Raw genomic sequence first — 57,671 nt, 5'->3', positions numbered from 1 at the left:
GGGGCGGGGGTGCGCAGGGCTGGGTCGGTGCGCAGCCGTGTGAAGGCAGCGGTCAGTCCGGCCGCGTGCAGAAGGGCGCAGGCGGTGAGCAGGTGACCTAGGTGGTGGGCGGGGGTGAGGGCGACGGCGATGCCGGCGGCGGGGAACGGCAGCAGCAGGATGAGAATGGTCAGGGCCAGGGTGCTGCCGAACACCTCCGGCGGGATGAGACGGGCTCGCAGGGTGCGCAGCATCACGATCATGCCTCCTTCCGCAGCCATCAGTACGGCGATGAGCAGCAGGTAGGAGCGGTAGGTGCCGGCGTGGGCGACGGCCAGGCACGCGGCGGCGGCCACAGCCGCGCAGAACGCTCCGACCGGCCACATCCCCATGCGGTCCAGCGCGTACCGGGCGCCGGCGATGGCCAGCAGGGACGCGCCGGCGGCCACGGACCAGATGACGCCGACCGCGGCCGGGGAGTGGCCGAAGTGCTGCACCACGATGATCGGGGTGGCGGCCTGCAGGACGCCCGCCGCCAGATTGGCCAGGGTCATGCCCGCGATGAGCCAGGCCAGGGTGGGCAGTGCCCGCAGGGTGCACCAGCCGGTGGCCAGCCCGCTCCACACCGGCGCCGTCGGCTGCTCGGGGCGGTGCTGGCCGGGAACTCGGGGCGGCAGCAGCGCGGCCAGTGCGGACAGCACGGTGAGGGTGGCGAGCATGCCCTGTTCCCCGGTCCAGTGCAGGAGGGCACCGCCGAAGGCGGGCCCGGCCAGGAGAGCGGTGTGCTCGATGCCCAGCAGCGCCGACTGCACGCGGTGCGCGGTCGGACCGGCCGCCCGGCTGGCAGCGGCTCCCGCGGTCTCGGCGGCGATGTAGCTGAACTCGGTGAGCACGCCGGTGACCACCGCCAGCGCCATGACCGCGCTGATCGCCGTGGCCTGGTCCGGCGCGGTGGCCAGCGCCGCGGCGGCGACCGCGACAGCGGCGGCCCGGGCGGCGGAGGCCGTGCGGAAGACCGTGCGGGGGCCGTGGCGGTCCACCAGGGAGCCGGCCAGCGCGAACGCGGCGAGGCGGGGCACCCATTCCAGGGCGAAGGCCAGGCCGGTCAGGGCGGCGGAATGGGTGGTGGCCAGCACCAGCAGCGGGATGCCGTAAGTGGCCAGGGAGAAAGACAACGCATCGGTGGCGCGCGGGAGGTACAGGCGCCGGACCAGCCCGTGGCTGCGGGCCGGGAAAGGAAGTGTGGTCATCAACGCTTTCTGCGGTGCGGAACGAAGCGCGGGCCCACGGCGGCCCCGAAGGGTGGCCGGTCAGGCGGCGCGGCGCAGGGAGACCGCCTGGGGCGGAGAGGTGGCAGGTGCGGTGCGGCGGGCGGCGGCCACCTGGGGCGGGATGGGCGGCACGGTGTGGTGGGCTGCGGCCCAGTTCTGCAGCGAGGTGGCCACTGCTCGCAATGCCGCACCCGCCGGGCCGAGTTCCCAGCCGCCCTCGGGGTGGGGCTGGGCAACGCGGCTGGTGACCAGGCTGTTCGTCTGCTCGGTGGCGGGGCGGTCGAGGCGGCGGCCCAACCCGAGGGGCAGCGTGGTGGTGGAGTGGCCGAGCAGGAGGTGGACCTCGGGGTCGCTCAGCAGCCACACGGTGGCACCGGCACGGCTCACGAAGGTGGACTCCTGCGCCGGGTAGTGGTGGGTGCGGGCCCAGCGGGCCGCCGCGTGGTAGAAGTCGGCCAGTTCCTCACCGGCGTCGGTCAGGACGTAGGCGGACGGCGTGGTGGCCTCGGTGTAGAGGAGCAGCCGGTGGCGGGCGGCGATGCCCATGGCGTAGTCGCGGGTGGTGGCGCTCAGGTCCGGCAGGGCTGCGGCCAACTGCCGTCGGTGGATGGGTCCGGCGTCGGACAGTTCGCTGACGACGCGGACGATCCAGGGCCGGTACAGCTGCTCGGCCGCCGCGGCGGCATGAACCTGCGCAGGGGAGGGATCACAGGCGCGGGTCATCGTGTCCGCCCCACGCGAGCGGCGGCGGGTACGGGGCGGGCCGGGGCGGCGTGGGAGAAGAGGTCTCCCGGCCGCCATGCCGGGCGCAGCTGCTCCGGTGCGGTGGGCGGGGGACCGGCCGGGGCCGGGTTGCTGGTGCGGTGCGTGGTCCAGGCCCCGGGTGCGGCGGGTGCGGGTGCGGGCTGGTGTGTCCACAGGGGGTGGTCCGGTGCCGGGTCGGTGGGGCGGCCGGCGGCCCAGGCGGATATTGCCGCCCACACCGGGGCGAGGTCATGGCCGGCGCCGGTGAGCTGGAAGCCCTGGCCGGTGGGGGCGCGGCGGATGAGCCCGGCCTCGGTCAGCTGCCGGATGGGCTGGTAGATGGCGGTGGAGGTGTGGTGGGGGGTGATCAGTGCGGCCAGTTCGGAGCCTCGTGCGCAGCCGTGGGCGCGCAGCGCCCACAGCACCGCGGGGGCGTTCTTCGGGCTGAGCAGGGCGAGGGTGTCCTCGATGTCCTGGGCGCGGGCAACGGGGCGGGGGTTGCCGTCCGGGCCGGTCTCCTTCTCCAGGTGGTCCTGTGCCCACTGGGCCAGGGTGTTCAGGACCCCGCCGAGGGCGTGGGCGCGGTCGGTGAGGCGGTAGCAGGAGTGCCGGGTCTGGGGTTCGAGGCGTTCGGCCAGTCCGTCGTCGACCAGCTGGCGCAGCCGGGGGGAGAGCTGGCCGTCGGCCAGCCAGGGCAGGCGGTCCTTGACCTCCCGGTAGCGCAGCGGCTGCGCGCCCATGGACATCAGCGTCCAGACCGCCCAGCGCGGGGCGAGCATTTCCAGGCTCTCCTCCACCCTGCTCAGGTCAGCGGCGGTGGCACGGGGGAAGGCAGGCAGCGGCAACAGCATCTCCAGGTAGTCGAGGGGCGATGGGCGAAGAAGCAGGCAGCGTGTCGGCGCCGGTCACGGGGCGCGGGAGGCTGCCGCCGGCTTCGCGGGACGTGGCGGCGGCAGTGCGGGGCCTTCGGTCGCAGGCGGGTGGGCGGCGTGCAGCACGGCGGCGGCTCCGGCGGCGTGGGCGTCGCGGGCGGCGAGGAACTGTCCGAGGCGCTGTGCGCAGGCCAGGATGTGGCTGGCGTCGCTCAACTCCACTGTCCGGGAGGGGGAGGTGAGTTCCCGCAGCCGCTGCAGCTGGGCGGCGATGCCGTGTTCGGCACGTACCAGGCCGGCGTAGATGGTCAATGCCGCCTCCTGCACCGCATCGGACCGGGCACCGGGGGCGGCCGTGGCGTGCAGTTCGGCAAAGGGCCGGCCGAAGGCGGCTTCGATGTCCCGCCGGAGCTGTTCGGCGTGTGCGTTGACGGGACGGGTGCCGGCGGAGCCGTGGGTCACCGGGCGCTCCGGCGCGCGGCCTGCGCCCGAACGGCCCCCGGCGGGTGGGGCGGCAGGCCGGATGTCATGGCGGCGTGACGGCCGGGCGTGGAGGACCAGGCGGGTGCGGCCGGCGGGTGGAGCAGGTGCAGTACGGCCAGTACCCGCGCGTCGCGGGCGGCGACCGCGTCGTTCACCTGCTGCGCGGCCTGCATCTGCTGCTCATCGAGCACGCCGGGCTCGGTGCCGAGTATCTCCAGCAGGTGGTTCTCCGCGCGTTCCAGTACCCCCTGAGCGCCGGCCAGCAGGTGGAATCCGTGCACGGCCTGGACGGCACGGGGGTTGGTTCCCGGGACTCGGGAGACGGTGTGCTGCAGCTCGGGCAGCGGCCGGCCGAAGTGCTCTTCGATGAGCTGGGCAACCGTCTCCAGCACGTCCTCGGTGGCGTGCGGATCCTGCGGGTGGTGCGGGCCCTCGGTCACAGATATGCCTTTCGCAGCGCAGCAGCGGGACAACGACGCGCCCGCCCGGGCGGAGGGGCCGGTGTCCCGCCTTCCAGGGTTGGCAGTTCAGCCGGTTTGGCCAACCGGCGGTCCGGCGCTATAAGCGCTACCGGCCCCGGCGCTCGGCGGTGGGTGCAGGTGCGGCCGGTGGCTGAAGCGCGGGCTGGGGCAGCGCGATGTGGCGCCGGTACAGCCACTGCCTGGCCGCCTCCCGCGTGGGGAAGGCTCCCTCGCGGATGATGTAGGTGCCCCACTCCAGGCCGCGTTCTTGCACCAGGAGCCGGTAGGGGGCGTGCGCGCTCACGGTGGCGCTGTCATGCAGCAGCACGGTGATCTCCGGGCTGTCGAAGTCGTCGTAGGTGTAGTGGTCCAGCAGCGTGTAGCGCTCCGCACTGGTCGCCAGCCGGTTCTCCAGGGCGGCGGTCGCATCGTCGGCCGGTCGCCACCAGTCGGCCTCGGGCAGCAGCACCAGGGCATGCGGCGGGCAGCCGCGGGCGGCCAGCCACCGCTGGGCCAGGGCCATCAGCGGAAGGTATGTGGTGGCCAGTGTGAAGGTGTGCTCGCTGCGCCGGCGCGTGAGGTGCACGGCCAGCAGCTGTGCGCTGCCGGGCAGGCCCCAGGTCTGGGAGGAGTCGTAGAAGATCAGGAAGCTGTCCGGGCCGGCGTGGTGCGCGGCCAGGCGCTCAATTTCGGGGAGGTGCAGATCGATGCGCTGGCGGAACTCCTCCGCGCTGTCGCGGTCGGCGGGCCGGTATCCCTGTAGCCGCAGGTCCAGATCTTCCAGGTCCTCGACGACCAGGTCCTCCTCGAACGCCTCCTCATCGGTGTCATCGGCACAGGAGGCGTTGTGGTGTGCCGCTTCGGCGTCACCGCCGGATTCGGGCTCGGGCACAGGCATGTCCTCTCCTGGTCAGCGCAGAGGGGGCGGGTTCAGCCGGGGTCGGCCCGGCGCGGGCGCACGGTCCTGGCCGGGCTGCGTCCCTGCCGGGAGGCCGGGAAGAGGCGGCGGGGCCAGGGCCTGCAGGCACTCGCGGATCGACTCCAGGTGCCGGTCGCGTGCGGCAACGGCGCGCCGCAGCCGGGCGGCGTAGAAGTCCAGTTCCGTGTGCCGTCCTCCTCGGGCCTGCTCGGCGCGTAGCCGGTCGGCGACGGTGCGGGCACGGGCCTCGGCTGCGGCGAGTTCGGCTCGCGCCCGCAGCAGCCGCTGGACCAGTCCGTCGCGTGGGGCGCGGCGCCGTAGGTCCTCCAGCGCGCAGCCGAATGCCGTCTCGATCGCCGCATCGGCCGTGGAGGGGAGGTGTGCTGCGCCTGGGGTTCCGGTCACCGTGCCCGGCCCGGCGGGCACTGGCCGGGGGGCGGAGGCAGGGGGCAGGGGGAGGTGCGTGGCGGGGCGCACGGATGGGTGCTCAGGTGGATGTGGGCGACGTTGAGGCGGTAGTTGCGGCGGGCGACCTGCCAGGCCAGTTGCCGGCGCAGGGTTTCTTCGTCTTCCGGGGCGCGGGGGCGGGCGGCCAGTCGGGCCCGGGTCACGGCCACGTCTTCGGCGAAGGCCAGCAGCTCGGCGTACTGCTCGGCCACCAGTGCCGCTCCGTGGCCGAGGCGGTCGGCGTGGTGGTGCAGTCGCCCGGCGCTCACGCCGAAGGTGGCTTCTATCCGCTCGGCGAGGTCGTCGATCAGCTCGCGGAAGGGGACGGGGTCCGGGCGCGGAACGGGCGACAGCAGCTCGTCGTCGGCCGGTGGTTTCACGGGCTCCACCCCACCTCCCGCAGGCGCGGCGGCCGGGTGAGTGCGTTCAGGGGCAGCCGGACCTCCACGCAGGGTCCGTCCCGGTTCTCGGCCACCGGGCCCAGCGCTCGCAGCACGCCCAGGAGGGCGGTGTTGGTGGCCTGGGTGTAGGCGGTCAGCGTGTGCCAGCCGGCAGTGCGGGCGTGGGAGGCTGCGTGCCAGGCCAAAGCGGTACCGATGCCGAGGCCTTGGCTGGCGTCGGCCACCTGGAGTCCCAGGTCCGCACACCCGGCCTCGCCCGGTACCGGCCCCAGGCAGGTCAGCGCGACCGCCTCGCCCGCACCGTCGCGGGTGAGGAAGCACTGGGCGGCGTGCAGCAGGCGATGGTAATCGCGTTCGGCCAGGACCGGCCGGCCCCAGCGGCGGTGCATGGCCTCGCTCGAGCAGCGGCGGTGCATCTGCCGAATCGCGGGCCAGTCCGCCGCCGAGGCCCGGCCGGTGACCAGGACGGGGGCGGTCAGCAGTACAGCTCCTGCAGTGCGCCGACGATCGCCGATCGGCGGTAGGACTTGCGGCGCCGCCCGTCCGGCAGCGTCACATCCCGGCTGAACACCTCGTACGGGGCGAGGAGTTCGGCAAGGCGGCGCTGGGTCAGCGCGGTGCGCGGCCAGTGCGGCGCCCACCGCGGGCCCGGCATCTGCCGCAGCTCCCGGACCAGATCCTGCGAAGAGATCGCGTCCGGGTGGCCGAGGCGGTCGAACACCTCGTAGCAGTCCATCACGATGTTGTCCAAGGAGGCTGTACGGTCGGCCCGCAGGCGCGCGGCATCGGGCCCGGCCATAGCCTCCGTGACGGGGCCGGTCTCACCAGGCGCTTCCGGACACAGGTAGGAAGGCGCCTCGCAGGCCCCGCGCGGGCTCGGTGTCGCAGTCCGGCATGCGCCCTGACCGCACCGGCAATCGGGCGCGGAGCACGGCTGCGGCGGGACAAGCGCGGCGGCCAGGGCCTCCGCCACCAGGGACAGCAGCGAAGACGACGAGTGAGGGAACGGGTGACAGGTGGTGCAGGTCAACGTGCGAAGCCTTCCGAAGACGGGGATGCGGCAGGCAGCGGGCGCGTGCGGGCGGCCTGCGGGGAAGCGGCGCGGGCGGCGTGCACGCGGGCGCTGACCGGCCCGGGGTGCCGGCCCAGCCGGGCGGCCACGGTGAGGTAGATGTTGTTGCGGGCCTTGGGGCGTACCGCGACCAGGTAGATCTCCCGCGCGAAGGCCGAGCCCGGCGGCGCGGGGCGCTCTTCGTAGACCAGCCGCCAGGCCGCCGCCGGGTCGATGTAGATCTTGCGCAGACCGGCGAGGTTGGCGGTCAGTTCCCTGCCTCGCAGGGTGCCGTTGACCACTTCCTGCATCCGCATCAGCGCCTGGTCGCGCATCTCTGCCGGGGCGTGCAGCAGGTCCTCCACCGCGCGTGGGTCGGCGGCGAACCCGTACTGCGGGCCGCTCACGACGCCGCGTGCCCGGGGCGGGCCGGGCCCTTGGGGCCGGGCAGCAGGCGGTGCGACTGCGGCACATCGGGGTTGGTCTGGCAGGCGCTGAACGGCCCGTTCGGTGCGCGCAGCGCCGCCATGGTGTGGTCCAGGAAGTCCCGGTGCCACACTGCCATGGCGGAGGGGCCGGCGTCCGCTTCGCGGTGCTGCTGGTAGGACAGCCACAGCGCGTGCAGGCGGGCCACCGCCTCGGGGTGCTCCTGCCACTGCTGGCACCACGGGGCAGCCGTGCTGACCTCCCGTCCGTACCAGTGCAGTAGCACCTCCTCCACCCAGTCGGTCAGCGCATCGAGTTCGTTCTCGTAGTCCTCGCCGTCCAGCAGGGCGATGAACTGCGGCGCCGCAGGCGGCCGGGACGGCGGTGCGCCGGGGAAGGACGCGAACGGCGGCGGAGCGGCAGCCAGGGTGTCCAGCATGCGGGCCTGCTCGGCGGAGTCCTGCAGCAGCCGGCTGACACTCGCCTGCAGGGAGTCCAGATCCGAGTCCGGCAGCCGCACCGGCTCCACCAGGCCGTCATCACGGGGGTCAACAGGTACCGACAAACCAGCTCCTCAGCGACGAAAAGACGGCCGCGGACACCAGGGCCCGCCAGCCAGGGGCCGCTTTCACTGTCCGCACCGGCGCCGGTTTGCCCAGCCGGGGCATTGCGGCTATAAACCGCCGCCCGAGGCGGGGCCGGGAGGGGGAAGCATCACGGACGTGGAGGCGGACGCCACCGGGGCGGTCACGCAGCGAGGGTGCACTCCTCTCGCGTGAGTGCCTGTTGCATCGCCTGCAACAGCCGCTGTTCAGCGACCTCGTGGTAGACACGTGTCTTCTCGATGCCGATGAAGTCGCGGCCCTCCAGCAGGGCGGCAACCCCGGTGGAGCCCGATCCGGCGCAGAAGTCCAGGACGGTGCCGCCGGGAGGGCAGATCTTCACCAGTTCCCGCATGACCGACACCGGCTTCTGGGTGATGTGCCTGCGGGCCTTGCCCGAGGGCTGGGAGGCGGTGAAGGTGCCCGGCAGGTACACCGGCTTTCCCTCGTCGTCGATGTTGACGGCCGGGTCGAGGTCTCCGTAGGAGCCCCAGACGATGTACTCGCAGTCCTGGCGGAAGCGTCCGCGCTGGGGGCGGGACTGCGGCTTGTGCCAGGTGAGGATGCCGCGCCACAGCCAGCCGGCGGCCTGCAGGGCGTCGGTAGTGACGGGCAGCTGCCGCCAGTCGGTGAACAGCAGCGCCGTGCCGCCTGGCTTGGTGAGCCGCTGGGCTTCCGTGAGGATCTGCGTGAGCCAGAAGCCGTAGGAGCGCTGGTCCATGTTCTCGCCGGTAAAGTCCGGCAGCTGGTGACCGGCGTCGGCGGAGGTGTACTTGGCGCGGGCGGTGCGCGAGGTGCGCTCCTTGGCGGTCCGGCCGCCGGAGTTGTAGGGCGGGTCGGTGATCACGGAGTCCACACAGTGCTCCGGAAGCGTGGACAGCACGGCCAGGGCATCGCCCCGGTGCAGGGAAAACGGCAAGGGAAAACAACCCCTATCAGGGTCGGTGGTGTGGGAGCGGCCCCCGCGGGCCCGGCTCGCCGTCGGCGGCTGGTGGCCACAGGGCCAGGGGAGGCTGGGGAAGGTTCCACGGTAGCGGCGGTCCGCCGGTTGACCACCCTCAGCACTGCACCGCTCTCAGAGCTGTAAATCCGCAGGTCAACGGTCTGTTTGGACAACCGGCGGGATCGGCCTACCGTGGTGGAGCCCGCCGGTTCCCCGGCCTCGCCCCCGCTTGTGACGGCGGTGGCCCATCTCCCCCGGAGCGGCTCCGTCCCCTGCTTCAGTGGCCGGCCTTGGTGGTTGCCGCTTCCGCTCCCCCTGTATAAGGACTCCCTTTGGTGATACCGCTGCTCGCACCGCCCTGCCCGTCCGCACGATCCCGACTCCGCCCGGGCCTTGCCGGCCCGGCCCGGGGTGAGGCTGCCGGTTGAAGGGCGCCGTGGCGGCGGTCGGAGTGCTGTGCCTGTCTCCGCTCCTGCTGGCCGGACTGATCGTTGTCGCGGCAGCGGGCGGCGGTGCCGCTCTGAGCAGCCAGGCCGCCTCCTGCGCGGACGGCCTGGACACCTTCACCCTCGCCCGCCGCACCGCCGCCCTCCTCGCCGAGAACACCGACGATGACGCGGAGGGACTGGCGCTGCCGGGGGAGCAGATTCCGAACGCCTACACCATCGTCACCACCGGCATCCTCATGGACGTGCCCGAGCGCGGACAGCTCGTCGCGCTGGTCACCGCCCTGCAGGAATCGCGCCTGCGCAACCTGCCCTACGGCGACCGTGATTCGCTGGGGCTGTTCCAGCAGCGGCCCAGCCAGGGCTGGGGCAGCCCGCAGGAGATCCTCGACCCCGTCTACGCCTCCACCCGCTTCTACCAGGCGCTCCTCGGCGTCTCCGGCTGGCAGCAGCTGACCCTCGGCCAGGCGGCGCAGGCCGTGCAACGCTCGGCCTATCCGGAGGAGTACGCCAAGTGGGAGCCGCTGGCCACCGCACTGCGCACCGCGCTGGCCGACATCGTGCCCGCAGCGAGCGCTGAGGGGGCTCTGGTGTGCCGCCCGGGTGAGGACGGCTCCGGCTGGGGCGCGATCCCGGAAGGTGCAATCCCCGAGGGCTACACCGTTCCGGCCGATGCGCCGCCGCAGGTGCGCACCGCGCTGTCCTGGGCGATGCTGCAGCTGGGCACGCCCTACCAGTGGGGCGGGTCGTGCACGGATGCGCACGGGCCGGACCCGTTGGGCCGCTGCGACTGCTCCTCGCTGATGCAGCAGGCCTACGCCGCCGCCGGTATCTCCCTGTCGCGCACCACCTACACCCAGGTTGGCGAAGGTACCGCCGTCCCCGTGGCCGGCCCGCTCAAGCCCGGCGACCTGATCTTCACCCGGGGTACCGCCGCCGTGCCGGAACACGTGGGGATGTATATGGGCTCGGGCCTGGTGATCAACGCCCCGCGCACAGGAACCGTTGTGCGCGTGGAGGCCTTCGACTCCTGGGCTTCGCAGGTGCTGGCTGTGCGCCGCATCGTCCGCTCCTGACGCCCGCTCCGCCCGCGGCGCTGCCAGCCCAGCGCCGGGCGCCTTCCTGATCTCTTCCGCCTTGTCTCCCGTGTCGTCCTCGTGCCGGACCACCGGCGCGTGCAAGGAGTGTGCATGCCCCGTTTCCTGCTGCCTGCGGGCAGCGTGGATCTGCTGGCCTACGATCCGGAGATCGCTCCGGCCGAGGGCGGCCTGCCCGGCCTGGATGTGCTCAAGGGCGTGGTCTCCAGCATCAACCTGTTCTGCATCATCGCCGTGGTCGGCGCGCTGGCGGTGTCCTGCGCGGTGTGGGCCTGGGGCCACTTCACCGGCGGCCACAACGCCGAGGCCAACGGCAAGAAGGGAGCGCTGGTCTCCGCCGGCGCGGCCCTGGGCCTGGGCGCGGCCAACGGGATCGTGGCCTTCTTCTCCGCGCTGGGGGCGACGATCGAATGAAGCAGCCCGCCCCCACCTCCCTCGCGTCCGGGTCCTGGCCCTGGCCGGTCAACCGCCGCCTGCTGGTGCTGGTGTCCGCGGTGGCGGTGCTGACCGCGGGCACCGCCGTGCTCGGCTGGCTGACCACGAGCACCGGCACCGAGCCTTCGAGCGCCGATCCGGTGTCCTCGCCGTCGCCGGTCTCCACCGGTGAGTCCGCAGCCCCGGGCCCGTCCGCGGGCAACGGCGGTGTGGCGCCGCCCCCGTCGGTGAGCGACCCGCTGGCCTTCGGCGCCGCAGCCGCGGAGGTGCTGTGGTCCTACGACACCAGGACCGCCAGCCGCGCCGAGCACCTGGCCGGGCTTGAAGTGTGGATGACGGCCGAGGAGGAGTGGGCGGACTTCGACGCGGTGGCCGCGCAGGTGCCTGATCCGCTGCTGTGGTCGCGGATGGCCGACCAGGGCCAGCACGCCACCGCCACCGCGGAGGACGCGCGCTACCCGCACGCCTTCACCGCCGCCCTCGCCGAGGATCCCGCCGCCCTGGCCGAGACCCACATCTACGCCGTCACCGTGACCGGCCACCAGTCGATCGCCTGGTCGGGCGGCGGGGCCGGTGCGGAGGACCGCGCGATCACCCTGGCCGTGCAGTGCCGTCCGGACACGGACTGCGCGCTGGTGTCCATCGCCCCGCGTGTCGCGCCCTGACCGGCCCAGGGCATTCCGGTCGTGACCTGTCCTGCCCGAGGAGGGCACCTCTGTCGTGGATTTCTGTTCCATCCCGCTCGCCGGTGAACTGTGTGATGTCGCGGGCGCCATCGACTTTGTCTCCGACCCCGGTGCGGCGATCACCGAGGGCATCGGCGCCTGGATCGCCAAGTCCGCCGGTGAACTGGCCGCAGCCGCAGCCGACCTGGCCGCCGAGGCGGTCAACACCACCACCGCGGTCGATCTGAACGCCTCCTGGTTCCGCGCCAACTACGCCATGCTGCTGCCGATCGGGCTGGTGCTGATCGTGGCGACCTTCTGCGCCCAGCTGGTCCGGGCGGCGATCCGCCGGGACGAGGCCGCGCTGGCGCGGGCGTTCACCGGCACCGCCTCCGGGGTGCTGTTCTCCTTCTTCGCCATCGCCGGCACCACGGTCGCCATCGAAGTGGTCGACGCCCTGTCGGACGGGCTGTTCGCCGCCGCGGGCACCTCCATCGAGGACGCGGTCCGCCGCACGGTGATGGTCGCGCAGATCCCGGGCATGTCCCAGCTGGGCTGGATGGTCACCGCGTTCGCCGCCATCGGCGCCGCCCTGGGCGGGGCGCTGTACTGGGCGATCATGATGATCCGCAAGGTCGGCATCCTGGTGCTGGTCACCCTGGCGGTGTTCGCCGGTGCGGGCGGCGGCTGGGAGGTCGCCCGCCGCTGGCGCCGCGGCTGGATCGAGGCCACCGCCACCCTGGTGGTCTCCAAGCTGCTGATGACGATCATCTTCCTGCTGGGCATCTCCGCCATCGGCCAGAGCGAGGCCACCGGAGGGCTGGCGGCGCTGTCGGATGTGATGGCCGGCATCGTCATCATGGCCATGGTGCTGGCCACCCCCTATGCCACCTTCCGGTTCGTGCACTGGGCCGCCGAAGGCGCCAACGGCGAGGACCTGCACCGCGCCGCCGGCTCCGGCATGCAGCGCACCCGGCAGGTGACCGAACGCGCCGGACGGCAGATCGCCGCCGGCATGGCCACCGGCGGAGGAGGCGCCGCCGCGGGATCGGCCGCCGCCCCGCAGGGCCCGCCGACCGTTCCGGGTCAGGGCCCCGGCGGCATCCTCGCCGCCCACCCCACCGCCGGTTCCACCGGCACCAATGCCGACACCACGGCCGGCGCAGGGCCGCGTGAGGGCAGCAGAGGGAAGGTTCTCCAGCCTCCGCTGCCCCCGGGCCAGGACACCGACAGCGCGGGTACCGGCGCGGCAACCTCGGCGTCCACCGATCCGGCGCCCGACCCCGCAGCGGCGCGGCACGGCGGCAGCCCGCCTTCCGGCGCCGCGCCCTCTCCCGGTGCGGCCGTGTGGACCGTGCACTCCCCCGCCGCCACGCACGACGCCGAGGGGCCACCGGCCTCCGCGGAGACGGGCAGTCCTCCGGCCGCCTCGCAGCCGCCCCCGGCCGGTACCTGACCCAGCTCTCCCCGGGTCCCCGGTGGGTGCCGCCCGCCGCCCTTGGCGGGCGGTACCCGCCGGCCCTGCCAACCGCCTTATCGACGAGCTGGAGCCTGCGTTGTCCGATGTCCCGCTGCCGGTGAAGTTCCCGCACCGCTCCCGGCGCGGCGTGCTGCTGGGCCTGTCCTGGCCGCAGCTCGCCGTCGTCTCCACCGCCGGCGCGCTGCTGCTGGCCACGGTCATGGCCTCCGGCCTGCCCGGTGTGCTGGCGCTGGCGCCGCTGTGGGCGGCGGTCGCCGCCGCCGTCCTCATCCGCCGCCAGGGGCGTTCCCTCATCGACTGGGCGCCCGTCCTTGCCCGCTACACACTGCGCGCCCGCGCCGGGCAGCGGGCTTGGCTGGCGCGCCCCGTCTCCCGCCCCGCCACCGCCGGCCTGCTGCACCTGCCCGGCGCCACTGCCTCGGTGCGCGTGGTCACAGCCGAAGGCTCCGATGCGGCGGCGCTGTTCGACCCGCGGGCCCGGACCCTGACCGCCGTGGCCCGCGTGCAGTCCGCCGCGTTCGCCCTGCTGGACACCGCCACCCAGAACGCCCACGTCACCGCCTGGGGTCGGGCACTTGCCGCGCTCTCCCGCAGCGGGCACATCGCCTGCCTGCAGGTTCTCGAGCGCACCGTCCCGGACTCCGGGGACGCCCTGGCCCGGCACTGGTCCCAGCACGGCCGACCCCAGGCGCCGGTGGCCGGGGAGGTCTACGCCGATCTCGTCGCCGCCGCGGGACCGGCCGCCGCCCCGCACGAGACGTATCTGGCGCTCGCGCTGGACTGCAAGGCCGCGCGGCGGCTGATCTCCCAGGCCGGCGGCGGACTGGCCGGCGCCTTCACCGTGCTCGGGCAGGCCACCACCTCCCTCACCCAGGCCGCCCGCAACGCCGGACTGACCATGGCCGGCTGGCTGACCGCCCCCGAGATCGCCGCCGTCATCCGCACCGCCTACGACCCCAAGGCACTCTCCGCCCTGCAGCAGTGGTCGGAAGCCGGCCGCGCCCAGGCCGACCCGGCCGCCGCCGGGCCCGTGGTCCAGATCGAAGAACCCGACCGGCTGGTCACCGACACCGCCCGGCACGCCACCTACTGGGTGGAGAACTGGCCCCGCACCGAGACCAGCGCCGGATTCCTGCACCAGCTGCTGTTCAGCGCCGGAGTGCGCCGCACCTTCTCCCTCATCTACGCGCCCCGGGCGCTGGAGGCCGCGCTGCGCGATGTCCAGCGGCGCAAGGCCACCATCCTCGCCGATGCCGCCGAACGCCGCCGCAAGGGCATGGTCGACCGCGAAGCGGACAGTGTCGAATACGCCGACGTCAAAGCCCGCGAACGGCAGCTGATCGCCGGCCACGCCGATGTCGGCCTGACCGGCCTGCTCACCGTCTCCGCCGACACCGACAGTCAGCTCGACGCCGCGTGCGCCCAGATCGAAACTGCCGCCGTCGCTGCCCAGATCGACATCCGCCGCCTGCTTTTCCAGCAGCCCGCCGCCTTCGCCCTCGCCGCCCTCCCCCTGGCCCGCACCGCCCTGTAAGCCGCCCTGCCCTCGCCTGCCCTGTGGGCAGAAAGGTTCCGCCCATGCCGGACGACGCCCACCCCTACCTGCGGGCCGCCACCACCGGGGTACGCCGCCACACCGAAACCCGCCGCCCGGCACTGCCGCCGGGCCTGGCACGGAACGACGCGGCGGACCGCCCGCACCTGGACCTCGTCCACGCCCATCTGGTGGCCCTGCACGCCTTGGTGGACCAGCTCACCGAGGACACCCGGCCCGCTTGGCCCGCCGCTGGCAGCCACCTCTCGCTCGCCCGGGTGCGGCTGTGGCAGGCCACCACCGCCGTGCACGACGCCTTCCACCAACTTCGCCTGCACACGTCCGACACCGCCGGCGGCAGCGCCTGCCCCGCGCCGCTGCCCGAAGGCCCGCCCTTCACCACCATCTGCCAGCGGCACCTGGCCGCCACCCACACGATGCGGCGCACCACCACCCCCGTCGACCTCGCCCGCCCCGTCCACGGCCACACCACCGGCGCGCAATGACCCGACCGGCCTACCGGCACACCACCGCCGCACCGCTGTTCACCCCGCACACCGCCGACCGCTCCGCCCGCCGCGCGCAGCGCCGCCGCCTGGCCGAGGCCGGCGCCGCCGCCCGCAAGGCCGCCGCCGAGCGAGGCCCGGCACACCAGCGCGACGAGCAGTCCCTGCCAAGCGCCACCTATCCCGCCTCGGGCCGCCCGGGACCGGCCTCCGCCCGCGGCACCCGGCTGCGCCTGCCGCCGCACCGGATGACCACCGCCGTTGCCGCCGGGGCCTTCCCCTTCCTCGCCGAAGGCGGACTGGGGGCCCAGGGCATCTACATCGGGCGCGATGTGCACGCCGAAGCCTCCTTCTGCTTCGACCCCTTCACCCTCTACGGCAAGCTCGAGGGCTTCACCAACCCCAACGTGCTGCTCGCCGGTGTGATCGGGCAGGGCAAGTCCGCTCTGGCGAAGTCCTTCGCGCTGCGTTCGGTCGCCTTCGGCTACCGCGTCTACGTGCCCTGCGACCCCAAGGGCGAGTGGAGCCCGGTCACCGCCGCGCTGGGGGGCACCTCCGTGGCGCTGGGACCTGGCCTGCCGGGCCGGCTCAACCCGCTGGACGCCGCACCGCGCCCCGGAGGCGTGAGCGAGGCGGACTGGGCTGGGGAGATCCGCAAACGCCGACTGCTCCTGCTGTCCTCCCTCACCCGCACCGTGCTCGGACGGCCCCTGCACCCCGTCGAGCACACCGCGCTGGACATCGCCCTGCACATCGTCGCCACCGTGCACCCCGGCAGCACCCCGCTGCTCGGCCAGGTCGCCACCGCCCTGGGCGATGGCCGGCTGCTGGACGCCGGGGCCGGCGCACCGATCGGGGACGCGGCCCGGGACCTGGCCCACGCCCTGCGGCGGCTGGTCCACGGCGACCTCGCCGGCATGTTCGACGCCCCCTCCACCGTCGCTTTCGACCCGAGCGCGCCGGTGCTGAGCATCGACCTGTCCCGCCTCGGCTCCTCCGGAGAGGACACCGCGCTGGTGCTGGCCATGACCTGCGCCTCGGCCTGGATGGAATCCGCCCTGTCCGACCCCGCGGGCGGGCGGCGCTGGATCGTCTACGACGAAGCCTGGCGCCTGATGCGCCACCCGGGACTGCTGGAACGCATGCAGGCCCAGTGGAAACTCTCCCGCGGCCTGGGCATCGCCAACCTCATGGTCATCCACCGCCTGTCCGACCTGCTCACCGCCGGCGACGCCGGCTCCCGCGGACGCGCCCTGGCCGAAGGGCTGCTGGCCGACTGCTCCGCCCGCATCATCTACCGCCAGGAAACCGACCAGCTCACCGCTGCCGCCTCCCTGCTGGGCCTGACCGGCGTGGAGTCCGAGGCCATCTCCCACCTGGGCCGCGGGCGGGGCCTGTGGAAAGTCGCCGGCCGTTCCTTCGTCGTCCAGCACCTCCTCCACGCCCAGGAGGCACGGCTGTTCGACACCGACGAGCGGTTGCGGTAGCCCGCCCGTCCGCCGAACCCACACCCCCACCATCCCCAGCGAGGACCGTGACCTTCCCCGCCTTCCCCCCGTTCTCCCACCCCGACTTCGAGCTGTACGACAACGTCGGCCGCACCACCGAGCAGATCCACTCCTACAACACCGGCGAGCCCACCGAGGACGACAAGCGCCGCTGGGCCGACCCCGACCGCCCCGGACCCGCCGGCGACGGCATCACCCCCTGGACGAAGCGGCTTCAGACCTGTTCCGGCCTGGAATCCTTCCAGGACATCACCTACCAGGTGTGCGGCTCCGAGAGCAGCGCCGTCTCTCGCCTGCAGGATTTCCTCAAGGCCGCCGCCGGATGGTGCCAGGACGCCGGACAGGAAGAACTCGCCCAGCGGTACTGGGACGTCTGCGATGCGCTGGACCGGATCGCCGAGGACCTCACCGCTCTCGACCACGACCTGAGCACCGTTCCCGAGCCCGCCCGCTCCCACAACGTCGCACCGACCGCAGCGCCGGGCACCGCACCGACCCCGCCTGCGCATCCGCCCGCTCCACCGGGCGGGGCGACCCCGCCGACAGGACGTGCCCGGTGACGGCACCCGCCCCCGCACCGGGCACCAGCCCTTGGCGCGCCTCGGGCGCCACCGGCCCGGACGCAGGCCCGAGGGATTGCGGGCCGGTGAACGGGACATCGCCTGCGGGCGGGTATCTGGCCTGGCGGTGCGAGGAGATCGCCCAAGAGCTGGCCGTGTCGGCGTTCGACGCGGACGGCATGGCCGACCTCGCCGACTGGATCGGCGTGCTCTGCCACATCATCGACTCCGCCACCGCCAGCGCACACCAGCAGTTGTCCGACCCGGCAGACCGCTTCGCCGCACAGCGCCGCAGTGTGGGAGTGCTCGCCAGCGCGGTCGCCGGCCTGACCCAGGCCCAGCATCTGCTGGCCGGCGCCTTGCTCCACGCGAGCGACGGCCACCATGCCCAGGCCTGGCCTGCGGGAGAAGGCCGCCGAGAGGCGGTGGCCGCCGNCATCGACTCCGCCACCGCCAGCGCACACCAGCAGTTGTCCGACCCGGCAGACCGCTTCGCCGCACAGCGCCGCAGTGTGGGAGTGCTCGCCAGCGCGGTCGCCGGCCTGACCCAGGCCCAGCATCTGCTGGCCGGCGCCTTGCTCCACGCGAGCGACGGCCACCATGCCCAGGCCTGGCCTGCGGGAGAAGGCCGCCGAGAGGCGGTGGCCGCCGCCCAGGCCGCAGCGCAGCAGCACTGTGTCCAGGCCCGGGAGGTCCTGCGGGGTGTGGTGGCGCTGCTGCGCGGCCCGCTGGCACCTGCGGTCCGCCCCAGCGATCTTGCCGCCCGCCTCGTGCCCGCTCCGGCCAGCAGGGCCGTCCGCTGACTCACGTCTCTGAAGGAGCACACATCATCACCCAGCACCTGATGGCCTCCTTCGCCGACCGCGTCGCGTCCCGGCTGCCCGGCGGGTGGAGAGCCACTACGGGTCCCGCTCGGCACGGCAAGGACGACCCAGCTCACCGGCTGTGGGATGGCGGACATGTCCTGTGGGCCGTTGCCACCTTCGGCGCGGAGTACCAGGCTCTGCTGACTGGCCCCGGCGGGCTGGAACTGCTGGTGATTCCCCGGCCGGTCCGGTCCGGCCAGATGCTCATCGCGCCCCTCGTGCCCCGCCTGGTGACGGAGCTCGACACCGCGCGGTCCGGTATCGAGGAGCCGCACGGCATCGCCGTGCCGGCCGATCCGGCTCGCGCAGCCCATCTGGTCGCGCGCCGGCTGCTGCCCCGCTACCGCCATGCCGCCGCCGCTGTTCTGTCCTCCGTCCTTCACCACCGCAGCGCTGCAACCGGACAGAAGGTGGACATCAGCTTCGACACCTGGGGTCGCCCGCAGGTCACCACGACGTATCCGGAGGCGGTGCTCATTCTCGCCCGGGCCGGGTTCCGACACGACCCGCGCCAGGAATGCTACGTGCCGCCTTCGCGTGTCTCCGGAGCCGAGGCGGACCGCCGGCTCGCCCACGTCGCACAGCAGCTGGGGAACGCCGGCCTCCACGTCACGGTGCACGCCGGCCCCGACCCGTGCCACCACGGGCAGGCCCGGCATGCGCCGCAGCCGGACGAGGTGCAGCTGCGCGGCGCGGTGATTGCCGCGCTGCAGGTGATGCAGGACCACCTCGCCGCCGGCGGGCGGCTGGAACTGACCGGGTGGGGGCAGGCAGCCTTGGAAGGAGCCGGCCTGGCGGCCGGCCATGCCCGGGACATCGACCGCGTCGTCATTGCTGCGGTGCTGGCCGAAGCCCGCCAGCATGCTGCCGGTGAGGGCGAGCCGTTGCCGGTCGTGATCCAGCGGCTGACGCACCAGTCCACCAGGGACGAGCAGCTGGACATCGTCACCCGGGCGCTGCAGCGCGTTGTGCTCGCCTACGCCGCAGAACCTCCGGCCCCCACCGGCCCGGATCGCTCCCGGCGGCCGGCCCTTCCACCGGCCAACTCCCCCCTTCACCACCGATGACGAGGCACATGGCTGCGCACATCCTGCTCGACGGCTCCGGCCCCGCCACTACCGCCCGCCTCAGCCCAGGAGCCCCCGGCCACGCGGCCACCGCGCTGCTCGCCACCGGTTTCCGCCCCGGCCGCACCGGCACCTACCGCCTGCCGTCCTGGTACCGCGCGGATGAGGGATACCTCGCGGTCAAGGCGCTGCACTTGCTCGCGGATGAGACCGGCATGGACATCGACCACGCCGACCGGCCGGGTCTGACCACCCTCGCCGACCGGATCGCACACCGCCTGCCCGGCACCTGGACTGCGAAGATCACTCGCCTCACCCGCCGGGTGTGGCAGGAAGACCTCGCCGCCTGCGTCTGGGACCACCACGGCGTGCTGCACCGCGCCCTGGCCGAGCACCGCGTTCCGCGCGCCGCAATCCTCACCGACGAGCAGCGCCACCAGCTCGTTGTCATCGACCGGCCCGGCCATCCCGGCCGCCTGCTGGCCGCTCCCCTGGCAGGGAGTGGGTTCGAGGATCTCAGCGCTGCGGGCATCGCCGCGGCCGGTCTGCCCGCGCCGGATGCGATCAGCCTCCCGCGCGATCCCGCCCGCGCCGCCGCCGCACTGGCCCGGCGCCTGCTGCCCCACCAGCTGCAGATGCTGCACGCCCTGCGCGTCGTCGAACTCGAGCACGCTCTTCGCCAGGGCCAGGCCGCACTGGCTGCGTGGGACGCGGTCTCCGACAGCCTGTGCGACGCCGCCGGCCAGCCGCTGGACGAGAACGCCTACGGCGCGCGCCAGCGCCGACGCGACACCCAGGTCTGGGACCACTACCGCACCTTCCTGCGGCACGCACCCGAACTGCTCGGGCACGTGGAGACCCTCAACCCGCGCATCCTGGCCGGACACCCCGAGGCGCGGCACCTGACCTGGCGGCTGGACCGGCTGCGCGGCGCACTCAACGCCGGAGAGCGGATCCTGCACGCCTGGCAGCAGGAAGTGCAGAGGATGCGGACCGTCCCCGACCCGGGCCTGCACATCCCGTACGAGGAGGCCGTCGCCGAGCGCAACGCCGAGGCGTGGACCTACATGGACGACGTCCTCGCCCACGGCCCGGTCCTGGTGCAGCTCGCCCGCCTGCACCCCACCAGCCCGCCGCCCGGCCCTCATCGCGCACGGCGCCACTCCCGGCACCGCCTCGCGCCGGCCAGTCGGCCAGTCGGCCAGTCGGCCAAGCCTGTGTCCCGGCGGCGCTGACCACGACCGGCCAAGACCGGCCGATTGCTCGGCCGGGCAGGACAGGCCCCTTTCGAAAGGAGCATCCGCCATCCCGGAGCAGGATCCATCCGATACAGCAGGCCGCGTGCAGGCGCTGTCCGATCGCCTGGGCGACTACGCCCTGCACTACGCGCTGGTCCACGCGGAGTTCACCAGAACCATGAGCGGCCGGCCTCGTGACGGCTTCGCCGATGCCAGCCCGATTGCCGAGAGGGCGGCCGTGCAGCGACGCAACAGCCGAGCCGCCGAGCTGTTCACCGGCCTGCTTCCCTACAGCACCTCCCTGCTGCATCTGGCACGCAGCGCACTGGAGGCGATGACCCCGGCACCCCACCACCCCGGCTGGCACCTGCTGCTGGACGATCTCGCTCACGCAGCCCAACAGGCCCGGCATCTCGTCGAATCCCACCCCGAGGCCGCCACCGATCCCAGTGCCGCCGCCGAGCGCGACGCGGCCCTGTGGCCGTACGCCACCACCTGGGCCGAACGCTCCCGCCTGGTGCGGGACCTGGCCGAGCACCACCGGCCGCGCACCCCCATGCCACAGCTGGACGCGGAGGTGGCGCGGCAGCTGACCGAGCAGGTCCGCGCGGCGCGCACAGCCCGCAGCCTGGGACTGCTGGAGTCCTGGTACGACGCATCCGGCCGGATCATCACCCTGGCCTGGGCCGACGACCAGAACAACCGGGTGCTCGCCATCGCCGGGGACCTGGATGGGCCCGACATGCACGTCGTCGCCCGTTTCCCCACCGACCGGGAGGCATGGCAGTGCCTGCCGCCGGCGGTGCCGGCCGGTGTCCTCCAACCCGGCCTCTCCCGTGAGACCGCTCCCGAACTGCCGCCGAAGGTGACCACCGAGGAGCTGACCGCACAGGTACTGCGGGCCGACGCGGCCGGGGAAGTCTCCGAAGCACTGCACTACGCCACCGAGGAGGGCACCCCCTACGCCGGACCCCTGGCCGAGCTGCGCGACTTCGTCACCCTGTGCGCGGAGTTCTCCGAGGCGCTGGAGACCCGGGCGGGGCTGCTGCTGGCCGCCCGCCTGCACGCGGCCGACCGTCAACTATCCGCCGTCAGACGTGAGCTGGAGGACATCGCCGAGGAGATGGGCGAGCAGATCAGCGTGCTGCCCCCGCACCGCCTCCCGCTGCCCCGCCACTTGCCAGCGCCCGCGCCCGCGCCGCGACCGACAACCGCTGCATGCGTGCCCGGTGCGCCTCCGGCAGCCCCACCCGGCCGCCGACGCTGACCCTGGTCCCGCCCGCCCGGCCGGCCGTCCCGTCGCAGCACATCCGTCACCAGGCACACTGCGCCGGCACCGATCCGGGCGGAGGCAGAGCGTCACCGTCTTGCCCCATGTCCCGTCGGAAGGAGAATTCCCCCGGATGGCTGTTATTGGTACCCACGGCTAACACAAACCGATGAATGGAGGGTGAGCCCTGGCGGTTCCTCACCCGTCGATGAGGGCCCGCCAAGGCGCTGAGGACTCAGAGAAACAGAGCGATCACTGCCGCGATCGCACCGAGCACCATGATGAACGTGGCGACCGCGGCCCAGATCTTCTTCCTGGTCCGGCCGGGGTGCTGATCGACCACATGCCCGTCGGCGCTGGCCTTGCTCTTCTGCTTCGCGATCGCCGAGGTCTTGTTGAGACGGAAGCCCAAGTCGTAGGTGACCAACTTGACGGTGGTCCGTTCCGACTCATCGTGGTCGGCCATGCGAGCGGTCGGCTTCACCGGCCGCGTTGCATTATGGAGAGGGGAATGCTTGGGGTGACTCTCCGTTTCGGGGTTACTCACTGGTGTTCTCCAATCGTCAGGTAGTTACTGGCGGTAGTGCCGCACCGCTCCTTCCGGCGCCAACCAGTGGCGGAGCGGTGCGGCATGCAAAATCTGGGCGCCTTCACGGGGCCGTTGGCTGCACGTTGGAATGGCCTTCGACCGTCGACCCCAGCGCGGTGGTGGTGGCCCCCAGGCCACGTGGCGCGAACGGCGCCACCAGGGAGTAGACGGGCCTCGACGCCATACCGGTCCGAGTCTTGAGCGTTGCGAACCATTCGTCATCGACATGAGCAAGGACGCCCTTCTCCTGGAGCTCCCGGAGTCCCCTGCCGGCCGTGTCGGCAGAGATGCCGTACCAGCTCGGCACCCGGTCCTGCGGAAGGGTGAACCGCTCCTTCCGCAGGCTCAGCGTGATCAGCAGCATGGCTTTGGCCGGCAAGGTGAGCGACTCGTTCAGCTCCTTGTCCCAGTACTCATAGGGGAGCTGGAAGTACGGTTCGCCGCCGCTCGGCGTGGTGTAGGGGGCGCCCAAGCCGTCCTCACGGAGTTTGGTGATGACGGTCTTCCCCTCCTCGCCCCGCCTCCTTTCGATCAGCTTCAGATCGCAAAGCACCTTCCAGGCCCTGGATACGGCCGTCGGCCCTGCCGCCTCGTCGTACTTGCCCACTGTGCGGGCCCAGGTGGTCGCCCACTCCGTGACCGAGAAGTCGCCGCCGCTCGTGACGGCGCCGACGAGGAGGTAGAGGTCAAGGGCCTTGGTCTGGGACCGGCGGACCAGGCTGCGGAGTGGGCCGGGCGTCGGGTCCCCCTTCGGGCCCTGCTGCAGGAGCACCCTCCGGATGGGGACGGTGCGGTTGGGACGTCCCGAGCGCGTCAGCAGGAGACGGATGGTCTCCTGCTGGGAGAGGGTCCTCGGCTGGGGCGAAGACGCCGGGCGGGCGGGTGGGTTCGATGGAGCGCTTGTCGTCATGCGCCAATGGTGCCACGGGGCGGACCGGGTTCCCGCGTCTTGGGCTTCGTCACTGAGCGATCCGACTCGCCGCTTCAGCGTGTTCCTTAGGAATGCAGTAAGAAATCTCTTAAGACTCCAGATAAGAACACACCTATGAAACCCGATCTAAGATCCCGACTTGCGGGGCGGGGGGCGGTGGTGGGCCGACTGACGACGCTCATGGCGTCTGTTTGAGCGGGATCGACTCGACTTCTTCAATAGCTGAGCGAACCGGCCTCAGCCGACCGCCGGCGCATGGGCAGGTGTCGATCCACTCGTCCAGGTGAACTTTGGTGCAGTACCGGAGTTCGGTGCCGTGCTCGCGCAACCAGACGAGGAGACCTACCGTGGCGCGGATGCTGGCCCGGACCGCCGTCGCCTGGGTCGAGGTGACCGGATGCTCCGCGCCGGAGGCGGCGCAGGTGGTGCCAGGTCGCGAAGCGCCGGACGAGCTTGCGTTCGCCGTCGTCGGGGATGGCCTTGGCTGCTGCGGCGATCCACTGTTCCAGGGCCGCGAACCGTTCGTCGCGGGCGGGCCCCCACCCCGTGGTCCGAGCACGCGGCACGTCAACTCGCCTGACGCCACGAAACAGTGGAGAGCCGGATGCTCGGTAACGGGCCCATCCGGTTCGGGAGGCGGCCTGGGGAAACGGGCTGGCCGAAAAGCCAGCACCGCGCCCCAGGCCGACCTCACCGCGAGGCCGACCCGGCCGATCTTCCCGAACTGCTGGCCGCCGCCACAGCGTCGGACCGCGGCTGCGAGAACCCCCACCTGCATCGACGGCGCCCAGCTGCGCACCGTCGCCGGGGACAGCGGCCAGGCCCAGGCCGTCCGCGTGGTCGCCCGCGCCCATCAGACCCTGATCTGGGAGCGCACCCGCACCTTCCAGCGGTTGCGGAGCACGCTGCGTGAGTACTTCCCCGGCGCGCTGACCGCCTACGCCGGCCTGGAGCTGACCAGCACCGACGCTCTGGAACTGCTGATCAAGGCGCCCACCCCGGGGGAAGCGGCGAAGCTGACGAAGCAGCAGATCACCGCCGTGCCGGCCCGGCACCGCCGCCACCACCGGGACCAGAAGACCCGCGCGATCCAGGCCGCACTGCGGGAGCCCCGGCTCGGCGTCGCAGCACCGGTGGCCGCCGCCTACGGCGCGGCGGCGGTCGCACACGCAAAGCTGCTGATCACGCTCAACGAGCAGATAGCCGCCCTGGAAGAGCAGGTGAGTGCGCATTTTCGCGCGCACCCGGACGCTGAGATCTACCTGTCGATGCCCGGCATCGGCGAGATCACCGGCGCCCGGGTGCTCGCCGAGTTCGGAGACGACCCCACCCGCTACACCTCGGCGAAGGCCCGCAAGAACTACGCCGGCACCAGCCCGATCACCCGCGCCTCCGGCAGGACCCACAGCGTCCAAGCCCGCTTCGCCCGCAACGACCGCCTCGCCGATGCCCTCCAGAGACAGGCGTTCTCCGCCATCAACACCTCGCCCGGCGCTCGGCGCTACTACGACAAGCAGCGCGCCCGCGACTCGGGCTACAACCCCGCCCTGCGCCAGCTCGGCAACCGCCTCGTCGGCATCCTCCACGGCTGCCTCAAGACCCGTACCCACTACGACGAGGCCACCGCGTGGTCACACCACGCAACCCCCACCACCGCCGCTTGACATCAAAACGCCATGGGATGTCTGACCGGGCCATCTGGCCACGAGGAAGGCCGGGCGGGCCGCCTGCATAGCGCAGGTGCGCCGGTTTGGCCAACCGGCCGTCGTGCGGATCCTGGAAGCAGCCCTGGTCACCGCCCCGCGGGGCGTTCGCGGAAGGATGCTGATGCCTGATCCCGAGGCTGAGCCGCGCTCTCGCTACATCCCGGTCGACACCATCACGCCCAACCGGGTGATCTCCCACGGGCACTTCGCCCCCGGGGACCGTGTGGTGGTGATCAAGGGCAGTGCCCGCGGTGACCTGTGCGGGACGGAGATGACCATCGTCGCCGCCTCCTGGCACACTCCGACCGACGAGGACGGCTGGCGGGCGCGCGATCCGGAAGGCGGCCAGCGCTCCTACCTCACTGCCCACCCGCGCCACCTGGTGCATGTGGAGCACTACTGCCCCGAGTGCACCGGCTATGTGCGCAAGCTTGCCGAGGCGCTCCTGCCGCAGATTCCGTATGACCGCCGTGACGGCGGCTGGTACCACATCGACGGCCGTGACCAGCTCGTGCACAACCGCGACCCGAAGGCCGGCCGGTGAACCTGCTCACTCACCAGTACCTGTCGGCTGCCGACCCGCTGCGCCGTCTCCTCGACCCGCACACCGCAAACACGGGCGCCGTCCTCGCCTGCTGGCCGCCGCTGGACGAGTTCACCCCGCCCGAGCAGCGGCAGGACTGGACCGGCCGCGAGTGGGCCGAATTCCTCGACGGCCCCACCCACGAGTGGCCCTTCTCACACGGCCCCGGACGAAGCCGCCGGCCGATCTGGCATGCGCAGGCAACTCTTCCGGGCAGTGCGGCGGTGCCGGGCCGATGGTGGTGGCGCCGGGCCGGGCACCGCCTGCCGGCCGCCGGCCCCGGCGGCGGGTCGGGCAACCGGTGGATCGCGGTGCACGAAGCCCCGGGGCGTGTGCATCTGCTGGTCAACCTGATCGACGAGCACGGCGGCTGGGCGGATGTGCCCTGCCCGCGGCTGGCGGCCGAAGCCCGCCTGTTCGCCGGACCGCCTCACGCACAGATTGCGCCGACCCGCTCGCCGCTGCCGGCCCGCCGTCGCTGACCCCGCCCCCGCCTGCTCTGTCTCTTCTGCTCACTCCTGCTCGTGGAAGGTGCCCGCGCGTGCCGCTGCCCCGTCGTGATCTGCGCGTCATCCGTGATCCTCACAGCGATCAGGTGATCGCCCACGGCGGCGACGCCTACGCCCACAGCGTGCTGCACCGTGTGGGCTTCGTTCCTGTGATGCGTCAGCACGACGCCTACCACCGGCTTCCCGCCGGCATGGATCTGGAGGAGGAGGTCAGGAGGGCCCAGGATGCGGTCGGCCTACTGACAGCGCTGGGCTATGACCTGTGGCACGAGCCGGAGTTCGCCCCCGACCGCCGCATGCTCACCGAGCCCTCCCTGGGCGCCGGGCTGCTGCACCAGGGCGAGGAGGTCGCACGGGCCACCCACACCCAGGAGGTCGCCGACGCGCTGAGCGACCTGACCGCCCCGGTGGACGGCGTGCTGCCCGCCACCGCGGAACTCCTCGCCGCGGTCGCGGACTTCCTCCAGGACCTGGGCACCGGCGCGGACTACCACCACGCCCAGCAGCTGCGCGGCATGGCCGGGCAGCTGGAGGCGTTCACCACCCGGCTCACCAGCGCGCGCACCGCCCTCGCCGACCGCTCCACGGACCATCCGCACCGCCGCCCCTGCGCCGGGGCCGCCGAGAGCGAACGGGAAACGGCGGCCACCTGCTCCTGCCCGCCGCCACCGGCGCTGCCGCCCGTGCCGCCGGCCATGCCCCCCACCTCCGGCCGCCCAGGCCGCTGACCTGTCCACCGTCCCCTGTTCTGAAGGAGAGTTCCCCGACCGTGACGATGGCCGACACGGACGACGTCGACGTGGTGATCTACCGCCGGCGCAACACCGTCTACGCCGACACCCGCACCAACCCCCAGCCCGCCCTGCTGGACCTGCTGCGGCGGGCGGGGCTGGAGAGCCACACCAGCGTGCTGTACACCTGGCGGCACCAGCTTCCCCCCGACCTGAACCCCGAGCAGGAGAAGCAGCAGGCCAGCCAGGCCGCCGCCGAGCTGGCGTGCGGCGGCTACCAGGTGCTGATCGACCACGAGCTGCTCGACGAGACCGTCCACACCGCCACTGTCGCGGACCTGATCGCCCAGCGCACCCGCACCCGGCGCACGTCCCGCCCGGCCCGGCACCGCCGCCGGCGCTGAACCCCCAGCCAGCCCCGCACGTCCCGCGCACCTCGCTTCCGCGCGAGTGCACTGCCGGCTCACCCCCTCTTTCAATTCTGTCACCTCGCGCAGGACCACCCCGCTCATGACCATGGCCGACAAGGAAGACGCCGATGTGGTGATCTGGCGCAAAGGCGGCACCGTCTACGCCGAGACCCGCACAGGCGCCCCGGCCGCCCTGCTCGATGCGCTGGACGCCGCAGGTCTGCAGCGCCGCACCCAGGCGGTCTACACCTGGCACGAAGTCCCGCAGAACCTGACCAAGGAGCAGGAGCGGCAGCTGGCCAGCCGGGCCACGGCTATGGCCGCTGATGCCGGGTACTACGTGCAGATCTCCCCGGAGCTGTTCGACCTGGGCGTGCACGACCAGGCCGTCACCGAGCTGGTCACCACCCGCAGGAACACTGAGTCACCGGCCGGTCCCGGCACCACACCGGCCACGCCGGCCCCTTCCACACCGCCTCGCCGGACGGGTCCCCGGCGCTGAACCAAGGCCTGCGGCCTGGCCCCACCTTTCCCACTCTGGAGTGCTCAGCTATGTCCCGCCCCCTTCCCCTTCGGCTGCCCGCACCGCCGCTGCCGCGGTGTGCACTGCGCGCACTTGCCCCGCCCGGCGGCAGTGATGTGGGCGCGGCCGCCCAGTGGCGGCGTCTGCTCGACCAGGCTGCCCGGCGCAGCCCGCACCACTGATGCCCGCAACCGGCCCCGCGCCCCGTGACGGACACCGGAGGGTCTTCGCCGTCACCCCGCGCTATCTCGCCGGACCCAGCGACAGCATCGCCTTCCCGGCCGCCCCGCTGGTGGGTGAGGGCTGGAGCCACCAGGAGGACCCGCAGACCGGAACCGCGGTGTTCACCTCGCCGGACCACCGGCTGCGCCTGGGCTACCGGCCCGGCACCGAGGGGGAGAACCGTTGGACCTTCACCGGCTGGGACTGCCTGGTGGAAGACGATGTGTGGCTGTTCGGCCAAGTGGCGTGGATCGTCGAGTTCGACCCGGCCACGCCGCCGGAGATTGTGCGCTCTTTCGCCACCCGGCTGGCTGACCTGCACGCTGCGAGTCCGGAGGAGGTGCAGTCCGGACCGAGCTGGCCGCTCGGTGATGCGCTGGCTCCGCTGGTGGCGGCCGGCTGGCAGCAGGCCGACTCCCCCACCCGGATCGTGCTGCGCTCCCCCGATGAGCAGGCCACACTCGTCTGCCGCCGTGAGGCCCCCCGCCGGTCACCCGGCCGCCGGGTCTGGGCAACAAGTGGCTCGTCCGCGTCGCCAGCCCCGACGAGATGAGCGGCTGGGAAGCAGCCGCGACGGCCCACACGCCCATGGCTGTCGTCACCGCATTGTCCTGCGCGCTGGCCGATCCGGAACCGGTCCACCGCACCGGTGAGGAGCTCGCCCGGCTGCTGACCGTCCCCCTCACCGCCGAGCCGGTGCCCGGCGAGCAGCAACGTACGGCTGAGGAAGACGGAGAAGAAGAGGAGGAGAACAGGCACGCCGATGCGGTGCCCTGGCTGACCGATCCCGGCCTGCACGCCCGTCTGCGCCAGGGAACCGCCCAGCTGCTGCACCTGGCCCACACCCTGGCCGATGAGCCCTTCCTCGGCGGAGCATTCGGGATTCTCTCCGGCGAGGGCGTCCACGTATGCGAGACCGTCGGCCTGCCCGAGCACCTCGCTCCGGTCCTGGAGGCCGACGCCGCACACGCCCTGGCCCGCACGGTCGGCCTGCATACCCCCTCGCTGTTCGCGCCGGAAGCCACCTCCGTCATGCGGGCCCTGCACGCCCTGCCGTCTTCCGAGCAGCAGCGCCTGGTGCGCCGCGCCCTGCACCACCTGACGGGCCTGTACCCGCCCAGCTCAACGGCACCGCCGCCCGCACCGGGCCCCGCGCCGCCGGCGCCACCCGCACCCGGTGGCCGCCGTCACTGAAACCGCCCCGGCCTTCGCCGTTGTTGGAGGACCATGACCGAGAACACCCCGCACGCCGCACGCCTCGCACAGGAGGTGTGCGCCCAACTGGACTGGATAGCCGAGGACCTCACCCAGGCGGCTCCGGAGCAGGCCGCGAAGATCCTGGCCCCTGTCCTGGATGCAGAAGACGGCATCCTCGGCCGACTGGCCGCCCTGCTGGCCGCCGCCTCCCATTACATCGGCGACCGCGCCGCGGACTCCACTCCCGCACGGGCGGTGTGGGAGGGCCTGGCCCACGCCGCCGACACCCTCTACGACGTGGCCCTGGATCTGGAAGACCTGGAGCAGGAGTTCGCCCTGCTGCCCGCCGCCCCCGGGGGAACGGCCGGCCACGCCCGGTCCGGTGCCACACCGGTGCCACCGCCACCCCGCGCATCCGCCGGCATTCGCCCTGAACGGGCCGGCGGACACAGTGAGCGGTCACGATGAACAGGCGCCCCTCCGGCACCGGCACGGGTGAGGAACTGCCGCAGCCTCGCAGCCTCATCGCGCCGCGGCACCTGGCCGGCACCGGCGAGATCCGCCACATCACCGACTTCCTGCGCGCGGCGAACTGGCGCGAACGCACCTCCCGCTCGGGCGGACCGCTGGTGTTCGAGAGTCCCGACCACGCGGTGCGCATCGGCTACACCGCGGACACGATCCCGCCGCAGTGGATCCTCTCCGGACGCTCCCGCGGCCCGCACTCCCCCGCCTGGCACGCCACCCTCGGCGCGCAGTGCCCGGTGGAGATCGTCGCCGCCGTCTCCGACGCCCTGGCCGCACCGCCCCTGCCGCAGGACGCTGCGGAGGTGTGGCGTCCGCTGGACGCGCACGGCTGGACCACCAGTTCTGAGCCCGGCCGGCACCACACGGCGACCAGCGCCGATGCCACCGCGGTGCTGCGGTACCGCAAGGACGGCGACAGCGCGGTGTGGTGGGCCTGCGCCACCCCGCCCGGTGAGCGGTGGCCGCTGTGGAACGCGGTGTTCAGCCAGCACACCCCGCCCCACCTGCTGGCCGCCTTCGCCGCCGCCCTGGCCGATGCCCGGCCCGTGCTGCGCGCCCCGGGCACCGTGCCCGCCCCTGCCGTCGGGCATGTGCGCGCCGCACCGGTGTGGGTGCCCGCCGCCGAACTGACCGCCGCCCAGCGGGCCCGCCGCGCCGCCGGACGCGCCGCGGCTTACGCCACCGCCTGGGCCGGCCGGGCGTGGTCGGTCCACCGCCCGCGCACCGGCATCCCGCGCCCGCTCGCCCGCGATGACGCGCCCGCCAGGGGGCGGCGATGAACTCCGGCGGACCGGCCGAGGAGCCGAAGACGGTGCTGTTCGGGCTCACGCCCCGCCACCTGGCCGGCCCCGGTGACCCGGCGGTCCTGACCGGCCGCCTGCTCGGCGACGGCTGGAGCAACCACTCCCCGGCGGGCCGCCCGCAGGTGCTGCTCCTGTCCCCGCAGGAGACGCTGTATGTGTCGCTGTCACCGGTGGATCCCGATCCGAAGTCCCTGTGGTGGCGCATCGGTCACACCCAGCAGGGCTGGTCGGCCGGCTTCGGTGCCCGCTGCCCCATCGAGGCCATCGCCGCCTTCACCCACGCCCTCACCGCACCGCCCCCGCGGGAGGTACCGGAGGTCTGGCACGTGCTGGAGGACCGCGGCTGGACGCTGAAGGGGACGGTGGACCGCTACGCCCATTCCGCCGACGCCACCGCCGTCATCAGCCGGCGCCCGCAAGCCGGGGGCCAAACCGCCTGGACCAGCGAAGTCTGCGTGCCGGGGGCGTTCGGCCGCCAGCAGATGGTGTGGCGGGCCGTCGTACCCGAGTCCGCCCCGGCCCATGCGACGGCCGCGTTCACCGCCACGCTGGCCGACCCCTCCCCCGTGCCGCGTGCGCATGGCGCCCCGTCCTACGCCCACGGGCACGTCAGCGTTCACCACTCTGCCGCCGGCGCCGGGCCCGAAGCCCTCGGGAAACTGCCGGACCCGCCGGCCGGGCCGAATCCGCGAAGGAGGCGCTGACGTGGGGCCAGAGATGTTCCACAGCCAGGCCGCTGGGGCATTCGACTTCATTCCCCATGCCACCACCCCTGGCTACCTGGCCGGGGCCGGTGATCCCCGGTATGTGACCGAGGCCCTGCGCGCTGCCGGCTGGTCCGCCCACCAGGCCCCCGGCGTGCCGCACGTGCTGATGGCCAGCCCCACCTGGGCCACCCGCCTGCTCCTGGAGCCCGACCCGCAGCACATCCCCTCCTCGTCCTGGTGGCGCCTGCAGCACGGCGACGACACCACCGGCTGGTCCGCGTCCTTCGGCGGCCACACCCCGGTGGAGATCCTCGGCGCTGTCACCGACGCCCTGCTGCTCCCCGCTCCAGATCCCCAGCCGGACGCCGGGAGAGCGGTGTGGCAGGTGCTGGAGGGCAACGGCTGGGCGGTCGGCATCCGGGACGGCGACCGCTGGGCCACCTCTCCCGACCACCTCGCCCACCTGGCGCACAGATCTCTCGGTGAAGAGGGCGACCACTTCTACTGGATGGCGGAGGTCTGCCAAGGCCGCGCGGACGGGCCCACGGTGTGGCGGGCCCACTTCAACGGCAGCATGCCCGTCCACCTGATCGGCGCGTTCGCCGACGCCTTTTCCTCGGCCGAGCCGCTCTACCGGCCGCAGTACGGCACGCCGGTGTACTCCCACCAGGTCACCCAGGTTCCGGCCGCCCTGACCGGCGAAACGCTGGCCGCCCGCTACGAGCAGCGGCTGTCCGACGCCCGCGCCCAGGCCCGCGCCGCCCGCCGGGCTGCCCGCCGCGCCCCCACAACCCCCGAGACGGCCGCGCCGGCAATCCGCCCCGCATCGCCGCGCCGACGGCGCTGACCGCACCGGCGCCCCCACCCGCCGGACCGCTCTCCTCTGTTTCCCCGCTTCCCTGGAGCCGTGTGCCCTCCTCCCGTTCCCCCGCGCCCGCATCGTCCGGCGCCACCGATGTGCTGTTCCACCTGCTGCTGGGCGCCGCCGCCATCGCCATACCGCTGGCGAACCTGGCCTGGCTGGGCGGCAACACCGCCACCGTCCTGACCGGAGCCGGACCGTGGGCCCCCTACCGGCCCACCGACGCCCTACTGCACCCGCAGACGCTGTGGCCCAACACCGGCTCCACCGCCCTGCTGACCGGCCGCCTCATCGCCCCCCTGATCGTGCTCGCCGTCCTCGGGCTGCTGGTGCTGCGCTGGTGGCTGCGCCACCACAACGGAGGCGGCCGGCAGCGCAAGCGGGTAGCCGCAATGGCCAAACCGGGCCAGGTCTCCCCACTGCTGGCGCGGGAGATCACCGCCAAGGCCCGCTCCCTGCGCCCCAGCCTGGCCCGCCAAAAGAAGATCCCGCCCAGCGAGACCGGGGTGCTGCTGGGCAACCTCGCCGGCACCCGCCACGAAGTCCGCATGGGCTTCGAAGACGTCGCGGTGGCGATCATGGCGCCACGCTCGGGCAAGACCACCTGCCTGGCCATCCCCGCCATCCTCCACGCCCCCGGCCCGGTGATGCTCACCTCCAACAAGGCCGCCGGCGACGCCTACACCGCCACCCTGGACGCCCGCGCGGCAGCGGGGCGGACCTGGTCGATGGACCCCCAGCAGATCGCCCACGCACAGCGCGCCATGTGGTGGAACCCCCTGGCCGACGCCACCACCCTCGAAGGGGCAGGGCGGCTGGCCGGACACTTCCTCGCCGCAAGCGTGGACGCCTCCCAGCACGGCGACTTCTGGTCGAAGGCCGCCTCCAACGTCCTGTCCCAGCTGTTCCTCGCCGCCGCCAACGACCGCAGACCCATCACGGACGTGATGCGGTGGCTGGCCTTCCCAGCCGACCGCACCCCGCTCGATGTGCTGCGCGACCACGGCTTCGCCCCCGTCGCCTCCCAGCTCAAAGGCACCGTCGAAGGACCGCCCGAGACACGCGACGGCATCTACGAAACCGCCCGGCAGTACGCCGCCTGCCTGCTCAACGCCGACATCGCCGCCTGGGTCACCCCACAACAGGACGTACCCGAGTTCCGGCCGGCAGAGTTCGTCACCTCCCGCGACACCCTCTACCTGCTGTCCAAGGACGGCGGAGGCGGCGCCTCGGCACTGATCGCCGCCTGCGCGGACGCGGTGATGCGCACCGCCACCACCGCGGCAGAGCGCGCCGGAGGCCGACTGGACCCGCCGCTGCTGGCGATCCTGGACGAGGCCGCCAACGTCTGCAAAATCAGCGACCTGCCCGACCTGTACTCCCACCTCGGGTCACGGGGCATCATCCCGGTCACCATCCTGCAGTCCTACCGCCAGGGCCAGAAGGTCTGGGNCTCCCACCTCGGGTCACGGGGCATCATCCCGGTCACCATCCTGCAGTCCTACCGCCAGGGCCAGAAGGTCTGGGGCGAGGCCGGCATGGACGCCCTGTGGTCGGCGGCCACCATCAAGGTCATCGGCTCCGGCATCGACGACCCCGACTTCGCCGACAAACTCTCCCGCCTCATCGGCGACCACGACGTGCCCACCACCTCCACCTCCCGCTCCGAGACCGGCACCTCCACCTCCGTCTCCATGCGCCAAGAACGCATCCTGCCCCCCGATGCGATCCGGGCCCTGGCCAAGGGCACCGCACTGCTGCTGGTCACCGGCCTGCGCGCCGCCATGCTCACCCTGCGCCCCTGGTACCAAGAACCCGGCGCCGACCGGCTCGCCGCCGCCTCCGCCCGCGCCTCCAAGGCCATCACCGCACGCGCCATCGCCAAGGCCGAAGGTGGACATCGCGGCACCGGCGGCTTCACGGCCGCGGCCTGACCCGCCGCTTCCCCATCATGTGAAAGGAAGGCCCCTAGGTGTTCATCGACCCCGACGTCCTCTACGGCATCGACCCGCAGGGCGAAGGGCTGTACGTCGCCGTCCTGGGCGACCGCCCCGAGGCACACCACATCCTGCGCCGCCACGGCTTCGAGCCCCGCACCCTGCGCGGTCTCCCGCTCTACCAGCTGCCCACAGACCTGCCTGCGGAAGCCCGCGACCAGCTGGTACGGGAGTCCTGCCAAGCCCTGCTCGAACACGGCTACCTGGTGGTCAACACCCAGAACGTCACCGCCCTCACCCCGCAGACCCCCGAAATCGGGAAGGCGGACACCGGACCGCTGGAACAGCAGGCTTCCGCCCCTGCCCTGCCGGGCGAGCAGGCCGCCCACGCACCGCCGTCGCTCCCGCAGGCGCCGCAGACACCGTCATTCACCAGCCGGCTCCACCACCCGCCCCGCCCCCGATAACCACACCGAGGCCGCCACTGGCCCTGGTAAAGGGCCTGGAGCCGGACCGGGCCCGCCGTCGCCACCCCACTACTCCGGTCTCCCCCACGCCCCAGCCCGTTACGCCTGGCGGATCCGCGCCAGCCCTGCGCGAACCCTCCGCCTTTACGCCCGTTGCGAGGTCTCCGCTCATGTCCGCATCCACGATCCTGCTCATCGGCTCCGGCCACGAGCCCTACCGGCGCTATGCCCTCAAGGCACTGGCCGCCCGGCACCGCGTTGTGCTTCTGGAGGCCGCGCCCCCGACCTGGCAGCGCCCCTACCTTGCCGGTCATGCCGTGGCCGATCCTCACGACGAACAGGCCGTGCGTGCCATCGCCTGGGATCTGGCCGCGCGCCACCGGATCGACGGTGTACTGACCTGGGATGAGTTCGCCGCGGTGAACGCCGCCCGCGCCGCCCACGATCTGGGCCTGCCCGGCCCGGACCCGCAGGCCGTACACGCCTGCCGGGACAAGGCCCGCACTCGCGCCGCCCTGGAAGCACACGGGGTGCCCTCGGCCCGCTGGACCGCCGTGGCCGGCCTGGAGCAGGCACTGCGTGCGGCGGACCGGATCGGGTACCCGGTGGTGCTCAAACCGGCCGCGGCCGGCGGCAGTCTCGGTGTCATCCGCGCCGATGGCCCCAGCCAAGTGCGAGAGGCCTTCTCCTTCACCGCCCGCGCCGCCAGCCAGCAAGGTCCGGAGGGCACAGGGGTATTGGTGGAGTCCTACCTGGACGGGCCGGAGGTGTCGGTCGAGGTGGCCACCGCCGACGGACGGCACCACCCCGTGGCGCTGACCCGCAAGGAACTGGGCGCGGAGCCGTACTTCGAGGAGACCGGCCACGTGGTCACCACCGAACCCGACCCCGACTGGCCCGCCGCCGCCCAGGTGGCCACCGCCGCGCTGGACGCGGTGGGCATCACCTGCGGCATCTCGCACGTCGAGCTGCGTCTGACCGCCGCCGGGCCGGTGGTGGTGGAGATCAATGCGCGCCTGGGTGGGGACCTCATCCCGCACCTGGTGCACCTGGCCACCGGCATCGACCTGGTCGCAGCCGCCGCCGACCTGGCCCTGGGCCGCACACCCGACCTAACCCGCACCCGCAACCGGGCCGCCGCCGTCGGCTTCCTCTACCCCCACACCGCCGGCATCCTGCGCGGCCTGACCTTCGCCGAAGGCGTGGAGAACCTGCCCTGGTGCGAGCGCGTCCTCCCGCTCCTGCCGCCCGGTACTGCTGTCGCTCCCCCGCCGGCCGGCGGACTGGAGGCCCGCCTCGCCCAATTCGTCGTCACCGGCGCGACGGCCGCCCAGTGCCGGCGGCGGCTGAACAGCCTGACCGCCACCGTGCACGCCGACATCACCCCCGACACCACCTCCGGGGCCGCCGCCGCATGAGCGCCCCACCGACCTCCGCCCGGCAGACCACCACCGTCTGGTACAACCGGCCCGACCAGGCCCCGCCCGACACCACGCCCGCCGACACGCCGTTCGGCACCCGGGAATGGGCCACGGCCTGGACCCGTGCGACCACCGAGCAGATCCTGGCCCACCGCCACCTGCACCTGGACGACGCCACCTACGCGCAGACCGTCTCCTTCCACCTCACCCCAGGCGGCGGCAGCCCCTGCTGGAACCTGCTGGAGACCGCCGCTGCCATGGCGACGGTGTGGCCGGGCACCGTGCTGTGGGCCGGCTCCCCGCACGCCGAATACGGCGGCGCCAGCACCGCCTCCCCCGCCATCGCCGCCGCCACCGCCGCCAAGGCGCTCACCCTCGCCGCGCAGCTCGGCGCCTGCGCCGTGGTCTACTCCGGACTGAACGCCGAGCAGGCCGGCCTTGTGCACCGGGCCGTACCGAAGCGGCGGCAGTCGCTCAACCTGACCACCGCTGTCGCCCATACCCGGCCCCTGGGTGCCTCACTTCAGGAGTGGTGGGCGGCCACCCCGGGCCGCCACCGCCGCGACCTACGCCGCCAGTGGCGCCGCGGCACCGACGCCGGCCTGGCCCCCGCCGCCCTCACCAGCACCGATCTTCTAGCGGCTCTCCCGCAGTTCGCCCGGCTGGCGCAGGCCACCACCAGCCGGCACCGGACACCGCTGTACAACGCGGACCTCTTCCGCCTCCTCGCCACCGTACCTGGCGCTGTGCTCCTCACCGCCCGCGACAGTGCCGGGAACCTCGCCGGAGGGGTGTACGGCTGGCTGCACGGCGACTGCCTGTACCTGTGGGCGGCCGGCCTCGACTACAGCCACCCGACCGCCCGCCACATCTACACCTGGCTCATCACCGAAGCCGCCCGCTGGGCCATCGGCCACGGAGCCACCCGGATCGACCTGGGCCGCGGCAACTACCGCGCCAAGAAGATCCTCGGCTGCACCCCGCACCCGCTGCGCACCGTCGTCCACCTCACCACACCCGACGACACCACCAGCACAGCGCTGCGCGAACTCTCCACCCGCCTCGGCCGCCAGGCCGCCACCTACCTGCCGCCCGGCACCACCTGGTAGCCGCCCCCGCCCGGCCACGAGACACCGGTCAGGCGGCCGGCACCCCCGGCCCCGCGCATCCACTTCTCCACTTCCCCCGGTCCTTCGCACAAGGAGGAAACCCTTCCATGCCCTGGTCCGCTCTACGGCTGATCCACAAGGACGACGGAGTCTTCGCCGAAGGCATCTACAGCCAGGACGCCGCAGCCGTCCTGCGCACGGTCGGCTTCACCGAAACCTCCGAAGGCGCCCTGCACCTGCCGGCCAGCATGAAACGCGAGGAACGTGCCCAGCGCCTGGCCGCCGCGGTGGCCCTGCTGAAAGTCCTCAGGCTGCGTGACTTCGGGCGCGCCGGCCTCGAGGTCCACCAGGTCGTCTCCGCCGCGAGAAAGGCGCGCACGGTCCAGGACATCGCCCTGCTCGCCGAGACGCTGTGGGAGCACGCCGACAACCCGGCCCGCACCGTCGAAGAATTCGCCGCAGCCGTGGCCGACCGCGCCGCCGCGCTGGTCCCCGAACAGGCCGACCGGATCGGCGAGGCCGCCGAACGGTGCAGCCAGCAGGTGTACGACGCCGTCGCGGAACTCTGCGCCCTCGCCGAGGCACTGCCCGGCCCGCCACCCGCGCCCAAGCACACAGCGCCAACTCCGGTCCCCATACCGCCCGCAACTCCAGCCCGACCCTCCGGCCCCGCCCGCTGAGCCCCGTCACCGAAGAGGCAACCCCGTGCCCCAGCACCCGCCCTCCGACGACGCGCTGGGCACCCGCCTGGCCCGCGAGTTCCTCGGCGGCACCGACCCCGCCCACCTGCGACCCGACACCCCACACCTGGCGGGCCTGGCCAACCTGATCAGAGCCGCGGCGGACGATCTCGACGGCACCCAGCACGAACTGCTGCGCCTGGCGGAGGCGCTCCGCGACGAACTCGGACGCCTCACCAGCGGCCAGAACGCCGGGATTCTCCCGTCGGGCGACGGCATCCTCCAAACCCGCGCCGGGCGCCTGGACGGCCTCGCCATCCGCCGCGTGGAGCAGATGCGTCACCTGGATCGCCTGACCCGCCTCTACACCCGCAGCCTCCCGGACACCGAGCGGAGTCGCGCCGTCCCCACTTCCGGGCCCGCCGCTTCCCCGCCCGCACACGGCGCCCGGCCCACCCGCTGATCCCAGCACCCGCCCCCTCCGCGGGGCGCGCGCGGGCCCTGTCCTGTGCCGACACCATCCCGCACTCGCCCGGCGGCCAGCCCGGTCCACCACGCCGCCTGCGAGCACCGCGCCTCGGCTCCACCCACACCTGTGAGGAACCCCGCCCTTGACTCAGCCTGCCCTCCGCATCCTCTCCCTCGGCGCCGGCGTCCAGTCCACCACCCTGCTGTGCCTGGCGGCCGACGGCACCCTCCCGCGCCTGGATGCCGCCGTCTTCGCCGACACCCAGTGGGAACCGGCCGCCGTCTACCGGCACCTGGACCGCCTCGAAGCCGAAGTCGCCAAGCCTGCCGGCATCCCCGTGCTGCGGGTCACCTCCGGCCACATCCGCAACGACGCCCTCAACCCCGCCCATCGCTTCGCCTCCATGCCGCTGCACATCCTCAACCCCGACGGCAGACCGGGGATGGCACGCCGACAGTGCACAGTTATCTGCACCAACTCCCCTCGTTGATCGACGTGATGGTCAGTGCGATCGACGAGGAGGAACACCTTGGAACTGCGACAGGAACTGATCGAGGGGCGGGCCGAGCTGCCCCGGGTGGGGGCCGTTGTCCCCGCTCGGGGCGTCCACCCGCCGTACATCGTCGTGAACGCGTACGACGACGAGATCAAGGCGGCTACCGCCTACCTGCGGGATCTGGCGCTGAACGACTGCAGTCCGCTGACGGTACGCAGCTACGGGTACGGCCTACTGCGGTGGTTCCGGCTGCTGTGGCTGCTGGGGGTGGCGTGGGAGAAGGCGACCGAGGCTGAGGTCGCGGTGCTGGCGGGGTGGCTGCGGACGGCCTCGAATCCGCAGCGACGGCGGACTCAACCGGGCGGACATGTGCCCGGGTCGGTGAACCTCAGGACCGGCAAGCCGACGCTCCGTGCCGGATACGCGCCCAGGACGATCAACCATGCGTTGTCGGTGGTTGGCGGCTTCTATGGGTTCCACGCCCATCAGGGCAATGGGCCAGTGGTCAACCCTGTCCCCATCTCGCCGCAGCGCCGACATGCCCTTGCGCACCGGAGTCCGTTGGAGCCGCGGGCGGTTGTGGGGCGGTCCCGGCTGCGGCAGAAGGTCTCCGACCGTCCGCCCCGTTCGATTCCCGACCGGCTGTGGGACGAGCTGTTCGATCGCATGGGCTGTGAGCGTGACCGCGCCTTGCTGGAGTTCTACGTATCCAGTGGCGCCCGCGCTGTCGAACTGCTCGGGGTGGGGGTGAACGACATCGATTGGGCCGGCCAGCGGATCTACGTGATCTCCAAGGGCACCCGGGAGAGGGAAGCGGTGCCGGCCTCGCCGCAGGCGTTCGTCCGGCTGGCCCGGTATCTCGACGAAGCGGGCACGCCGGCGCGGGGCGAGTCGGTGTGGCGAACCCGTCGCGGGAGCGATCGCCCCCTGTCCTACTGGGCGATGCGGCGGATCATGCAGCGGGCGAACGAGCTGCTGGGCACGAACTGGACCCTGCACGACCTTCGGCACACGGCGGCGTCCCGGATGGCCAACGGCGGGAAGCTCACCCCGGTCGAGGTCCAAGCGATCATGCGGCACGCCAACATCCAGACCACCAGCCGCTACCTGACCGCGCGGGTGGAGGAGATGTTCGACAAGCTCGCGGAGCACTACAGCACGCCGCGGCCGGCGACGAGCTACCCCACTGGGTACTCCGCGGATGACATCAAGGCGGTGTTCGGTGGCTAGGTCCAGCACGACCACCGGGGTCAGCCGCCGGCACGGGCCCATCGCGGAGGGGCTCACCTTTCCCAGCCGGTTCGTGGGCGGTCCGATGAAGCCGCAGCCTGCGGTCTCGGAGCCGCCGCCGCAACCGCACGGAGAACTGTCTGCAGCGTCGATCAACCACATCTCCAAGCTGGCCTTCGACGTCTGGGAGGACGCTTCCACCGTTACCCGGCACCAGCGCGTTCAGGCCACCCGCGGCATCCTCCAGTACCTGTCCACCCACCCGGGGCACACCTGGCAGGAGAGGTGGGACGCCAGCCCTCTGGGCAAGGGGCTGATCAAGGCGAACAGTCTGGGTGCCCGCAGGACGACCGGCCTCGCGGTCACCCCGGGGGTCCGCACGCTGTTCTGCCTTCGCGTCGTCCAGCCCACGATGCTCGCCTTCCGGCAAAACCAGCTGAACAACTTCACGCCCTTGTTCATCTCCGCGCAGAACGACCCGCTGCTGGTCACCTTCGAGGAGCACATCGCCGCACAGGAGCTGCGGCTCAAGCACCAGCGGGAGGCAGTGCTCGACATGTGCACGCTCCTGACCTACCAGGGCGTCGCGCTGGCCGACGTCACGCCGGAGTCGATCCTCCAGTACGCGCACGACAACCGGCTGGCCCGCTGCCGTCTCCAGCCCGGGCAACCGGCCTCCAACCGCCTGTTCGGGCACGGGATGTGGACGGCCCTGATCACGATGGGGCGGTTCCCGGCCTCCACTCCGACGACTATGCGGGCGGCGATGATGCGCGGCCAGCGGACCATCGAGGAGCTCGTCGATCAGTACGGGATCCGCGATCAGGCCGTCCGCGGCCTGCTGATCGACTACTTCGGCCGGCGCCGAGCCGATCTCGACTACTCCAGCCTGAAGCAGCTCGCGCTCCTGCTGGTCAAGCACTTCTGGGTGAAGATCGAGCAGCTCAACCCAGGCCAGCAGGGCCTTCGGATCACACCGGACCTCTACACGCGCTGGCGCGAGACGATCCGTCTCAAGGACGACGGCACCCACCGGCGGGGTCAGGACGACATCGTCATCTCGGTCCGCAGCTTCTACTACGACCTGCACACCTGGGCTGCTGCTGAACCCGAACGCTGGGCGGCCTGGGTCGCGCCGTGTCCCGTCCCGCCCGGCGAGTTCCATGGCCTGGGTATCCGCCGGCGGAAGGGGACCGAAGGCTCGGCGGACCGCACCCGGCAGCGCCAGCCGCTCCTGCCCGTCCTGGTCGACCACGTCGAGTCCCGCTACGACCATGCCCGGCTCCTGCTCGAACGCGCCGACCAGGCCGCCGACGGGGAGGAGTTCACTTTCGCCGGCAACGCCTATCGCCGGGTGATCAGCGAGTCGGACCAGAAGCGGCTCCGGCACGGCGATGCCGTTCCCACCCGCGTGCTGGACCTTGGCTCCGGTGAACTGAGGCACATCGGCACGGAGGAGGAGGCCGCCTTCTGGGACTGGGCGGCAGTGGAGACCTTGCGGCACTCCGGCGTCCGCATCGAGGAGCTGTGCGAGCTGACCCACCTCAGCATCCGCCAGTATCAGCGCGCGAACGGCGAGGTCATCGCGCTGCTCGTCATCGAACCGTCCAAGACCGACCGCGAGCGCGTCATCCCGATGTCGGCCGAGCTGTTTCACGTCATCGCCTCGATCATCCGGCGCCACGGCCGGCGAGGAAGGCCGATTCCGCTGGTCAGCCGCTACGACCCGCACGACAAGGTCTGGAGTGCGCCGATGCCGTTCCTCTTCCAGCGCCAGAACGGAGCGATCGGATCGAAGATCTTCAACCCCGGCACCATCCAGAAGATGATCAGCCGACGGTGCGAGGACCTGGCCGAGACCCACCCCGGGTTCCGCGGGCTGAAGTTCACCCCGCACGACTTCCGGAGGATCTTCGCCACCGAGCTGGTCAACAGCGGTCTGCCCATCCACATCGGCGCCGCACTGCTCGGTCACCTCAGCATCCAGACCACCCGCGGCTACGTCGCCGTCTTCGACGAGGACGTGATCCGCCACTACCAGGCCCACCTCCACCAGAGGCGCCAGGTCCGGCCCTCGGAGGAGTACCGGGACGCCACCGAGCAGGAGTGGACCGAGTTCGAGGAGCACTTCGACCGCCGCAAGGTGGAGCTCGGCTCCTGCGGACGCCCCTACGGCACCCCCTGCCAGCACGAACACGCCTGCATCCGCTGCCCGATGCTCCACGTCAATCCCAAGATGCTCGCCCGGCTCTCCGAGCTCGAAGCCGACCTCCTGCAACGCAGGACGCAGGCCGAGGCAGAAGGCTGGATCGGTGAGATCGAGGGCATCGACCTCACCCTCACCTTCCTTCGCGCGAAGCGCGACGAGACCCAACGCCGAACCCAGCGACCAGCTGTCCACCTCGGCATCCCCGCACGCCGCCATCCGCGGGAGTCCGAATGACGTTCCCCAGACCGACGCCTCGAAGCAACGAGCTGTCACCGAAGGATGACGCTCACACCCCGTTCCTCGAAGATCTCCAGGAGGAGGTCGAACAGCACAAGCTCGCGATCACCGGCGGGCACGCGCTCCGCCAACCGCGTCCGAGCCTCGGCAGAGAAGTCCCAGTGCAAGGTGAACGGAGTGGTCGCGCCCCAGCCGCCTCTCAGACAGTCGTCCAGAGCGTCCAGGTTCCAGCCGAAGTATCCACCAGGTCCGTTGATGGCCTCACCGATCGCGCAGTAGAAGCTGTCTTCGTCGACGATGTGTCGGCCATCCAAGGTGAACACCTGGCCTGCAGGCGCATCGGGTTTCCCCTGACGGTGGTACTCCCGGGACCACAGGGCCACCGACAGCCACGCGTGTCGGTCCTCGGGTGCGAGTTCGTGCCACATTCCGGTGTGGTTCAGGAGACCGGTGCGGACCAGCTCCCACGGTCGTTCAGCTCCGGGCAGGGCGTTCTCGCACCAGAGCGTCACCGTGAGGTCGACGAGGCTGGCACCACCGGCGGAGGGCTTGACGTCGATGACGGTGACCTCGCCAACGAAGTAGGACCCCATGGCGGCACCGTCACCGTCGAGGAGCTCGAACCAGGCGTTCCCCGCCACGGCACGACGACTGCCGACATGGTCAACGCACCTCAGTAGGCCACCCTGCGGGAAACAACCCGCCAGGTGCACTCGGCGCGCTCCTTCCTCATCCGACAGGGGCGTGAACAACCCCTCGGCTTCCTGAGCGAAGCCCCAGAAGTCCCTGTCGTCCTCGTCCGAGGTCAGCGCGTACTTCTGCCCCTCGCCGCCCCGCCCTGATGTTCGCATCGCACCCCCATTGAGAGCGCTGATCTTACCGACGCGTGGGGATCTGCCCTGCGGTCGCCGGCGACACCACCCCTGACCCCATCCCATCCATCTCGGAGGCGCTTTGACGAATCACATACCCGCCTTCACCCATGAGGGTGAAGTGCAGAGAAGCACGGGCGAATACAAGATCAAGCCCATCAAGAAGAAGGTCCGCGAACTCCTCGGCTACCCCTATCCGGCCCGCATACCCAAGGACCTCTTCGTCGAGCAGTGGGTCGGCATCTCGGTGGACGAATTCCACCGTGCCAAGGACGCCGACGTGCGCTACATGCGCAACCGCCACCCGCTGATCGACCTGGGCTGGTCGAGGCAGGACTGCCTGCGCTACCTCGCCGCCCGCGACCTGTCCGACACCCCCAAGAGCGCCTGCCTGGGCTGTCCCTTCCACGGCAACGCCCAATGGCGGGCCATCCGCGACACCTCCCCCGAGGAATGGCATGACGTCGTGGAGTTCGACGCCGCTATACGCCAGGGCAACGCCCGCGCCAACGCCACCGGCAACCACCTGCTGGGACAGGCCTTCCTGCACCGCTCCCGCCTACCGCTCTCCCAGGCGCCCATCGACCACGTCACCGCAGCCGAATGGGCCGCCCGCCAGGCCACCCCGGAATCCACCGCCCCCACCGACACAGCCACAGCCGAAGACGACCTCGAGCACGGTGCCGGCGGCGGCTGTTCCCCCTGGGCCTGCCGCGGTGAAGGGGAGACGCAGACGACTTCGCGCGAGGACTACGGACTGGCCGCGTGACCACGGGCCAACGCTGGATCGTCGACCTGTTCGCCGGCGCCGGCGGATGGTCACAAGGACTGCGCCACCTCGGCGCGCGCGATGTCGGGCTGGAGTGGGACCGGTGGGCCTGTGCCACCCGGGCCGCCGCCGGGCACCTGACCATCCGCACCGATGTCGCCGCCTACCCCACGCATCCGTTCGCCGGGCGTACCCGCGGGGTGATCGCGAGTCCTCCCTGCCAGGCCTGGTCAGCGGCGGGCAAGCGGCTCGGGCTGCTGGACCAGCCCTACGTCCACCAGGCGGTGGCCGACCTCGCCGCCGGCCGCGACACTCGCGCCAAGCTGCTCACCTCCTGCCGGGACGACCGCTCCCTCCTGGCAGCCGAACCCATGCGCTACCTCCACACCCTCAACCGTGCCGGGGAACCGGAATGGGTGGCCATGGAAGAAGTCCCCGACGTCCTCCCGCTGTGGAAGCAGTACGCCGCCATCCTGCGCACCTGGGGCTTCTCCGTCTGGACCGGCATCCTCAACGCGGCCGACTACGGAGTACCACAGACCAGGAAGCGGGCCATCCTGCTGGCCTCCCGCACGCGCACCGCCGCGCCCCCGCCACCCACGCACGCGGCCCTCGCCGAACGGGACACCCTGTTCGGACCCGGCCGGGCGAAGTGGGTCTCCATGGCGCAGGCCCTGGGCTGGGGCGCGACCGACCGGCCGGTGCCCACCGTCTGCGCCGGCGGCACCGACGGCGGCGGACCCGAGCCCTTCCCCACCGGCTCCCGCCAAACCCTCACCGACGCCCGAGCCCGCGGAACATGGAAGCCACCCAGCCCCGGCCACCGAACACCACCCGCCCCACGCCGGAACCGCACCGGATGGTTTCTGCGCTCCAACAACCAGGCCAACGCCACCATTCGCCACGCCGACGAGCCGGCCGGCACTCTGTTCTTCGGCCACCGCGCCAACGAATGCGTCTGGGTCCCACAAGCGGCCACCGGCACAGACAGCACCGATCCGGCACCGCCGGAACCCATCCGGATCACCGCAGCCGAAGCCGGCGTGCTCCAGTCCTTCCCCCGCCGCTACCCATGGCGAGGGAACAAGGGACAGATCTTCTCCCAGATCGGCAACGCCGTCCCACCGCGACTGGGCGCCCACCTGCTCGCCGAGCACATCGGCGCCACGGTCTGTCCCGACGACTTCTCCCTGGCGGCCTGATGACACAGCCCTCCAGCATCCCCGGCGGACAGGACCACGACCCAGAACCACGGAAGGGCAGTGGTACCCCCGAGCCGGTCCACTACGCCGAGCAGGCACTGCTCGGTGCCCTGCTGCTCGACCCGGTGCACCGCGAGAGCATCGGCCCGCTGCAGCTGGCGCACTTCGGCCACCCATTCCACCGCGCGCTGTTCTCAGCCATCCAGGCCCTGGACCTGCCCGACCCGGCCGAGCACGCCTCCTCCCTGGTGTGGCTGGACGCCGTGCTGGACGCCGCCCGAGCCGAGACCCGCGGACTGACCGCCGGCTACCTGCACACCCTCATCCAGGCATGCCCGCGCACGGAGCACGCACCGGCATACGCCCGCATCATCAGGGCCGAGCACACCCGCCGGATGCTACGGATCCACGCCGAACGGCTCGCCCAGACCGCCATCGACCCCACACTGCCCGACCCCGTCCGCACCGTCATCGAAGAAACCGACACCCTGGCCCGGTTCCTGAAGGGCGCCGCCTCCCTCGCCGGCCACGCCGCCTTCCTGCCCCGGACCCCGATCCCCGCCGCCCCGGAACAAAGCCCCACCGAGGAGGAGCTGGAGGAGGAGCGGCTCCTGCTCGCCACCACAATCGCCCGCCCGGCAGCCATGACGGAAATGAGCTGGCTGCGGGCACAGGACTTCACCAGCCCGCTCCACGCGACGCTGTTCGCCTGCCTCACCACACTCGTCCGCCGCGGCGACCTGGTAGACCCGGTGACCGTGCTGTGCCACGCCCAACACCACGGCCTCCCACCCGACATCGACCCGGACGCCATCATTCGACTACTCTCCGCCCTGGCCGGACACCCGGAGTACTGGGGTGAACGCATCCTCCAACGCTCCCTACTCGCCCACACCCACACCGCCGCCGTGCACATCCGCACCCTCGCCGACGAACCGGCCAACACCATCGAGCAGCTCCTCACCGGCAGCCGCCGCGTCCTGGCTCACCTTCGTGCCGTCCAAGCCCGCTGGCAGGCCATCCAACCGGAGCCGCCGACCCCCGCCCAGCGCAAGACGGACCAGCCGACGCAACGCGGCCCGAGCCCGCCCTCACACCGGACAGGCTCCCTCGCCATCACGCGGGCCGGCCGCTGACCTCACCCGCTGCATAACGTGATCCCGTGGCGCTCATCCTGCGACTATCACAACTGAGCCCTGTCCCACCACTTTCGGTGTGACGAATACAGTACACTCCGTCACCACGGGATCTGAGGCAGGGCCGTTCGTCTTACAGGCCCGAGGACACCGTAGCCCTGGTGTAGTTGCCCGGTAAAGGCGATCAGGCGCGAGGCGCCTATACACCTTCGGAGGATTCTGTCGTACGAAAATCGCGAAACTGGAGGAGTGACGGCTTCCAAGACCCTAGTATGATCGCGAACGAAGGACTTCTGGGGGTGTGGTGAGGGGTAGGAGGCTGTACGCGCACAGCCGCAGCACAGTCTCGGGCGTCCGACACGAGTTGGTCGATCACTTACGTGGTTCGGCGGCTCTGGCACGACAGTTCGGTGCGGTGTTCGGAGCAGCCGAGTTAGCCGAGTATCTGGCACTGGTGCACGATGTCGGCAAGGGATGCTGTGCGTGGCAGGATGCGCTGATCCACAGGGCAGAGGCAGGCCACCAGCGGGTCGGTGTTCCTCATAAGGACGCCGGAGCGGGCCTGGCTGCCCAGCACGCCGGACTTCTCTTTGCCACAGTCGTTCACGGTCACCATGGGGGTCTCCATGACCGTGCAAAGGTGCGCGAGATTGTGCGTGCCTTGGCTGGTGATGATCGCGACGCGGCGAACGCCCGAGAAGCTGTGGAGGCCGTTTCCGCGTTGATTCCGGAAATCATCCGCTCAGAAGTGATCGCGCCGCCCTACTGGCTCAGGAAGCTGCCCGCCCGGCAAATCGGGCTCGGAAAGGATCTACTGGTTCGGCTGCTCTTCAGTTGTCTGGTGGATGCCGACTTCCTCGACACTGCCGCTCACTTCGACGGTACAGGAACGCCGCGCGTCGCGCCGGACACCGACATGGCGTCACTGCACAGCCGGTTCGAGACGCGGCGGCGCGCGTACCTCAAACGCAAGGAACCGTCACCGGTGGACGCGGTCCGTTCAACAGTGTACGAGCAGGCTCTCGCTGCCGCTGAGGGCAATCCGGGCGTCTATGTCCTCCATGTCCCAACCGGTGGTGGCAAGACCCTGGCCTCTGCCGGGTTCGCCTTACGGCATGCCGCAAGGCACCGGCTGCGCCGGGTGGTAGTCGCAGTTCCGTTCATCAGCATCACCGAACAGAACGCCGAGGTGTACCGAGACCTGCTGGATCCGGGTGAGGGCGAGGCCGGGGCTCCCGTGGTCCTGGAGCACCACAGCTCCGCTGACTTGGACGGAACCGGCGGCGCCAGCCGGTGGGCGCGGCTGGCGGCGGAGAACTGGGATGCGCCGATGGTCGTGACGACGACGGTGCAATTGTTCCAGTCTCTGTTCGCTAACCGGCCGGCGGCCATGCGCAAGCTGCACCGCTTGGCAGGGGCGGTGATCGTGCTCGATGAGGTGCAAGCCCTTCCTGATCGACTGCTCGCGCCGATTCTGAGTGCACTGCGCGGCCTGGTGGAGCACTTCGGTGCCTCGGTCGTGCTGGCCTCCGCCACACAGCCCGAGTTCTGGTCGCTTCCCGAGCTGGAAGGCTCCCCGCGCCACATGGTCATCGACGATGTCCAGGGCCTCTTCACCGAGCTGCGGCGGGTGAAGTACACCTGGCGCTCGGATGCGGACCTGTCGTGGGAGGAAGTCGCTGACGATATCGCCGGTGAACCCGAGTCACAGGTTCTGGCGGTGGTCAACACGACGAAGGACGCCTCTGTACTTCACAAGTGCTTGGTGAACTTGGCGGGGGCCGGGGAATCGGGCAGTGCAGCGTCAGCAGCCTCCATGGGGGACCGACTGAGGGCCCCGGGTCAGCCAGCGGTGCTCCACCTCTCCACCAGAATGACGGCGGAGCACCGCCGCGAAGTAATCAAGCTCATTCGTTCCAGACTCGCCGCCGGCCTGCGCACATTCGTGGTTTCCACCAGCCTGATCGAGGCCGGTGTCGATATCGACTTTCCCTGTGTGTACCGGGCGATGGCCCCGGCGGAGTCCTTACAGCAGGCGGCCGGCCGCTGCAACCGCGATGGGCGCAATGCTCAGGGCAGAGTAGTTATCTTTCGCCCGTCGGAGGGTGGCGACCCACGAGGCGGATCGTACGATGCCGCCAAGAGCGCCTCTGAGCGGAATTTTGGCCCAGATCTGGCTGATCCGGATGACCTTGCGGCACTGTCTCGCTACTACACCGACCGCTACGCAGCGCAGGGTACCGACGGCCGTGCTTTTGGCGAGGAGATCCAGCAGTTGCGCCGGGCGCTGGATTTCCCAGAAGTCGCCAGGGAATTCCGCATGATCGACGACAGCTACTCGCAACCGGTAGTGGTTGTGCGGCCGGAGAAGTCGGAAGAGGACCGCGATCGGATCGAAGCAGACATCAAGCGGCTCCGAGATCCGTATCCGACCGGACCAGAGGTGCTGCGGCGGCTCCAGCCGCATACGGCTTCACTGCCCCGGCACGAGGTGCTGAAGGCGTTGAGCAGTGGTATTGCGGAACCGATCGTAGGGGACTTGGTGGTGTGGCGCGGCTTCTACGACGCCGCACGCGGACTGGACAGTCAACGGACGGAGGATCCTGCTGCATTCTTGATCTGAGCAGATGATAGAGATGGGCATGCCGCAGTGTCACTGTGCAACGATGGGCGAGTCCTCCTGGGGCGATGGCGGTCTCTGAGCATTTTGTGAGCACGGAGGCCGAGAGTCGTAACGCTTGACGACTGGCAGTACAAGGTGCACGCGCCCCGCCGCACAGGTCATCCCGCGCGGCGGGATGCGTTCACTGTCAAACCCAGCGTGAGAGTCGTCGTCGCCGGGACGCGGACTACAACGAGGACGACGACCACTACCACGAGGAAAATCGTATCAGCGAGGGGATTCTGCATCGGAGAGCTCCTTTGCTTGTCGACTAGCAGTATCAGGCACCGTTCCAGTAGTGCGAGACAGTAGCCGACTCACCGACAACTGCCAGGTGCGCCACGCGGCCCGCTCGCCGGTCGTCAAGGCAACAGTTCGGGAAGCTGACTCGACACCCCCGAAGCAGCCGACATCTCGAATACCGGAGCGCTGGCGAAGTAAACGCGAGGCCCTGCACAGGACCACAGAATTCGAAGGGAACATCGGATGGGTTCGACAACTGCCACTGCGCGGCGTCTGGCGCGTGGCAATGGCGGATGGGCTTTTCCAGACCTTGTGGTCGAGGCATGGGGTGACCTGGCGTGCTTCACCCGGCCCGAGCTGAAATCGGAGCGCGTCAGTTACCCGCTGATAACACCATCGGCTGCGGACGGTGTACTCCGCGCGGTGTTCTGGAAGCCGGAGTTCCGCTACGTGATCCGGCGGATCGAGGTGCTCAGTCCGGTCCGATGGATGCGGGTCCGTCGGAACGAGGTGTGCTCGGTAACAACCGCTTCCCAGGTGGCGTCACTGCAGCAGGACAGGCACAGGCACTATGACGTCGAGGTCGACCGCGACCAGCGCAGCACAACGGCCCTTCGGGATGTGCGGTACCGCATCCACGCCCAGGTGGTCGTCTCACCCAAGGCTCGCGCCGGAGGTGGTGGGTTCCCGCCGGCGTCGGAGGAGAAGTACCGCGAGCAGCTGCGCCGCCGAGTGGAGCGCGGGGCCTGCTTCTCCCAGCCATTCTTCGGGTGCCGCGAGTTCACGGCGCACTTCGGCCCGTCCAGCAGCTTGCCGGCCCATACCGACTGGACCGACGAACTGGGCGTAATGCTCCACTCGATTGAATACACCCCGGCCGGCGAACGGTACCGCTGGTTCCGGGCCTCGGTGACGGAAGGCGTCATGCACGTACCCGAGCAACCGTTGCCCGATGACGCGGTCGCCACGCCGGGCGCCCCATGGCGAGCCGACACGGCCGGAGGGTAATCCCATGCTGCTGCAACGGCTGAGCGAGTACGCCGAGCGGGCCACCGACGAGCTGCCCGCCGAATACCATCGGGCCAAGGTCATCGACCGCGTGCTGCTCCTTGCCGAGGACGGAAGATCCGCGGAACTGGAGGACCGCCGCAAGCCGGCCAAGCTGCGGGACCAGGCACTGATCGAACACGTCCCGCACGTACAGCGGTCCGGGACGAAAGTCCCGCCGTACCTGCTGGTGGACACTGCCGAGTTCGTGCTCGGTGTGCCCAAGGTGAACGGCCGGAACGCGCCGACCGACAAGGACCGGGCTGAGGCCCAGCGCCGCCACGCCGCCTATCGCGAACTGGCGCTGCGCTGGGCGGACACCGCGCCGCACGACCCTGCCGCAGCGGCCGTCCGGACCTTTCTGACCGCACCGGACGCGACGTGGCCTGCCACCGAGGACGTGGGCCACAAGGAGATGATCGCGCTCCGGGTCGGCACCCGGTGGCTGCACACCCTGCCCTCTGTCCAGCGGCTGTGGGCCGAAATCGTGCGGGAACGAAAGGGCGGCGGCGAAGACCGTTCCGGACTGTGCCTGGTGTGCGGTACTCACGGAGCGCTGCTCACAACGATTCCAGAACCGGTCAAGAAGGGATCGGTTCCGACCGCCGGAGGCAGCAACGAGGGCCAGCTGGTCTCCATCAACAGCACCGCCCAGGGACGCAATGGAATCCAGCAGCTCACCAACACCCCAATCTGCCACCGGTGCGGCAGCCGCGCCATGGCCTCCCTCAACCACTTGCTCTCCTCCCGCACCCAGTGTCGGCGGTTCAAGGACCATGGCGCTTTCGTCTGGTGGACCCGTCGGCCGGGAGAAGACCCGGATCTCGTCACCACTCTCAACGACCAGCCGGACGAGGCCACCATCGCGCGGCTCATCGGCAGCATCCAGGACCAGCCGACTCATAGGGCAGTCAGCGGAGTCGACACCGATGCCTTCTACGGGCTCACCATCGGCCTGAACAACGCACGCATCGTCGTCCGCGACTGGCTCGACGTGCCTGTCGCCGACGTCAAGCGGACCCTCGGCCTGTGGTTCTCCCAGCACGGCATCCACGAGGGGTGGAAAGGCCGTATCCGCCATATCCCGGTGTGGCTGATGGCTCTGTGCTGCGGTCGCTGGAACGGCGAGCGCTACGTGCGGGACAGCGCCCCTGTTGGGCTGGAGACTGAACTGCTGTTCGCAGCACTGCACGGGTCCCGGCTCCCCGCACGTGTTCTGCCGATGCTGATGCAACGCATTCACGCCGACCGGCATATCGACGCGCCGCGCGTCGCCCTCATCCGCCTGGCCCTCAACCGACTCGACGAATGCAGGAAAGCCGAGATGCCCGACGCTCTTGATGACGCCGACAACCACCCCGTTTACCTCTGGGGCAGGATGTTCGCCGTGCTGGAAGAGATCCAGCGCAGCGCGATCCCCGACCTCAACACCAGTCTCCGGGACAAGTACTTCTCCGTCGCCGCAACGGCTCCCCGCGCGACGATGGTGCAGCTGCTGAGAAACGCCAACGCCCACCTCAAGCGGCTGGGCCGCGACAACCGCGGAGCAATGACCGCTCTCGACTCACGCCTGCGTGAGTTCATGGGCCGCGTCCCGCGCACCGGTCTCCCGCAGCACTTGAGCGTGCTGGAGCAGTGCGACTTCGTCATGGGCTATTACCACCAGCGGCAGGCCGACTTCGAAGCGATCCAGGAGCGCAAGTCAGCCGATGGCAGCACCGATGAGAACGCTCACGGTGACAACACCCCGCCCCACGAAGCAGCCGAGTAAGGCCCTCTCACCCGACCGTTACCCGACTCTCCTCAAAGGACACCGGCAATCGTGACCGCACCGCATCTCGACCCCGGCCGCAAGCACGACTTCGTCTTCCTGATCGAGGCCCTGGACTCCAACCCGAACGGTGATCCGGACAACGGCGGCATCCCCCGCACAGACCTGGTCACCGGCCAAGGGCTCATCACCGATGTCGCTATCAAGCGGAAGATCCGCAACACCGTCGCACTGTTCAACGCCGTGGAGAAGAGGCCCGGATACGAGATCTACATCGAGGCGGGCACCGCACTGAACTCCCAACACGAGCGGGCGTACCACGAGGGCGGCGCCACCAGCAAGGACTCCGCCCAGCAGTGGATGTGCAAGAACTTCTTCGACGTGCGCATGTTCGGCGCCGTCATGACGACTGGCAAGCGGGAGAGATGGGCTGGTCGAGTCCAGGGCCCCGTCCAGCTTGGATTCGCACGCACCATCGACCCCGTCACCCCACTCGATGTCGCCATCACGCGGGTCACTCCCACCCGCGTAGAGGAACTGGCTGCCTGGAACAATCCGCAGCCCGAGACCAAGTCCGACAAGGAGAAGAAGGGCAACGCCAAAGAAACCGAAATGGGGTCCAAGCACATCATCCCCTACGGCCTCTACAAGGGGACCGGTCACTTCAGCGCGCCCCTGGCTGCCAAGACGGGCATCACCAGCGATGACCTCGCCATGCTCTGGCGTGCGTTCACCCTCATGTTCGAGCACGACCGCGCTGCCGCCCGCACCGGCCTGAGCCTGCGCGCCCTCCACATCTTCACCCACGACGACGCCTTCGGCCAAGTGCCCGCACACAACCTCACCGACCTCGTCACCGCCACCCGACGAAGGGATACGCCCGCTCGCTGCATCGACGACTACACACTCTCTGATCCTGCAGCCGCCGACCTCCCGGTCGGCGTCACCCTGACGACTCTCGCCCGCCCCACGGCCTCTGCGCCGGCATGACGGAGTCGCCTGGTTTCCAGGGCGGAGAGGGGAACGTGCTGCAGGTTCCCCTCTCCGCCCTGGAGCACTACGCCTACTGCCCCCGCCAGTCCGGGCTCATCCTCCTGGAGGACGCGTTCGAAGAAGACGCCGCAACCGTCCGTGGCACCCTTCTCCACCAACGTGTCGACACCCCGGGCAACCGCGGAAGAGGTTCCGTCCGCACCCTCCACGCCTTGCCCGTCTGGAATGACGCCCTCGGCCTGGTCGGCGTCTGCGACACCGTCGAACTCCACGCAAATGGTCGCGTTTTGCCCGTCGAGCACAAGTCCGGCCGTTATCGGCCCGCCGGCCCCGCCGACGTGCAAGCCGCCGGGCAGGCCATCTGCCTGGAAGAGATGTTCCGCACCACGATCACGCAGGCCGCTGTGTACTCAGCCGCCGATCGAAGACGTCATCTCATCGCCGTCGACCAGCCACTGCGCGAGCGGGTGGCTGAACTGACCAGCGTCATCCGGCGCATGCTCACCTCCAGCACCCTTCCCCCGCCGGTCGCCGACAGCCGCTGCCGACGCTGCTCCATGGCCAACTCCTGCATGCCCCGCGTCCTCGCCGGCGACCGCCGTTATCGGCAGGCTCTCCGCGATCTCTACCGCATCGCCCCCGCACCGGAGCGCGCATGACCACCGAACTTCTCAACACCCTCTACGTCCAGACCCAGGGAGCCGATCTCCGCCTCGAGGAAGATTGTGTCCGTGTCCGCGTTCCTGAAGACACCGGCCGCCGCACTCTTCCGCTGCGCCGCCTCGATGCCATCGTCGTCTACGGACACGTCAATCTCTCCACCGAACTGATCACCCGCTGTGCCCAGGACGCCCGACCCATCACCTGGATGAGTCGCAGCGGTCGTTACCTGGGACGCCTCGACGGCGCCGTACGCGGCAACGTTCTCCTCCGTCACGCCCAGCACCAGATACACGACGACGAGGACGGCTGCCTCGAGATCGCCCGCAGCATCGTTGCCGGAAAGATCCGCAACAGCCGCTGGATCATCCTCCGAACAGCCCGCGACGCTCCCCGTTCAGCGCAGGAAGCGATGCGCGCCGCCGCCTCGAAACTGGCCGAGAGTCTTCCCTCCACCGCTTCGGCTCCCCATCTCGACGCCCTCCGCGGCATCGAGGGTGACGCCGCACGCCTCCACTTCGCCGCCTTCCGCAACGCGCTTCGCCCCGCCGAGGGAATACCTCCCTTCGAACGCCGAGCCCGTCGGCCGCCGACCGATCCGGTGAATGCCCTGCTGTCGTTTCTGTATGGACTTGTGCGCGGCCTCGTCCACGGTGCGACCGAGCAGGTAGGCCTCGACCCCTACGTGGGCTATCTCCACGGCATCCGGCCAGGCAAACCCGCGCTGATCCTCGACCTCATGGAGGAATTCCGCCCCATCCTCGCGGACCGTCTCGCACTCACCCTGCTCAACCGCCGGCAGCTGCGCGTCGAACACTTCGAGGAACTGCCCGGCGGAGCCGTCCGGCTCACAGACGATGGCAGAAGCGACGTACTCCGCGCATGGCAGGACTGGAGACAGCAGCACTGGCAGCACAGCATTGCTGGTCGCGATGTCCCCGCCGGACTGCTCCCGGTCATGCAGGCCCGCCTGCTCGCCCGCCACGTCCGCGGAGACCTTCCCGGCTACCTGCCCTGGACGGCTGCATGATGGACCTTCTCCTCACCTACGACGTGGACACCACCAGCCCAGAAGGCGCCAAGCGACTCCGGCGCGTCGCCAAACTCTGCGAAGGCTACGGCCTCCGCGTCCAAAAATCGGTCTTCGAAATCGTCGCCGACGACGCCGACTTGCTCCGACTCTTGGCACGTATCGACAGCACCATCGACACCGAACGCGACAGCATCCGGATCTACCGCCTTCCCCACAACGGCCTTGCCGATGTCCAAACCCGCGGGATCGCCCGAGTACAGTCACACCGGGACGACCTCGTCCTCTGATCAACTCGCTTCGGAACCACAAGTGCACACGCCAAACGCAACTCACACCGAAGCAAAATGTTGGAAATGAGTGAAACGCCAGGCGCAACTTCCGCCTATCGCGACACGCAGTTCGGCGTTATCCCTGGCCAGAAACCGTGGCGGCCGTCCTCCGGGACGGCCGAGAGTCGCAACCTCGTCGTATCCCGAGAGTTCGGTGGCCCGGTAGTGTGGCGGCCGTCCTCCGGGACGGCCGAGAGTCGCAACTTGGCGATCCGGGTGCCGACTGCTGACTTGAAGATGGTGGCGGCCGTCCTCCGGGACGGCCGAGAGTCGCAACAGCGCATGCAATGGTGGATGCGCCCTGGGCAGGGCTGTGGCGGCCGTCCTCCGGGACGGCCGAGAGTCGCAACGACGGCTCGAAGACCCGGGACGCCACCGCGCTGGTGTGGCGGCCGTCCTCCGGGACGGCCGAGAGTCGCAACTCCGCGGGCCGGCGCAGGTTCGCGGACGGCACGATGGTGGCGGCCGTCCTCCGGGACGGCCGAGAGTCGCAACGTGCTCTCCACCACGCCCGAGACCCGGGCGGTCCCGTGGCGGCCGTCCTCCGGGACGGCCGAGAGTCGCAACGATTCCGGCCGGGCCGTCCGTCACGTCCCACGGGCGGTGGCGGCCGTCCTCCGGGACGGCCGAGAGTCGCAACCAAAATCCGGCCCCGGACCGAGGCCCGGGGGTGTGGTGGCGGCCGTCCTCCGGGACGGCCGAGAATCCTAACGCGATGGCCAGGCCTGCCTTCGGTACCGAGCTCGGCGCTGGCCGTCCCCGGGCGACCCTGCACAGCGGTAGTCGCGCTAAACAGCCAGTTGGAGGGCAGCGTCGAGGATTTTGGCGGCTTTGTTGATGCTGCCGGGCATCAGGTGCCTGTAGGTTCGGTAGGTCTCTTCGATGGACTTGTGGCCCATCCATTCGGCAACGTCCGTGATCGGTATGCCGTTGCCCAATGCGTTGGAGGCGAAGAAGTGACGGAAGCCATACATACCCACCCCCTTCTGTGGAGGCAGCTTCTCGAACAGTTTTCGAACGCGGCGCCGCTCCATCGGTTCCGTGAAGTATCCGCCGGGACCTCGGAGAAGATAGCCATTCGGCGAGGCGCCATGCTTTTCTGCGAACCGTTCCATGGCACCCCGCACCGTGCATGGCAACGGGACCTCCCTGAACTCACCCGGTTTGCGATGCTTCAGCTTGGCGGGCATATGCAGGTTCGAGTGTATTTGTTCGGTCACTCGGTACACGTCGAAGGCGACCATGTTGTTCAGATTGACGGCGCGAGCTTCGCCATTACGCAAGCCACAGCCGACCATCATGATAATCTCCATGGCGAGGAATTCGTCCGCCACCGTCAATGCCTTCGTGATGTATTCAAGTGTGGGAATGACAACGGTCTTCGGAACATACTCCGGGTCCTGCACGCCTTTGACAGGGTCGTCCGCCATCGCACCTTTGTCGTATGCATCCCGGAGCAGGGACTTCAAGACGCGGTAAATATTCGACTGATGGCCTCGGCCCACGCCGCTGGCCTCCAGGTCATCCAGGAATTTCTCCACCACGACCGGAGTGACGGAGATCAGCTTCCGCGAGCCGAGGGCCGGGTTGATGTGGACCTTGAAGTAGCTGGCTACGTGCTGCGCCGTCGAGTATTCGGTCATCTTGCGCTGACGTGGCAGCCACGTCTCGGCATATTCCTCGATGCTCCGCTGTCCCAGTTCGCGGCGACTCTCGGCGACTGTGGGGGAAGTCTTCTTCCGTTCCGCGTAGAGCTCTGTCAGGCGCTCAATGGCGCCGTCCTGCGTGCTGTAGCCGGCTTCCTCTCGCTGCTTGCCGAGGGCATCACGGAACCGGATCGTGTACGGGTGCGGGCAGCGGGTCGGGCGGGTGCAGTCGCAGGGCTTGAAGAAGGAGCCCATGCCGCGGGCCAGCTGTCGAGCCAAGGAAGAGCCTTCCGGTCCGCCGGGAGGCACCTCTCCGGCCTCCCGTTGCCGTGCCCGGGGGCGGGACAGCGGGCCCCCTGGGACCGATGCTGACCGATTGCTGACCCGGGCCCCGTCATGGTGGCTCTGACCTGCGCCGATGTCCAATCACCAGGTCTTGGGGACTTCAACATGGTACGCAGCATTGCGGCACTCCTGGATGTTGGCTCCCTGCCTGCATATTCGCAGGTCAAGGGCGGTTTCCGTACCCTGGGGCAAGTCGCGCGTCCGGCCGGCTTTCACCAGGTTTTGCAGGACTCTTGCTGACCGATTGCTGACTTTCCTGACACATCGTNACATGGTACGCAGCATTGCGGCACTCCTGGATGTTGGCTCCCTGCCTGCATATTCGCAGGTCAAGGGCGGTTTCCGTACCCTGGGGCAAGTCGCGCGTCCGGCCGGCTTTCACCAGGTTTTGCAGGACTCTTGCTGACCGATTGCTGACTTTCCTGACACATCGTCACGCAGCGACGGAAGGCTTGCGCCGGCACTCCGGCCCCTGCCGTGACGACGCCCCCAGGGTACGCAATCGCCCCCTGCCCCATACCTGGGGCCACCTCCACCCGCAGTCGCACCGCTCTCACCCCCGGCGCGCGGACCGACACGACCGCGCCGCGGATCCGACGGGACGCGGTCTCCGCCGTGCACATCGGCGCAGCGTGCGCCGCCCTCACTCGCGGCCCGCCAAAGAAAGGTCGGGAAAATAGCGGATCATCGCCGGTTGGCCAAACCGGGCCGTACTCCGAACATGGCGTTTATGACCGTCAGGCACTGACCAGCGTCCACGGTCGGATTCCGTGACCCTACGAAAATGGTACGACCGTGACCATGGCCAAAGGCAACGTTAGCCATCAGGCATGGTCAGCAGGACAGCTCTACTGGAGAGGCTCAATGCCCGTTTCCTCTATTACTCAGTCGCAAAGTAGTGTCCCGTCCTCCAGCCGAACGGGGAGAGGGCGTCAGTCCGAGCCGATCCTGATGGACACCGCTGAACTGGCGATCATGCTCAACATGTCCGTGAGCTGGGTCTACCGCGAGGCGGCAAAGCTGGGCCTGAAGGGCTACAAACTCGGCCGCGGCCGAAATGCCAAGGTCTTGTACAAGCGGACCGAGGTCCTGAAATGGCTGGAACAACAGAAGATCCACTGAGCGCCTATGCGGTC

At 70.9% G+C, this 57,671-nt stretch carries 59 protein-coding genes, 1 pseudogene and 1 CRISPR repeat array (1 of these 61 running past the window's edge); of the genes and pseudogenes, 43 read left to right on the top strand and 17 right to left on the bottom strand.

Features of this window, described 5'->3' with window-relative positions; translation table 11 throughout:
• From GQS09_RS00750 to GQS09_RS00690, 13 genes are all read right to left on the bottom strand, one after another.
• A protein-coding gene (locus GQS09_RS00750; protein ID WP_165983973.1) for an MFS transporter crosses the window boundary here: on the bottom strand, positions 1-1,229 show its 5' portion. 25 nt of this gene lie to the left of the window's left edge; the window shows 1,229 of its 1,254 coding nt (coding positions 1-1,229); its start codon is at positions 1,227-1,229; its stop codon lies beyond the left edge, outside the window.
• Between the two features lie 60 nt (positions 1,230-1,289).
• On the bottom strand, positions 1,290-1,973 hold the full coding sequence (locus GQS09_RS00745; protein WP_165983972.1) for a hypothetical protein: 684 nt from the start codon (positions 1,971-1,973) through the stop codon (positions 1,290-1,292).
• On the bottom strand, positions 1,970-2,845 hold the full coding sequence (locus GQS09_RS00740; RefSeq protein WP_165983971.1) for a winged helix-turn-helix transcriptional regulator: 876 nt from the start codon (positions 2,843-2,845) through the stop codon (positions 1,970-1,972). Before GQS09_RS00740 ends, GQS09_RS00745 begins: the two co-directional genes overlap by 4 nt.
• 54 nt (positions 2,846-2,899) lie before the next feature.
• Positions 2,900-3,328 (bottom strand): hypothetical protein, encoded by a 429-nt coding sequence (locus GQS09_RS00735; RefSeq protein ID WP_165983970.1) that lies wholly within the window; start codon positions 3,326-3,328, stop codon positions 2,900-2,902.
• The gene (locus tag GQS09_RS00730) at positions 3,325-3,789 is read right to left on the bottom strand and encodes a WecB/TagA/CpsF family glycosyltransferase (RefSeq protein WP_165983969.1); all 465 of its coding nucleotides are present in this window, start codon (positions 3,787-3,789) and stop codon (positions 3,325-3,327) included. Before GQS09_RS00730 ends, GQS09_RS00735 begins: the two co-directional genes overlap by 4 nt.
• Before the next feature lie 127 nt (positions 3,790-3,916).
• Complete coding sequence (locus GQS09_RS00725; protein WP_165983968.1) at positions 3,917-4,708, bottom strand: glycosyl hydrolase; 792 nt, start codon at positions 4,706-4,708, stop codon at positions 3,917-3,919.
• Positions 4,709-4,720: 12 nt separating this feature from the next.
• A complete protein-coding gene (locus tag GQS09_RS00720) occupies positions 4,721-5,134 on the bottom strand; it encodes a hypothetical protein (protein WP_165983967.1) in 414 nt (137 codons plus the stop codon).
• The gene (locus GQS09_RS00715; protein ID WP_165983966.1) at positions 5,131-5,556 is read right to left on the bottom strand and encodes a hypothetical protein; all 426 of its coding nucleotides are present in this window, start codon (positions 5,554-5,556) and stop codon (positions 5,131-5,133) included. The genes GQS09_RS00720 and GQS09_RS00715 overlap by 4 nt, the downstream gene beginning before the upstream one ends.
• Positions 5,553-6,002 (bottom strand): GNAT family N-acetyltransferase, encoded by a 450-nt coding sequence (locus GQS09_RS00710; RefSeq protein WP_399552372.1) that lies wholly within the window; start codon positions 6,000-6,002, stop codon positions 5,553-5,555. The genes GQS09_RS00715 and GQS09_RS00710 overlap by 4 nt, the downstream gene beginning before the upstream one ends.
• Before the next feature lie 50 nt (positions 6,003-6,052).
• Positions 6,053-6,376, bottom strand: a complete 324-nt coding sequence (locus tag GQS09_RS00705; RefSeq protein WP_399552367.1) for a DUF3631 domain-containing protein — start codon at positions 6,374-6,376, stop codon at positions 6,053-6,055.
• Positions 6,377-6,603: 227 nt separating this feature from the next.
• Complete coding sequence (locus GQS09_RS00700) at positions 6,604-7,035, bottom strand: cytochrome P460 family protein (protein WP_165983963.1); 432 nt, start codon at positions 7,033-7,035, stop codon at positions 6,604-6,606.
• Positions 7,032-7,619 carry a DUF4913 domain-containing protein gene (locus GQS09_RS00695; protein WP_243760987.1) on the bottom strand — a complete coding sequence of 196 codons (588 nt, stop codon included), beginning with the start codon at positions 7,617-7,619 and terminating at the stop codon, positions 7,032-7,034. The genes GQS09_RS00700 and GQS09_RS00695 overlap by 4 nt, the downstream gene beginning before the upstream one ends.
• Before the next feature lie 182 nt (positions 7,620-7,801).
• Positions 7,802-8,575 (bottom strand): site-specific DNA-methyltransferase, encoded by a 774-nt coding sequence (locus GQS09_RS00690; RefSeq protein ID WP_165983962.1) that lies wholly within the window; start codon positions 8,573-8,575, stop codon positions 7,802-7,804.
• 448 nt (positions 8,576-9,023) lie between these two features.
• On the opposite strand from GQS09_RS00690, the gene GQS09_RS00685 reads away from it, so the two are divergent.
• From GQS09_RS00685 to GQS09_RS00630, 11 genes are all read left to right on the top strand, one after another.
• Complete coding sequence (locus GQS09_RS00685; RefSeq protein WP_165983961.1) at positions 9,024-10,121, top strand: C40 family peptidase; 1,098 nt, start codon at positions 9,024-9,026, stop codon at positions 10,119-10,121.
• Between the two features lie 114 nt (positions 10,122-10,235).
• On the top strand, positions 10,236-10,556 hold the full coding sequence (locus GQS09_RS00680; protein ID WP_165983960.1) for a DUF6112 family protein: 321 nt from the start codon (positions 10,236-10,238) through the stop codon (positions 10,554-10,556).
• Entirely contained in the window at positions 10,553-11,242 is a 690-nt protein-coding gene (locus tag GQS09_RS00675) for a hypothetical protein (protein ID WP_165983959.1), read from the top strand. The genes GQS09_RS00680 and GQS09_RS00675 overlap by 4 nt, the downstream gene beginning before the upstream one ends.
• 55 nt (positions 11,243-11,297) lie before the next feature.
• Positions 11,298-12,698: an ATP-binding protein gene (locus tag GQS09_RS00670; RefSeq protein ID WP_165983958.1), complete on the top strand. Its 1,401-nt coding sequence runs from the start codon at positions 11,298-11,300 to the stop codon at positions 12,696-12,698.
• Between the two features lie 100 nt (positions 12,699-12,798).
• The gene (locus GQS09_RS00665) at positions 12,799-14,256 is read left to right on the top strand and encodes an SCO6880 family protein (RefSeq protein ID WP_165983957.1); all 1,458 of its coding nucleotides are present in this window, start codon (positions 12,799-12,801) and stop codon (positions 14,254-14,256) included.
• Positions 14,257-14,300: 44 nt separating this feature from the next.
• Positions 14,301-14,762, top strand: a complete 462-nt coding sequence (locus tag GQS09_RS00660; protein WP_165983956.1) for a DUF6238 family protein — start codon at positions 14,301-14,303, stop codon at positions 14,760-14,762.
• Entirely contained in the window at positions 14,759-16,249 is a 1,491-nt protein-coding gene (locus GQS09_RS00655; protein WP_165983955.1) for an ATP-binding protein, read from the top strand. Before GQS09_RS00660 ends, GQS09_RS00655 begins: the two co-directional genes overlap by 4 nt.
• Positions 16,250-16,296: 47 nt before the next feature.
• On the top strand, positions 16,297-16,830 hold the full coding sequence (locus GQS09_RS00650) for a hypothetical protein (protein WP_165983922.1): 534 nt from the start codon (positions 16,297-16,299) through the stop codon (positions 16,828-16,830).
• 1,084 nt (positions 16,831-17,914) lie between these two features.
• Positions 17,915-18,763 carry a hypothetical protein gene (locus GQS09_RS00640; protein WP_207957318.1) on the top strand — a complete coding sequence of 283 codons (849 nt, stop codon included), beginning with the start codon at positions 17,915-17,917 and terminating at the stop codon, positions 18,761-18,763.
• A gap of 8 nt (positions 18,764-18,771) precedes the next feature.
• Positions 18,772-19,998 carry a hypothetical protein gene (locus GQS09_RS00635; RefSeq protein WP_165983952.1) on the top strand — a complete coding sequence of 409 codons (1,227 nt, stop codon included), beginning with the start codon at positions 18,772-18,774 and terminating at the stop codon, positions 19,996-19,998.
• Positions 19,999-20,104: 106 nt separating this feature from the next.
• Positions 20,105-21,268 carry a hypothetical protein gene (locus GQS09_RS00630; protein ID WP_165983951.1) on the top strand — a complete coding sequence of 388 codons (1,164 nt, stop codon included), beginning with the start codon at positions 20,105-20,107 and terminating at the stop codon, positions 21,266-21,268.
• A gap of 238 nt (positions 21,269-21,506) precedes the next feature.
• Here GQS09_RS00630 and GQS09_RS00625 read toward each other — a convergent pair whose 3' ends face one another.
• Both GQS09_RS00625 and GQS09_RS00620 read right to left on the bottom strand, forming a co-directional pair.
• Positions 21,507-21,755 carry a hypothetical protein gene (locus GQS09_RS00625; protein ID WP_165983950.1) on the bottom strand — a complete coding sequence of 83 codons (249 nt, stop codon included), beginning with the start codon at positions 21,753-21,755 and terminating at the stop codon, positions 21,507-21,509.
• 166 nt (positions 21,756-21,921) lie between these two features.
• The gene (locus tag GQS09_RS00620) at positions 21,922-22,632 is read right to left on the bottom strand and encodes a hypothetical protein (RefSeq protein ID WP_165983949.1); all 711 of its coding nucleotides are present in this window, start codon (positions 22,630-22,632) and stop codon (positions 21,922-21,924) included.
• 995 nt (positions 22,633-23,627) lie between these two features.
• Here GQS09_RS00620 and GQS09_RS30875 point away from each other — a divergent pair.
• From GQS09_RS30875 to GQS09_RS00510, 21 genes and pseudogenes are all read left to right on the top strand, one after another.
• On the top strand, positions 23,628-24,455 hold the full coding sequence (locus GQS09_RS30875; protein ID WP_399552366.1) for a transposase: 828 nt from the start codon (positions 23,628-23,630) through the stop codon (positions 24,453-24,455).
• Positions 24,456-24,618: 163 nt separating this feature from the next.
• The gene (locus tag GQS09_RS00610) at positions 24,619-25,041 is read left to right on the top strand and encodes a hypothetical protein (RefSeq protein ID WP_165983948.1); all 423 of its coding nucleotides are present in this window, start codon (positions 24,619-24,621) and stop codon (positions 25,039-25,041) included.
• The gene (locus GQS09_RS00605; RefSeq protein ID WP_165983947.1) at positions 25,038-25,562 is read left to right on the top strand and encodes a hypothetical protein; all 525 of its coding nucleotides are present in this window, start codon (positions 25,038-25,040) and stop codon (positions 25,560-25,562) included. The genes GQS09_RS00610 and GQS09_RS00605 overlap by 4 nt, the downstream gene beginning before the upstream one ends.
• A gap of 59 nt (positions 25,563-25,621) precedes the next feature.
• Positions 25,622-26,317 carry a hypothetical protein gene (locus tag GQS09_RS00600; RefSeq protein ID WP_165983946.1) on the top strand — a complete coding sequence of 232 codons (696 nt, stop codon included), beginning with the start codon at positions 25,622-25,624 and terminating at the stop codon, positions 26,315-26,317.
• 41 nt (positions 26,318-26,358) lie between these two features.
• Positions 26,359-26,724 (top strand): hypothetical protein, encoded by a 366-nt coding sequence (locus GQS09_RS00595; protein ID WP_165983945.1) that lies wholly within the window; start codon positions 26,359-26,361, stop codon positions 26,722-26,724.
• 112 nt (positions 26,725-26,836) lie between these two features.
• A complete protein-coding gene (locus tag GQS09_RS00590) occupies positions 26,837-27,232 on the top strand; it encodes a hypothetical protein (RefSeq protein ID WP_165983944.1) in 396 nt (131 codons plus the stop codon).
• Positions 27,233-27,434: 202 nt separating this feature from the next.
• The gene (locus tag GQS09_RS00585; protein ID WP_165983943.1) at positions 27,435-28,028 is read left to right on the top strand and encodes a DUF317 domain-containing protein; all 594 of its coding nucleotides are present in this window, start codon (positions 27,435-27,437) and stop codon (positions 28,026-28,028) included.
• 35 nt (positions 28,029-28,063) lie between these two features.
• Positions 28,064-28,669: a hypothetical protein gene (locus GQS09_RS28480; RefSeq protein WP_243760986.1), complete on the top strand. Its 606-nt coding sequence runs from the start codon at positions 28,064-28,066 to the stop codon at positions 28,667-28,669.
• A 33-nt stretch (positions 28,670-28,702) separates the two neighbouring features.
• Positions 28,703-29,140, top strand: coding sequence for a hypothetical protein (locus GQS09_RS00570; protein ID WP_165983942.1), 438 nt, complete (start codon positions 28,703-28,705; stop codon positions 29,138-29,140).
• A complete protein-coding gene (locus GQS09_RS00565; protein WP_165983941.1) occupies positions 29,137-29,979 on the top strand; it encodes a DUF317 domain-containing protein in 843 nt (280 codons plus the stop codon). The genes GQS09_RS00570 and GQS09_RS00565 overlap by 4 nt, the downstream gene beginning before the upstream one ends.
• Positions 29,976-30,707 carry a DUF317 domain-containing protein gene (locus GQS09_RS00560; RefSeq protein WP_165983940.1) on the top strand — a complete coding sequence of 244 codons (732 nt, stop codon included), beginning with the start codon at positions 29,976-29,978 and terminating at the stop codon, positions 30,705-30,707. Before GQS09_RS00565 ends, GQS09_RS00560 begins: the two co-directional genes overlap by 4 nt.
• A 1-nt stretch (position 30,708) precedes the next feature.
• On the top strand, positions 30,709-31,557 hold the full coding sequence (locus GQS09_RS00555; protein ID WP_165983939.1) for a DUF317 domain-containing protein: 849 nt from the start codon (positions 30,709-30,711) through the stop codon (positions 31,555-31,557).
• Positions 31,558-31,619: 62 nt separating this feature from the next.
• Positions 31,620-33,506, top strand: coding sequence for a type IV secretory system conjugative DNA transfer family protein (locus tag GQS09_RS00550; protein WP_165983938.1), 1,887 nt, complete (start codon positions 31,620-31,622; stop codon positions 33,504-33,506).
• 38 nt (positions 33,507-33,544) lie between these two features.
• Entirely contained in the window at positions 33,545-33,976 is a 432-nt protein-coding gene (locus GQS09_RS00545; RefSeq protein ID WP_165983937.1) for a hypothetical protein, read from the top strand.
• 170 nt (positions 33,977-34,146) lie between these two features.
• Positions 34,147-35,394 (top strand): ATP-grasp domain-containing protein, encoded by a 1,248-nt coding sequence (locus tag GQS09_RS00540; RefSeq protein ID WP_165983936.1) that lies wholly within the window; start codon positions 34,147-34,149, stop codon positions 35,392-35,394.
• On the top strand, positions 35,391-36,506 hold the full coding sequence (locus tag GQS09_RS00535; RefSeq protein WP_165983935.1) for a GNAT family N-acetyltransferase: 1,116 nt from the start codon (positions 35,391-35,393) through the stop codon (positions 36,504-36,506). Before GQS09_RS00540 ends, GQS09_RS00535 begins: the two co-directional genes overlap by 4 nt.
• A gap of 107 nt (positions 36,507-36,613) precedes the next feature.
• Entirely contained in the window at positions 36,614-37,186 is a 573-nt protein-coding gene (locus GQS09_RS00530) for a hypothetical protein (RefSeq protein ID WP_165983934.1), read from the top strand.
• 25 nt (positions 37,187-37,211) lie between these two features.
• Positions 37,212-37,649: a hypothetical protein gene (locus GQS09_RS00525; RefSeq protein ID WP_165983933.1), complete on the top strand. Its 438-nt coding sequence runs from the start codon at positions 37,212-37,214 to the stop codon at positions 37,647-37,649.
• Between the two features lie 205 nt (positions 37,650-37,854).
• Positions 37,855-38,118: pseudogene (locus GQS09_RS00520) on the top strand (hypothetical protein); the annotation flags it as partial.
• A gap of 66 nt (positions 38,119-38,184) precedes the next feature.
• Positions 38,185-39,381: a site-specific integrase gene (locus GQS09_RS00515; protein WP_165983932.1), complete on the top strand. Its 1,197-nt coding sequence runs from the start codon at positions 38,185-38,187 to the stop codon at positions 39,379-39,381.
• Positions 39,374-41,824: a site-specific integrase gene (locus GQS09_RS00510; RefSeq protein WP_313895931.1), complete on the top strand. Its 2,451-nt coding sequence runs from the start codon at positions 39,374-39,376 to the stop codon at positions 41,822-41,824. The genes GQS09_RS00515 and GQS09_RS00510 overlap by 8 nt, the downstream gene beginning before the upstream one ends.
• A 35-nt stretch (positions 41,825-41,859) precedes the next feature.
• Here the strand turns inward: GQS09_RS00510 and GQS09_RS00505 are convergent, their stop codons facing one another.
• Positions 41,860-42,678, bottom strand: coding sequence for a barstar family protein (locus tag GQS09_RS00505; RefSeq protein ID WP_165983930.1), 819 nt, complete (start codon positions 42,676-42,678; stop codon positions 41,860-41,862).
• Positions 42,679-42,820: 142 nt separating this feature from the next.
• Here GQS09_RS00505 and GQS09_RS00500 point away from each other — a divergent pair, with 142 nt between their 5' ends.
• From GQS09_RS00500 to cas2, 10 genes are all read left to right on the top strand, one after another.
• Positions 42,821-43,468, top strand: coding sequence for a hypothetical protein (locus GQS09_RS00500; RefSeq protein WP_165983929.1), 648 nt, complete (start codon positions 42,821-42,823; stop codon positions 43,466-43,468).
• Complete coding sequence (locus tag GQS09_RS00495; protein WP_165983928.1) at positions 43,465-44,670, top strand: DNA cytosine methyltransferase; 1,206 nt, start codon at positions 43,465-43,467, stop codon at positions 44,668-44,670. The genes GQS09_RS00500 and GQS09_RS00495 overlap by 4 nt, the downstream gene beginning before the upstream one ends.
• Positions 44,670-45,806 (top strand): DnaB-like helicase N-terminal domain-containing protein, encoded by a 1,137-nt coding sequence (locus tag GQS09_RS00490; RefSeq protein ID WP_165983927.1) that lies wholly within the window; start codon positions 44,670-44,672, stop codon positions 45,804-45,806. The genes GQS09_RS00495 and GQS09_RS00490 overlap by 1 nt, the downstream gene beginning before the upstream one ends.
• 415 nt (positions 45,807-46,221) lie before the next feature.
• Positions 46,222-48,429, top strand: coding sequence for a CRISPR-associated endonuclease Cas3'' (locus tag GQS09_RS00485; RefSeq protein ID WP_313895930.1), 2,208 nt, complete (start codon positions 46,222-46,224; stop codon positions 48,427-48,429).
• A gap of 525 nt (positions 48,430-48,954) precedes the next feature.
• A complete protein-coding gene (gene cas5c, locus GQS09_RS00480; protein WP_165983926.1) occupies positions 48,955-49,719 on the top strand; it encodes a type I-C CRISPR-associated protein Cas5c in 765 nt (254 codons plus the stop codon).
• Positions 49,720-49,723: 4 nt separating this feature from the next.
• On the top strand, positions 49,724-51,529 hold the full coding sequence (gene cas8c, locus GQS09_RS00475; protein ID WP_165983925.1) for a type I-C CRISPR-associated protein Cas8c/Csd1: 1,806 nt from the start codon (positions 49,724-49,726) through the stop codon (positions 51,527-51,529).
• 51 nt (positions 51,530-51,580) lie between these two features.
• Positions 51,581-52,519, top strand: a complete 939-nt coding sequence (cas7c, locus tag GQS09_RS00470) for a type I-C CRISPR-associated protein Cas7/Csd2 (RefSeq protein WP_313895929.1) — start codon at positions 51,581-51,583, stop codon at positions 52,517-52,519.
• Positions 52,520-52,554: 35 nt separating this feature from the next.
• A complete protein-coding gene (gene cas4 / locus GQS09_RS00465) occupies positions 52,555-53,181 on the top strand; it encodes a CRISPR-associated protein Cas4 (RefSeq protein ID WP_313895928.1) in 627 nt (208 codons plus the stop codon).
• The gene (gene cas1c / locus GQS09_RS00460) at positions 53,178-54,212 is read left to right on the top strand and encodes a type I-C CRISPR-associated endonuclease Cas1c (RefSeq protein WP_165983923.1); all 1,035 of its coding nucleotides are present in this window, start codon (positions 53,178-53,180) and stop codon (positions 54,210-54,212) included. Before cas4 ends, cas1c begins: the two co-directional genes overlap by 4 nt.
• Complete coding sequence (gene cas2 / locus GQS09_RS00455; RefSeq protein WP_243760985.1) at positions 54,209-54,502, top strand: CRISPR-associated endonuclease Cas2; 294 nt, start codon at positions 54,209-54,211, stop codon at positions 54,500-54,502. The genes cas1c and cas2 overlap by 4 nt, the downstream gene beginning before the upstream one ends.
• Before the next feature lie 137 nt (positions 54,503-54,639).
• A CRISPR array of direct repeats spans positions 54,640-55,327; the repeat unit is 37 nt; unit sequence GTGGCGGCCGTCCTCCGGGACGGCCGAGAGTCGCAAC.
• 5 nt (positions 55,328-55,332) lie between these two features.
• Here cas2 and GQS09_RS00450 read toward each other — a convergent pair.
• A complete protein-coding gene (locus GQS09_RS00450) occupies positions 55,333-56,469 on the bottom strand; it encodes a site-specific integrase (RefSeq protein ID WP_243760984.1) in 1,137 nt (378 codons plus the stop codon).
• Between the two features lie 867 nt (positions 56,470-57,336).
• Here GQS09_RS00450 and GQS09_RS00445 point away from each other — a divergent pair.
• Positions 57,337-57,657, top strand: a complete 321-nt coding sequence (locus tag GQS09_RS00445; protein ID WP_243760991.1) for a helix-turn-helix domain-containing protein — start codon at positions 57,337-57,339, stop codon at positions 57,655-57,657.
• Positions 57,658-57,671: the final 14 nt, after the last annotated feature.

Origin of the sequence: Streptomyces sp. YIM 98790 (assembly GCF_011421595.1) — a bacterium.
GTDB lineage: Bacteria > Actinomycetota > Actinomycetes > Streptomycetales > Streptomycetaceae > Streptomyces.
Note: the sequence above shows the minus strand (reverse complement) of the source record. Positions and strands in the feature narration are given on the sequence as shown.

Bases quoted from the DNA above. Each gene is read 5' to 3' on its own strand.
- GQS09_RS00745 (WP_165983972.1), bottom strand. From the start codon at position 1,973: ATGACCCGCGCCTGTGATCCCTCCCCTGCGCAGGTTCATGCCGCCGCG.
- GQS09_RS00740 (WP_165983971.1), bottom strand. From the start codon at position 2,845: ATGCTGTTGCCGCTGCCTGCCTTCCCCCGTGCCACCGCCGCTGACCTG.
- GQS09_RS00725 (WP_165983968.1), bottom strand. From the start codon at position 4,708: ATGCCTGTGCCCGAGCCCGAATCCGGCGGTGACGCCGAAGCGGCACAC.
- GQS09_RS00705 (WP_399552367.1), bottom strand. From the start codon at position 6,376: ATGGCCGGGCCCGATGCCGCGCGCCTGCGGGCCGACCGTACAGCCTCC.
- GQS09_RS00680 (WP_165983960.1), top strand. From the start codon at position 10,236: ATGCCCCGTTTCCTGCTGCCTGCGGGCAGCGTGGATCTGCTGGCCTAC.
- GQS09_RS00675 (WP_165983959.1), top strand. From the start codon at position 10,553: ATGAAGCAGCCCGCCCCCACCTCCCTCGCGTCCGGGTCCTGGCCCTGG.
- GQS09_RS00660 (WP_165983956.1), top strand. From the start codon at position 14,301: ATGCCGGACGACGCCCACCCCTACCTGCGGGCCGCCACCACCGGGGTA.
- GQS09_RS00655 (WP_165983955.1), top strand. From the start codon at position 14,759: ATGACCCGACCGGCCTACCGGCACACCACCGCCGCACCGCTGTTCACC.
- GQS09_RS00635 (WP_165983952.1), top strand. From the start codon at position 18,772: ATGGCTGCGCACATCCTGCTCGACGGCTCCGGCCCCGCCACTACCGCC.
- GQS09_RS00610 (WP_165983948.1), top strand. From the start codon at position 24,619: ATGCCTGATCCCGAGGCTGAGCCGCGCTCTCGCTACATCCCGGTCGAC.
- GQS09_RS00590 (WP_165983944.1), top strand. From the start codon at position 26,837: ATGGCCGACAAGGAAGACGCCGATGTGGTGATCTGGCGCAAAGGCGGC.
- GQS09_RS00585 (WP_165983943.1), top strand. From the start codon at position 27,435: ATGCCCGCAACCGGCCCCGCGCCCCGTGACGGACACCGGAGGGTCTTC.
- GQS09_RS28480 (WP_243760986.1), top strand. From the start codon at position 28,064: ATGGCTGTCGTCACCGCATTGTCCTGCGCGCTGGCCGATCCGGAACCG.
- GQS09_RS00570 (WP_165983942.1), top strand. From the start codon at position 28,703: ATGACCGAGAACACCCCGCACGCCGCACGCCTCGCACAGGAGGTGTGC.
- GQS09_RS00565 (WP_165983941.1), top strand. From the start codon at position 29,137: ATGAACAGGCGCCCCTCCGGCACCGGCACGGGTGAGGAACTGCCGCAG.
- GQS09_RS00560 (WP_165983940.1), top strand. From the start codon at position 29,976: ATGAACTCCGGCGGACCGGCCGAGGAGCCGAAGACGGTGCTGTTCGGG.
- GQS09_RS00540 (WP_165983936.1), top strand. From the start codon at position 34,147: ATGTCCGCATCCACGATCCTGCTCATCGGCTCCGGCCACGAGCCCTAC.
- GQS09_RS00535 (WP_165983935.1), top strand. From the start codon at position 35,391: ATGAGCGCCCCACCGACCTCCGCCCGGCAGACCACCACCGTCTGGTAC.
- GQS09_RS00530 (WP_165983934.1), top strand. From the start codon at position 36,614: ATGCCCTGGTCCGCTCTACGGCTGATCCACAAGGACGACGGAGTCTTC.
- GQS09_RS00505 (WP_165983930.1), bottom strand. From the start codon at position 42,678: ATGCGAACATCAGGGCGGGGCGGCGAGGGGCAGAAGTACGCGCTGACC.
- GQS09_RS00490 (WP_165983927.1), top strand. From the start codon at position 44,670: ATGACACAGCCCTCCAGCATCCCCGGCGGACAGGACCACGACCCAGAA.
- cas5c (WP_165983926.1), top strand. From the start codon at position 48,955: ATGGGTTCGACAACTGCCACTGCGCGGCGTCTGGCGCGTGGCAATGGC.
- cas8c (WP_165983925.1), top strand. From the start codon at position 49,724: ATGCTGCTGCAACGGCTGAGCGAGTACGCCGAGCGGGCCACCGACGAG.
- cas1c (WP_165983923.1), top strand. From the start codon at position 53,178: ATGACCACCGAACTTCTCAACACCCTCTACGTCCAGACCCAGGGAGCC.
- cas2 (WP_243760985.1), top strand. From the start codon at position 54,209: ATGATGGACCTTCTCCTCACCTACGACGTGGACACCACCAGCCCAGAA.
- GQS09_RS00445 (WP_243760991.1), top strand. From the start codon at position 57,337: ATGGCCAAAGGCAACGTTAGCCATCAGGCATGGTCAGCAGGACAGCTC.